The organism is Paractinoplanes atraurantiacus (assembly GCF_900215205.1).
Lineage (GTDB): Bacteria > Actinomycetota > Actinomycetes > Mycobacteriales > Micromonosporaceae > Actinoplanes > Actinoplanes atraurantiacus.
On record NZ_OBDY01000003.1, the window covers coordinates 1 to 54,282 of the forward strand.

61 protein-coding genes, 1 tRNA gene and 2 pseudogenes (1 of these 64 only partly in view) are annotated in these 54,282 nt (G+C 69.9%); 44 read left to right on the forward strand and 20 right to left on the reverse strand.

The window, feature by feature from the left end:
• The coding region (locus CRP55_RS09065) for a transposase (protein WP_179855100.1) at positions 1 to 281 on the reverse strand (281 nt) is incomplete at its 3' end.
• A 523-nt stretch (positions 282 to 804) separates the two neighbouring features.
• Here CRP55_RS09065 and CRP55_RS54450 point away from each other — a divergent pair.
• The 14 genes from CRP55_RS54450 (at position 805) to CRP55_RS09135 (ending at position 11,613) form a co-directional block, all read left to right on the forward strand.
• Positions 805 to 1,617, forward strand: coding sequence for a helix-turn-helix domain-containing protein (locus tag CRP55_RS54450; RefSeq protein ID WP_245922891.1), 813 nt, complete (start codon positions 805 to 807; stop codon positions 1,615 to 1,617).
• Positions 1,605 to 1,814: a DUF397 domain-containing protein gene (locus CRP55_RS09075; protein WP_097319254.1), complete on the forward strand. Its 210-nt coding sequence runs from the start codon at positions 1,605 to 1,607 to the stop codon at positions 1,812 to 1,814. Before CRP55_RS54450 ends, CRP55_RS09075 begins: the two co-directional genes overlap by 13 nt.
• A gap of 82 nt (positions 1,815 to 1,896) precedes the next feature.
• On the forward strand, positions 1,897 to 2,598 hold the full coding sequence (locus CRP55_RS09080; RefSeq protein WP_097319862.1) for a uracil-DNA glycosylase: 702 nt from the start codon (positions 1,897 to 1,899) through the stop codon (positions 2,596 to 2,598).
• A 10-nt stretch (positions 2,599 to 2,608) separates the two neighbouring features.
• Positions 2,609 to 3,310 carry a DUF4129 domain-containing protein gene (locus tag CRP55_RS09085; RefSeq protein ID WP_097319255.1) on the forward strand — a complete coding sequence of 234 codons (702 nt, stop codon included), beginning with the start codon at positions 2,609 to 2,611 and terminating at the stop codon, positions 3,308 to 3,310.
• Positions 3,307 to 3,894 carry a hypothetical protein gene (locus CRP55_RS09090; protein ID WP_097319256.1) on the forward strand — a complete coding sequence of 196 codons (588 nt, stop codon included), beginning with the start codon at positions 3,307 to 3,309 and terminating at the stop codon, positions 3,892 to 3,894. Before CRP55_RS09085 ends, CRP55_RS09090 begins: the two co-directional genes overlap by 4 nt.
• Before the next feature lie 14 nt (positions 3,895 to 3,908).
• Positions 3,909 to 4,907 carry an AAA family ATPase gene (locus CRP55_RS09095; protein WP_097319863.1) on the forward strand — a complete coding sequence of 333 codons (999 nt, stop codon included), beginning with the start codon at positions 3,909 to 3,911 and terminating at the stop codon, positions 4,905 to 4,907.
• Positions 4,907 to 6,250, forward strand: a complete 1,344-nt coding sequence (locus tag CRP55_RS09100) for a DUF58 domain-containing protein (RefSeq protein WP_097319257.1) — start codon at positions 4,907 to 4,909, stop codon at positions 6,248 to 6,250. Before CRP55_RS09095 ends, CRP55_RS09100 begins: the two co-directional genes overlap by 1 nt.
• 1 nt (position 6,251) lies before the next feature.
• Positions 6,252 to 6,815 (forward strand): hypothetical protein, encoded by a 564-nt coding sequence (locus CRP55_RS09105; RefSeq protein WP_097319258.1) that lies wholly within the window; start codon positions 6,252 to 6,254, stop codon positions 6,813 to 6,815.
• A 98-nt stretch (positions 6,816 to 6,913) separates the two neighbouring features.
• Positions 6,914 to 8,284 (forward strand): NAD(P)/FAD-dependent oxidoreductase, encoded by a 1,371-nt coding sequence (locus tag CRP55_RS09110; RefSeq protein WP_097319259.1) that lies wholly within the window; start codon positions 6,914 to 6,916, stop codon positions 8,282 to 8,284.
• Between the two features lie 54 nt (positions 8,285 to 8,338).
• Positions 8,339 to 8,422 (forward strand) — tRNA-Leu (locus CRP55_RS09115).
• 233 nt (positions 8,423 to 8,655) lie between these two features.
• Entirely contained in the window at positions 8,656 to 9,177 is a 522-nt protein-coding gene (locus CRP55_RS09120) for an Arc family DNA-binding protein (protein ID WP_097319260.1), read from the forward strand.
• Positions 9,178 to 9,226: 49 nt separating this feature from the next.
• Positions 9,227 to 10,066: a DUF4097 family beta strand repeat-containing protein gene (locus tag CRP55_RS09125; RefSeq protein WP_097319261.1), complete on the forward strand. Its 840-nt coding sequence runs from the start codon at positions 9,227 to 9,229 to the stop codon at positions 10,064 to 10,066.
• Positions 10,067 to 10,087: 21 nt separating this feature from the next.
• On the forward strand, positions 10,088 to 10,855 hold the full coding sequence (locus tag CRP55_RS09130) for an ABC transporter ATP-binding protein (RefSeq protein WP_097319262.1): 768 nt from the start codon (positions 10,088 to 10,090) through the stop codon (positions 10,853 to 10,855).
• Positions 10,852 to 11,613, forward strand: coding sequence for an ABC transporter permease (locus tag CRP55_RS09135; RefSeq protein WP_281260770.1), 762 nt, complete (start codon positions 10,852 to 10,854; stop codon positions 11,611 to 11,613). Before CRP55_RS09130 ends, CRP55_RS09135 begins: the two co-directional genes overlap by 4 nt.
• A gap of 4 nt (positions 11,614 to 11,617) precedes the next feature.
• Here CRP55_RS09135 and CRP55_RS09140 read toward each other — a convergent pair whose 3' ends face one another.
• Positions 11,618 to 12,109: an alpha/beta-hydrolase family protein gene (locus tag CRP55_RS09140; protein WP_143234497.1), complete on the reverse strand. Its 492-nt coding sequence runs from the start codon at positions 12,107 to 12,109 to the stop codon at positions 11,618 to 11,620.
• A pseudogene (locus tag CRP55_RS09150) lies at positions 12,058 to 12,625 on the reverse strand (alpha/beta-hydrolase N-terminal domain-containing protein). Before CRP55_RS09150 ends, CRP55_RS09140 begins: the two are co-directional and overlap by 52 nt.
• Before the next feature lie 176 nt (positions 12,626 to 12,801).
• Between CRP55_RS09150 and CRP55_RS09155 the strand changes: the two are divergent.
• The 6 genes from CRP55_RS09155 (at position 12,802) to CRP55_RS09180 (ending at position 18,545) form a co-directional block, all read left to right on the forward strand.
• The gene (locus CRP55_RS09155; protein ID WP_097319266.1) at positions 12,802 to 13,884 is read left to right on the forward strand and encodes a S1C family serine protease; all 1,083 of its coding nucleotides are present in this window, start codon (positions 12,802 to 12,804) and stop codon (positions 13,882 to 13,884) included.
• Positions 13,885 to 13,899: 15 nt separating this feature from the next.
• Positions 13,900 to 15,348: a basic amino acid/polyamine antiporter gene (locus CRP55_RS09160; RefSeq protein ID WP_097319267.1), complete on the forward strand. Its 1,449-nt coding sequence runs from the start codon at positions 13,900 to 13,902 to the stop codon at positions 15,346 to 15,348.
• A gap of 17 nt (positions 15,349 to 15,365) precedes the next feature.
• Positions 15,366 to 16,598 carry an arginine deiminase gene (locus CRP55_RS09165; RefSeq protein WP_097319268.1) on the forward strand — a complete coding sequence of 411 codons (1,233 nt, stop codon included), beginning with the start codon at positions 15,366 to 15,368 and terminating at the stop codon, positions 16,596 to 16,598.
• A gap of 1 nt (position 16,599) precedes the next feature.
• The gene (locus CRP55_RS09170) at positions 16,600 to 17,247 is read left to right on the forward strand and encodes a MarC family protein (RefSeq protein ID WP_097319269.1); all 648 of its coding nucleotides are present in this window, start codon (positions 16,600 to 16,602) and stop codon (positions 17,245 to 17,247) included.
• 129 nt (positions 17,248 to 17,376) lie between these two features.
• Positions 17,377 to 18,198, forward strand: coding sequence for a Bax inhibitor-1/YccA family protein (locus tag CRP55_RS09175; RefSeq protein WP_097319270.1), 822 nt, complete (start codon positions 17,377 to 17,379; stop codon positions 18,196 to 18,198).
• Positions 18,199 to 18,266: 68 nt separating this feature from the next.
• Positions 18,267 to 18,545 carry a hypothetical protein gene (locus tag CRP55_RS09180; protein WP_097319271.1) on the forward strand — a complete coding sequence of 93 codons (279 nt, stop codon included), beginning with the start codon at positions 18,267 to 18,269 and terminating at the stop codon, positions 18,543 to 18,545.
• Positions 18,546 to 18,621: 76 nt separating this feature from the next.
• On the opposite strand, the gene CRP55_RS09185 is transcribed toward CRP55_RS09180, so the two are convergent.
• The 3 genes from CRP55_RS09185 to CRP55_RS09195 are packed head-to-tail and all read right to left on the reverse strand — an operon-like array spanning position 18,622 to position 21,740.
• Positions 18,622 to 19,866: an acetyl-CoA C-acetyltransferase gene (locus CRP55_RS09185; protein WP_097319272.1), complete on the reverse strand. Its 1,245-nt coding sequence runs from the start codon at positions 19,864 to 19,866 to the stop codon at positions 18,622 to 18,624.
• Positions 19,867 to 19,923: 57 nt separating this feature from the next.
• Complete coding sequence (locus CRP55_RS09190) at positions 19,924 to 20,715, reverse strand: SGNH/GDSL hydrolase family protein (protein ID WP_097319273.1); 792 nt, start codon at positions 20,713 to 20,715, stop codon at positions 19,924 to 19,926.
• A gap of 14 nt (positions 20,716 to 20,729) precedes the next feature.
• Positions 20,730 to 21,740, reverse strand: coding sequence for an SGNH/GDSL hydrolase family protein (locus tag CRP55_RS09195; RefSeq protein WP_179855102.1), 1,011 nt, complete (start codon positions 21,738 to 21,740; stop codon positions 20,730 to 20,732).
• 119 nt (positions 21,741 to 21,859) lie between these two features.
• Here CRP55_RS09195 and CRP55_RS09200 point away from each other — a divergent pair, with 119 nt between their 5' ends.
• Together CRP55_RS09200 and CRP55_RS09205 are read left to right on the forward strand one after the other, a co-directional pair.
• Positions 21,860 to 22,204, forward strand: a complete 345-nt coding sequence (locus CRP55_RS09200) for a YkvA family protein (protein ID WP_097319274.1) — start codon at positions 21,860 to 21,862, stop codon at positions 22,202 to 22,204.
• Between the two features lie 3 nt (positions 22,205 to 22,207).
• Complete coding sequence (locus CRP55_RS09205) at positions 22,208 to 23,566, forward strand: cystathionine beta-synthase (RefSeq protein WP_097319275.1); 1,359 nt, start codon at positions 22,208 to 22,210, stop codon at positions 23,564 to 23,566.
• Positions 23,567 to 23,585: 19 nt separating this feature from the next.
• Here CRP55_RS09205 and CRP55_RS09210 read toward each other — a convergent pair whose 3' ends face one another.
• Positions 23,586 to 24,530, reverse strand: a complete 945-nt coding sequence (locus CRP55_RS09210) for a S1C family serine protease (RefSeq protein ID WP_097319276.1) — start codon at positions 24,528 to 24,530, stop codon at positions 23,586 to 23,588.
• A 169-nt stretch (positions 24,531 to 24,699) separates the two neighbouring features.
• On the opposite strand from CRP55_RS09210, the gene CRP55_RS09215 reads away from it, so the two are divergent.
• Positions 24,700 to 24,981: a hypothetical protein gene (locus CRP55_RS09215; protein ID WP_097319277.1), complete on the forward strand. Its 282-nt coding sequence runs from the start codon at positions 24,700 to 24,702 to the stop codon at positions 24,979 to 24,981.
• 264 nt (positions 24,982 to 25,245) lie between these two features.
• Here the strand turns inward: CRP55_RS09215 and CRP55_RS09220 are convergent, their stop codons facing one another.
• Both CRP55_RS09220 and CRP55_RS09225 read right to left on the reverse strand, forming a co-directional pair.
• A complete protein-coding gene (locus CRP55_RS09220; protein ID WP_097319278.1) occupies positions 25,246 to 25,896 on the reverse strand; it encodes a maleylpyruvate isomerase family mycothiol-dependent enzyme in 651 nt (216 codons plus the stop codon).
• Positions 25,893 to 26,471 (reverse strand): TetR/AcrR family transcriptional regulator, encoded by a 579-nt coding sequence (locus CRP55_RS09225; protein ID WP_097319279.1) that lies wholly within the window; start codon positions 26,469 to 26,471, stop codon positions 25,893 to 25,895. The genes CRP55_RS09220 and CRP55_RS09225 overlap by 4 nt, the downstream gene beginning before the upstream one ends.
• Positions 26,472 to 26,525: 54 nt before the next feature.
• On the opposite strand from CRP55_RS09225, the gene CRP55_RS09230 reads away from it, so the two are divergent.
• Entirely contained in the window at positions 26,526 to 27,743 is a 1,218-nt protein-coding gene (locus CRP55_RS09230; protein ID WP_097319280.1) for an amidohydrolase family protein, read from the forward strand.
• Positions 27,744 to 27,747: 4 nt separating this feature from the next.
• On the opposite strand, the gene CRP55_RS09235 is transcribed toward CRP55_RS09230, so the two are convergent.
• Positions 27,748 to 28,359, reverse strand: a complete 612-nt coding sequence (locus CRP55_RS09235) for a maleylpyruvate isomerase family mycothiol-dependent enzyme (RefSeq protein ID WP_097319281.1) — start codon at positions 28,357 to 28,359, stop codon at positions 27,748 to 27,750.
• Positions 28,360 to 28,433: 74 nt separating this feature from the next.
• On the opposite strand from CRP55_RS09235, the gene CRP55_RS09240 reads away from it, so the two are divergent.
• The 3 genes and pseudogenes from CRP55_RS09240 to CRP55_RS56455 all read left to right on the forward strand — a co-directional run bounded on the left by CRP55_RS09240 (position 28,434) and on the right by CRP55_RS56455 (position 29,941).
• Positions 28,434 to 28,871 carry a MarR family winged helix-turn-helix transcriptional regulator gene (locus CRP55_RS09240; RefSeq protein ID WP_218854266.1) on the forward strand — a complete coding sequence of 146 codons (438 nt, stop codon included), beginning with the start codon at positions 28,434 to 28,436 and terminating at the stop codon, positions 28,869 to 28,871.
• Positions 28,872 to 28,953: 82 nt separating this feature from the next.
• Entirely contained in the window at positions 28,954 to 29,298 is a 345-nt protein-coding gene (locus CRP55_RS09245) for a hypothetical protein (RefSeq protein WP_097319282.1), read from the forward strand.
• A gap of 2 nt (positions 29,299 to 29,300) precedes the next feature.
• A pseudogene (locus CRP55_RS56455) lies at positions 29,301 to 29,941 on the forward strand (nucleotidyl transferase AbiEii/AbiGii toxin family protein).
• A gap of 130 nt (positions 29,942 to 30,071) precedes the next feature.
• Here CRP55_RS56455 and CRP55_RS09255 read toward each other — a convergent pair.
• From CRP55_RS09255 to CRP55_RS09270, 4 genes are all read right to left on the reverse strand, one after another.
• Positions 30,072 to 30,575 carry a GNAT family N-acetyltransferase gene (locus tag CRP55_RS09255; protein ID WP_097319283.1) on the reverse strand — a complete coding sequence of 168 codons (504 nt, stop codon included), beginning with the start codon at positions 30,573 to 30,575 and terminating at the stop codon, positions 30,072 to 30,074.
• Positions 30,572 to 31,486 (reverse strand): ribonuclease Z, encoded by a 915-nt coding sequence (locus CRP55_RS09260; RefSeq protein WP_097319867.1) that lies wholly within the window; start codon positions 31,484 to 31,486, stop codon positions 30,572 to 30,574. The genes CRP55_RS09255 and CRP55_RS09260 overlap by 4 nt, the downstream gene beginning before the upstream one ends.
• A gap of 278 nt (positions 31,487 to 31,764) precedes the next feature.
• Entirely contained in the window at positions 31,765 to 32,721 is a 957-nt protein-coding gene (ppk2, locus tag CRP55_RS09265) for a polyphosphate kinase 2 (RefSeq protein WP_097319868.1), read from the reverse strand.
• Between the two features lie 31 nt (positions 32,722 to 32,752).
• Entirely contained in the window at positions 32,753 to 34,177 is a 1,425-nt protein-coding gene (locus CRP55_RS09270) for a CYTH and CHAD domain-containing protein (RefSeq protein WP_097319284.1), read from the reverse strand.
• Between the two features lie 118 nt (positions 34,178 to 34,295).
• Here CRP55_RS09270 and CRP55_RS52870 point away from each other — a divergent pair, with 118 nt between their 5' ends.
• On the forward strand, positions 34,296 to 34,472 hold the full coding sequence (locus CRP55_RS52870) for a hypothetical protein (protein ID WP_179855099.1): 177 nt from the start codon (positions 34,296 to 34,298) through the stop codon (positions 34,470 to 34,472).
• On the opposite strand, the gene CRP55_RS09275 is transcribed toward CRP55_RS52870, so the two are convergent.
• The gene (locus CRP55_RS09275; RefSeq protein ID WP_097319285.1) at positions 34,469 to 34,792 is read right to left on the reverse strand and encodes a hypothetical protein; all 324 of its coding nucleotides are present in this window, start codon (positions 34,790 to 34,792) and stop codon (positions 34,469 to 34,471) included. The genes CRP55_RS52870 and CRP55_RS09275 overlap by 4 nt on opposite strands.
• A gap of 109 nt (positions 34,793 to 34,901) precedes the next feature.
• The gene (locus CRP55_RS09280) at positions 34,902 to 35,693 is read right to left on the reverse strand and encodes a hypothetical protein (RefSeq protein WP_143234499.1); all 792 of its coding nucleotides are present in this window, start codon (positions 35,691 to 35,693) and stop codon (positions 34,902 to 34,904) included.
• A gap of 132 nt (positions 35,694 to 35,825) precedes the next feature.
• Here CRP55_RS09280 and CRP55_RS09285 point away from each other — a divergent pair, with 132 nt between their 5' ends.
• From CRP55_RS09285 to CRP55_RS09300, 4 genes are all read left to right on the forward strand, one after another.
• Positions 35,826 to 36,419, forward strand: coding sequence for a permease-like cell division protein FtsX (locus CRP55_RS09285; protein WP_097319287.1), 594 nt, complete (start codon positions 35,826 to 35,828; stop codon positions 36,417 to 36,419).
• Positions 36,416 to 36,919: a SigE family RNA polymerase sigma factor gene (locus tag CRP55_RS09290; RefSeq protein ID WP_245922894.1), complete on the forward strand. Its 504-nt coding sequence runs from the start codon at positions 36,416 to 36,418 to the stop codon at positions 36,917 to 36,919. The genes CRP55_RS09285 and CRP55_RS09290 overlap by 4 nt, the downstream gene beginning before the upstream one ends.
• Positions 36,920 to 37,264: 345 nt before the next feature.
• The gene (locus CRP55_RS09295; protein WP_143234500.1) at positions 37,265 to 37,741 is read left to right on the forward strand and encodes a hypothetical protein; all 477 of its coding nucleotides are present in this window, start codon (positions 37,265 to 37,267) and stop codon (positions 37,739 to 37,741) included.
• A complete protein-coding gene (locus CRP55_RS09300) occupies positions 37,731 to 38,084 on the forward strand; it encodes a hypothetical protein (RefSeq protein WP_097319290.1) in 354 nt (117 codons plus the stop codon). Before CRP55_RS09295 ends, CRP55_RS09300 begins: the two co-directional genes overlap by 11 nt.
• On the opposite strand, the gene msrA is transcribed toward CRP55_RS09300, so the two are convergent.
• Both msrA and CRP55_RS09310 read right to left on the reverse strand, forming a co-directional pair.
• Positions 38,085 to 38,744, reverse strand: coding sequence for a peptide-methionine (S)-S-oxide reductase MsrA (msrA, locus tag CRP55_RS09305; RefSeq protein WP_097319291.1), 660 nt, complete (start codon positions 38,742 to 38,744; stop codon positions 38,085 to 38,087).
• Between the two features lie 19 nt (positions 38,745 to 38,763).
• Positions 38,764 to 39,177, reverse strand: a complete 414-nt coding sequence (locus CRP55_RS09310) for an HIT family protein (protein WP_097319292.1) — start codon at positions 39,175 to 39,177, stop codon at positions 38,764 to 38,766.
• Positions 39,178 to 39,201: 24 nt separating this feature from the next.
• On the opposite strand from CRP55_RS09310, the gene CRP55_RS09315 reads away from it, so the two are divergent.
• From CRP55_RS09315 to ilvA, 3 genes are read left to right on the forward strand one after another with little or no spacing between them, the layout of a single operon-like run.
• Positions 39,202 to 40,353, forward strand: a complete 1,152-nt coding sequence (locus CRP55_RS09315) for a cystathionine gamma-synthase (protein ID WP_097319293.1) — start codon at positions 39,202 to 39,204, stop codon at positions 40,351 to 40,353.
• Between the two features lie 14 nt (positions 40,354 to 40,367).
• Positions 40,368 to 41,726, forward strand: a complete 1,359-nt coding sequence (locus CRP55_RS09320) for an amidase (protein WP_097319294.1) — start codon at positions 40,368 to 40,370, stop codon at positions 41,724 to 41,726.
• A 20-nt stretch (positions 41,727 to 41,746) separates the two neighbouring features.
• Positions 41,747 to 42,997, forward strand: coding sequence for a threonine ammonia-lyase (gene ilvA / locus CRP55_RS09325; RefSeq protein WP_097319869.1), 1,251 nt, complete (start codon positions 41,747 to 41,749; stop codon positions 42,995 to 42,997).
• Between the two features lie 47 nt (positions 42,998 to 43,044).
• On the opposite strand, the gene greA is transcribed toward ilvA, so the two are convergent.
• Both greA and CRP55_RS09335 read right to left on the reverse strand, forming a co-directional pair.
• Positions 43,045 to 43,539: a transcription elongation factor GreA gene (greA, locus tag CRP55_RS09330; protein WP_097319295.1), complete on the reverse strand. Its 495-nt coding sequence runs from the start codon at positions 43,537 to 43,539 to the stop codon at positions 43,045 to 43,047.
• Between the two features lie 127 nt (positions 43,540 to 43,666).
• A complete protein-coding gene (locus tag CRP55_RS09335) occupies positions 43,667 to 44,083 on the reverse strand; it encodes a DUF4307 domain-containing protein (protein WP_245922895.1) in 417 nt (138 codons plus the stop codon).
• Between the two features lie 110 nt (positions 44,084 to 44,193).
• Between CRP55_RS09335 and mca the strand changes: the two genes are divergently transcribed.
• The 9 genes from mca to CRP55_RS09380 form a co-directional block, all read left to right on the forward strand.
• Complete coding sequence (mca, locus tag CRP55_RS09340; RefSeq protein WP_097319297.1) at positions 44,194 to 45,075, forward strand: mycothiol conjugate amidase Mca; 882 nt, start codon at positions 44,194 to 44,196, stop codon at positions 45,073 to 45,075.
• A 13-nt stretch (positions 45,076 to 45,088) separates the two neighbouring features.
• Complete coding sequence (locus CRP55_RS09345) at positions 45,089 to 45,442, forward strand: hypothetical protein (RefSeq protein ID WP_097319870.1); 354 nt, start codon at positions 45,089 to 45,091, stop codon at positions 45,440 to 45,442.
• A gap of 249 nt (positions 45,443 to 45,691) precedes the next feature.
• Positions 45,692 to 48,226, forward strand: a complete 2,535-nt coding sequence (locus tag CRP55_RS09350) for a putative bifunctional diguanylate cyclase/phosphodiesterase (RefSeq protein ID WP_245922896.1) — start codon at positions 45,692 to 45,694, stop codon at positions 48,224 to 48,226.
• A gap of 718 nt (positions 48,227 to 48,944) precedes the next feature.
• The gene (locus CRP55_RS09355) at positions 48,945 to 50,939 is read left to right on the forward strand and encodes a thioredoxin domain-containing protein (RefSeq protein WP_097319298.1); all 1,995 of its coding nucleotides are present in this window, start codon (positions 48,945 to 48,947) and stop codon (positions 50,937 to 50,939) included.
• A 28-nt stretch (positions 50,940 to 50,967) separates the two neighbouring features.
• Positions 50,968 to 52,107 carry a 5-(carboxyamino)imidazole ribonucleotide synthase gene (locus CRP55_RS09360; protein ID WP_097319299.1) on the forward strand — a complete coding sequence of 380 codons (1,140 nt, stop codon included), beginning with the start codon at positions 50,968 to 50,970 and terminating at the stop codon, positions 52,105 to 52,107.
• Complete coding sequence (purE, locus tag CRP55_RS09365) at positions 52,107 to 52,604, forward strand: 5-(carboxyamino)imidazole ribonucleotide mutase (RefSeq protein ID WP_097319300.1); 498 nt, start codon at positions 52,107 to 52,109, stop codon at positions 52,602 to 52,604. The genes CRP55_RS09360 and purE overlap by 1 nt, the downstream gene beginning before the upstream one ends.
• 14 nt (positions 52,605 to 52,618) lie before the next feature.
• Complete coding sequence (locus CRP55_RS09370; protein ID WP_097319301.1) at positions 52,619 to 53,047, forward strand: glutaredoxin domain-containing protein; 429 nt, start codon at positions 52,619 to 52,621, stop codon at positions 53,045 to 53,047.
• A 294-nt stretch (positions 53,048 to 53,341) separates the two neighbouring features.
• Positions 53,342 to 53,761, forward strand: a complete 420-nt coding sequence (locus CRP55_RS09375; RefSeq protein ID WP_097319302.1) for a nitroreductase family deazaflavin-dependent oxidoreductase — start codon at positions 53,342 to 53,344, stop codon at positions 53,759 to 53,761.
• Between the two features lie 129 nt (positions 53,762 to 53,890).
• Positions 53,891 to 54,282, forward strand: partial view of a GNAT family N-acetyltransferase gene (locus CRP55_RS09380; protein ID WP_097319872.1) — the 5' portion only. The gene runs 499 nt beyond the window's last position; only the first 392 of its 891 coding nucleotides appear in the window; it begins with the start codon at positions 53,891 to 53,893; its stop codon lies off the right edge, out of view.

The following is a 54,282-nucleotide window of genomic DNA, read 5'->3' on the forward strand; positions in this document are numbered from 1 at the left end:
AAAGCCGTTGCCCGCTTCAAAATGTCGACGTCCTGCTGCAACCGGCGGTTCTCCGAACGCAGGCGGGCCAGCTCGGCCCGCTCGTCGGAGGTCAGCCCGTCGTCGCGGGTGCCGGCGTCGAGCTCGGCCTGCTTGACCCACTGCCGCACCGCGGTTTCGGTCAGATCAAAATCCTTCGTGACCTGCCCGACCGTGCGGTCCCCGCGCTGACACAACTCGACGATCTCCGCCTTGAACTCGGGCGTGAACGCCCGCCTCGGCCTCGATCGCTTCTTTCCCACGCTCTCCATGATGCTGGACATCCTCCCGGAGACCCCAGGTCCCCTGATCTCGGATGTCCGTCAAAACGGGGCAGGCCCACTTCGGGTTGGAGCAGGAAGACGACTGCTTCCCGCTCGGCCACGTAACGCACATCCTCCACGTCGACGAGGAACGGCCCGAGGTCCACACGAACGTCGGCCTCCGGATGCCCGAGCAGCATCTGCATCAGTTCGAGCTGGTCCACGACGCCCCCTCGGCGCAGGCGGGGCACCGGAGCGTCACTCCGCATTCCCCGCACCACCGATTCTTGGCGCGCAAAGTGATCAACCCAGCCAGGAATCCAACAATCAGCGAAGGTGCCACCGCCAAAGCCACTCCCATTTCCGCCCTCCTCAGTTCGTTATTTCGGCCTTCACAGTCTTCCGGTGTCATCGATACCCTCGGAAGCTTCGAAGCCCATTTCCGGCGCGGGCGTGCGGTGAATCTTTTTCATGTGCAGGTCTGTGGAGGCGAGCGGGATTCTTGTGGCGGGGGTGTGGAGCGGTGGACGAACAGGCGACTCCGTCGACGTTCTTGCTAGGAGAACTGCGCCGGTCGCGCGTGTCGGCTGGAATGAGTCAAGAAGATCTCGGCAAGGCGATCAACTATTCGGGCTCGCAGGTGAGCGCGGTGGAGAACGGTCAGCGACCGCCGACGCGCGAGTATCTGACGGCGGTCGACGGCGCGCTCGGCACTGGCTGTGTCTTCGAGAGGCTGCTGAACGGCCTCGTCAACTTCGATCATGCGCCGGTGTGGTTTCGGGACTGGTTGATCATTGAGCGGGAGGCCACACTGATCCGATGGTTCGAGCCGCTCGTCGTGCCGGGGCTCCTGCAGACCGAAGCGTATGCGCACGCGATCATCGCAGGCGCTGGACTGATGGATCAGGCGGAGATTGACCAGCGCGTGTCCACCCGAATGGAGCGGCAAGGACTCTTGGAGCGATGCGACCCGCCGACCTTGATCGCATTGGTCGACGAAGGCGTGCTTCGCCGGTCGGTCGGCTCGCCTTCGATCATGGCCGACCAATGTGAGCATTTGGTGGATCGTGTGACGAACTCGAATGTGCACGTGCACGTGCACGTCGTGCCGGCCTCCGCGGGACCTTATGCGGGACTCGCTGGACCTTTCATCCTGGCCAAAGGGCGCGAGTTCGAGACCGCGCATTTGGATACGCCCTGGCAAGCACAGATCCTTCACCGCCGAGAGGACGTTGATACGCTGATCAAGCGATGGGAAGCGATCCGAGGCGAGGCGCTGCCAACGAGGCAGTCCCTCGATCTGATCAAGGAAGTGGCGAAGTCATGGCAGACCTGAACGGTGCCCGCTGGCGCAAGTCGACCCGTAGCGACAACGGCGGCGCCTCCTGCGTCGAGGTGGCCAAGAATCTTCCCGATGTGGTGGGGGTCCGGGACAGCAAAGATCGCTGTGGGCCTGTGCTGACCTTTGGGCCGGAGGCCTGGGGTGCGTTTCTTGCCGGGATCAAGGCCGGGGAGTTCGACCTGCCGGAGTGAGCCACCCCGGGTGCGGTGACTTCCCGGCGGATGTTGTGCTGGGTGGGTGAGTAACGCGCGTACTAGGGAAGACGTTGTTCGGCTGGCGGCGGGGGCCGCGTCTCTCGGTGTGCTCGACGAGGAGGTCTCGGACTGTTTTGCCTGTCCGCGGCTGGTGGCCTGGCGTGAGGAAGTGGCCGCCACCAAGCGGGCGTCCTTTCGAAATTGGGACTACTGGGGGCGGCCTGTCCCGGGGTGGGGCAACGCCGATGCCGAGATCGCCATTCTGGGGCTCGCGCCGGCGGCGCATGGTGGGAACCGGACGGGGCGGATCTTCACGGGGGATCGGTCCGGTGATGTTCTCTTCGCGGCTCTGCATCGGGCGGGGCTGGCCAACCAGCCGACCAGTGTCTCCATCGACGATGGGCTGGCCTTACGGCATTTGCGGATCTTCTCCGCGGTGCGTTGTGCACCTCCGGACAACAAACCGCTTCCCGACGAAAGGGACACCTGTGCGCCGTGGCTGCATCGGGAGCTGAACCTGATCCGGCCCACCCTGCGGGTGGTCGTCGCCCTGGGTGCTTTCGCCTGGCAGGCCTGGTGGCCTGCGATGCGGGCGGTCTACGGTGTGCCGGCTCCGGTGCCGCGCCCGAAGTTCGGGCATGGGGCTCATGTCAGCCTGCCGGGAGTGCCCGAATTGCTGGGGTGCTTCCACGTGTCTCAGCAGAACACGTTCACCGGTAAGCTCACCCCGGCCATGCTGGACGACGTCTTCGCGCGTGCCAAAGAGCTGGCCGGTTTGTGATGGAGACAACGTGGACCTCGCTGCGGTGCGTCGCTGGTGGCCTCTGGCCGCCGTCCTCGTGCTGCTCTTCGTGACCTCGCTCGCCGCCACCCGCAGTGAGGCCCAGCTCGACGAGATCGTCCGCGACGAGCCGATCGGTGACCAGCCGATCCTTCCCACGACTGTGCCGTCGGCGCAGGTGACCACGCCGCCCGAGCCGGAGCCGGCGCGCGGGCTGCCCGACTGGGTCGGCACCGTCGCCCTCGTCGTGTTCGGGGTCATCGCGGCCGTCCTGGTCGGACTGGTGATCTACGCCCTGCTTCGCGATCGGCGGGCGAAAAAAGGGAAAAATCCGAAGAAGCGCACACGGAAGAGCGACCAGCCGCGTACGGCCGAGGAACTCGTGGCCGCCCTCGACGCCGGCCTGGAGGAGCTGTCCGACACCGATCGCGACCCGCGCCGGGCGGTGATCGCCTGCTGGGTGCGCCTGGAACAGGCCGCCGCGGCCGCCGGCACCCCGCGGCACCCGGGCGACAGCCCCACCGATCTGGTCGGCCGCCTCCTCAATGAGCAGCAGGTCGACGCCGCCGTCCTCGCCGCCCTGCTCGAGGTCTACCGCCAGGCCCGCTACGCCACGCACACCGTCGACGACCAGATGCGCCACCAGGCCCGCGAGGCCCTGCAACGCCTCCGCGCCGACCTGGGCGCCCCGTCCGAGGTGGCGGCCCGATGACGCCCGACGGCAGCCTGGACGATCTCTTCGGCTATCGCGAGGAGCCGGTCGCGCCGGCCGAGGAGCAGACGCCGGTCGAGAAGCGGCGGTCGCTGCTCTCCTGGATTCTGATCAATCTGCTCGTCGTCGCCCTGCTCACCGTCGTCATCGTGGCCGCGCTGCGGTCGTCCGACATCGACATCTCCGTGATCTTCGTGGTGACCGCCCTGATCGCTCTCCGCCTCGTCGTTCTGGCCGTCCAGTGGGTCAAGGCCCCGGTCCTTCCGAAGCGCTCGCGAAACGGCCGCGGGGCGAGTGACCGCGGAGGACCGGACGCTCTGCGGGCCGCCGTCCGGCGCTGGGAGCAAACCCTGGAAAGGGCGCACGACGACCCCGATCTCTACTCGCGTAACGTTCTGCCGGTGCTGGCCGAGCTCACCGACGAGAGGCTGCGGCTGCGACACGGGATCACCCGTCAATCGGACCCGCGGCGCGCCCGTGAGCTGCTCGGCGATCCGCTCTGGGCGGCGCTGCACGACCGCGGCCGGCGCGCGCCCAAGACGCGCGACCTTGAGAGCTACGTCGATGCGCTGGAGAAACTGTGACGAAGGGTGCCCCGGTGACCGAGACAGGCGTGCAGGCTCTTCCCCCGTACGAGGTGGGCAGACTGGCCAATGCCGTCCTCGACTCGGTCGGCAGCGTCGTGGTCGGCAAGCGTGACTCGCTCGAGCTCGTTCTGGCCGGCATCCTGGCCGGCGGCCACGTCCTGCTGGAGGATCTGCCCGGCCTCGGCAAGACGCTGACCGCCCGCTGTTTCGCCCAGTCGCTGGGCCTCGACTTCCGCCGGCTCCAGTTCACCCCCGACCTGCTGCCGGCCGACGTCACCGGTTCTTTCCTCTACGACCAGCGCAAGGGCGACTTCGCCTTCCGGGCCGGCCCCGTCTTCACCAACATGCTGCTGGCCGACGAGATCAACCGGACGCCGCCGAAGACACAGGCCGCCCTGCTCGAGGCCATGCAGGAGAAGCAGGTCTCCGTCGAGGGCGTCACCTATCGGCTCGACCCTCCTTTCCACGTGCTCGCCACCGCCAACCCGATCGAGTACGAGGGCACGTACCCGCTGCCCGAGGCGCAGCTCGACCGCTTCCTGCTGCGGGTCTCCTTCGGCTATCCGACCGCCGAGGAGGAGTGGGATGTTCTCCAGCGGCGCATGTCCCGCCGCCAGGAGGAGGCTTTCCTGGCCCCGGTCGTCGACTCCGCCACCCTCCAGTCGATGCAGGCCGCCCTCGAGTCGATCACTGTCGAGGACTCGATCGGCCGGTACATCGTCTCGCTGACCGCCGCCACCCGTGAGCACGCCTCCGTGCTGGTCGGCTCGTCGCCGCGTGGCTCGCTCGCCCTGCTCCTGCTGGCCCGGGCCCGGGCCGCCATGGCCGGCCGTGACTTCGTCGTTCCCGAGGACGTCAAGGACGTCGCCGTCCCGGCTCTCGCCCACCGCATCACGCTGCGGCCGGAGATGTGGCTGCGCCGCGTCGACCCGTCCTTCGTGGTCGACGAGGTCCTTCAGGCCACGCCCGCGCCGGCCAGTGGCGCGCTGCCCACATACACCGCCGGCTGATGGGCCCGCGGCTGCGCAGCGCCGTTCCGCCGCCGTCGCCGGCCGACGCGACGGCCGGCCCGGCCTGGGTGCCGACCCGGGCGCTGGGCCGGGCCGTCCTGCTGACCGGCCTGCTGCTGGTGCTCGGGGTCGCGCTGGGCCGCGTCGACCTGGTGCTGCTGGCCGCCCCGTTCGCGATCGGCGTCGCCGTCGGCCTGCGGCGCATGCCCAAATCGTTCCCCGAGCTGACCGTGCAGGCCGACCAGGAATACCTGGTCGAGGGCGGCCAGGTCGAGGCGTCCGTGACCGTCAGCAACCCCGACGAGATCTCGTACGACCTGGTCGTGGTCCGGGTCCGCACCTCGCGCTGGCTGAATCTGGAGCAGTCCGACCGCCCCTTCGCGATCACCGTGGGCGCCGACGGCTGGGCCGCCGTCGAGCTCAGCGGCGAGGCCCGGCGCTGGGGCCGGCAGGACGTCGGCCCGGCCGCGGCCCGGGTCGCCACCTGCGGCGGCCTGCTCGCCTGCCGTCCGGTGATCACCAACGGCAGCGACGTGCGGGTCTATCCGGTCACCGAGCCGTTCAACGCCATCGAGGCCATGCCGGCCGCCGCCGGCCTGGTCGGCGCCCACCGTTCGCGGCGGCCCGGCGAGGGTGGCGAGCTGGCCGGGGTGCGCCCGTTCGCGCCGGGGGACCGGTTGCGCCGCATCGACTGGCGCGTCTCCCTGCGTACGCGGGACCTGCATGTCGCCTCGACCCTCTCCGACCGTGACGCCGAAGTCGTTCTTCTGCTCGACGTGCTGGGTGAGGTGGGCCTCTCCGGTGGCGTCGGCGGCAGCGCCTCGGTGCTGGACACGACCGTCCGCGCGTCGGCCGCGATCGCCGAGCACTACCTGCAACGTGGCGACCGGGTCTCGCTGCTGGAGTACGGCGCCGCCGCCCGCCGGCTGCGCCCGGCCACCGGCCGCCGCCAATATCTGACCGTGCTGGAGTGGCTGCTCGACGTGCGTCCCGATCCGATGGAGGCGCACGAGCACGACTTCGGCGCCCACCACGTCTCCTCGGACGCGCTCGTCATGGTGCTGACCCCGCTGATCGACCCGCGGGCGGCCGACATGCTGGCCTCGCTCACCCGGTCCGGCCGCTATGTCGTCGCCGTCGACACTCTGCCCGCGGGCGCCGCCCCCGAGGTCCGCGATCAGTGGACCCCGCTGGCCACCCGGTTGTGGCGCATCGAGCGGGAGAACGTGCTCGGCCGCCTGCGGGAGCACGGCGTTCCGGTCGTCTCCTGGGCCGGCGCCGGCAGCCTCGACCTGGTCCTGCGGGACGTCTCCCGCCTCGCCTCGGCGCCCCGGGGGCACTGACATGTTCAGCCTGTTCGCCCGCAAGCTGGCCGGCGCCAAGACCGTGCTGACCCGGGCCACCGTCCTGCCGTTCCTGGTGCGCTGCGGCATCGCCCTCTGCGGCCTGGTCGCCATGGCCGTCGCGTGGCCGCAGGCGCTGCTCGGCTCGCAGTTCTTCCTGCCGCTGGCCCTGGTCGCCCTCTACCCGGCGGTGGCGCCGCGCGGCCGGGGCGCCACCTTCGCCGCGCTGGCCGTGGTGGCCGGCTGGCTGGTCGACACCGTCATGGAGGACGCGGCGGTCTCGCTGGGCCGGGTGCTGACCATCGCCACGGCCCTCTATCTTGGACATTCACTGACCGCATTGGCGGCCGTTCTTCCGTACGACGCCGTCGTCAATGCCGACGTGGTCGGTGTCTGGTTGGCCCGCGCCCTTGCTGTGGTGCTTATCTCTGCCGTACTGACGGTAGCCATTCTGGGACTCACCGCTGATTTGGCGGGAAGCGCGTTTTTGGTCGCTACTCTTGTCGGATTGGCTGGTGCAGCGTGCGCCACGCTCCTCATAGCACGCCTCGTTCGCCGGGCGTAAATGTCCTCGAAATATGTGCGTCACAGCACTTGACAGATGGACTTGGGATAGATCACACCGAGAGGCGTCGCAGGCCGCGAAGAGCGACAATGTAAGGCGTGAATCCGCAGCGCATTGTCGTCGTAGGGGCAGGTCACGTCGGGCTCTATGCCGCCCTGCGTCTGTCGAAGAAGCTCAGTCGCCGCAAGGCTGAGATCGTCGTCATCGACCCCCAGCCCCACATGACGTATCAGCCGTTCCTGCCCGAGGCAGCGGCCGGCAACATCGAGCCGCGGCACAGTGTTGTGCCGCTCCGCCGCGAGCTCAAGAAGTGCCGCGTCATCGTCGGCGAGGTCACCAAGGTCGAGCACGCGCGCAAGACGGTCACCGTCCAGCCCATCGAGGGCCCCGCCACCGAGATGGAGTACGACCACATCATCGTGGCGCCCGGCTCGGTCTCGCGGACGCTTCCGATCCCCGGCCTCAGCGAGCGCGGTATCGGCTTCAAGACCATCGGTGAAGCCATCTACCTGCGCAACCACGTCATGGACCAGCTCGATGTCGCGGCCGTGACGCCCGACCCCGAGATCCGCAAGGCGGCTCTGAGCTTCGTCTTCGTCGGTGGCGGCTTCGCCGGCGTCGAGGCGATGGCCGAGATGGAGGACGTCGTCCGCGACGCCCTCAAGTACTACCCCGAGCTCGACCAGAAAGAGGTCAAGTTCGTCCTGGTCGAGGCCAGCAACCGGATCCTGCCCGAGGTCGGCGCCAAGATGGGCGCGTACGCGGCCCGTCAGCTGGCCAAGCGCGACATCTCGATCCGCCTCGAGACGTTCCTCAAGTCCTGCGTCGACGGCAACATCGAGCTGTCCGACGGCGACAAGTTCCGCGCCGAGACCGTGGTCTGGACCGCGGGCGTGAAGCCGTCGCCGATGCTCGACGTCACCGACCTGCCCCGCGGCCCCAAGGGTCACGTCAACTGCCTGCCCACCCTCCAGGTGGCCGACGACGAGGGCAACGTCCTCGACGGCGCCTGGTCGGCCGGCGACTGCGCGCAGGTGCCCGACCTGACCAACCCCGGTGGCTGGTGCTCGCCGAGCGCCCAGCATGCCGTTCGCCAGGCCAAGGTGCTCGCCGACAACATCAAGTCTGTGGTGCTCGGCGGCCTGCCGAAGGAGTACCGCCACAAGTACGTCGGGTCCGTCGCCGGCCTCGGCCTCTACAAGGGCGTGGCGCACGTCTACGGCATCAAGGTGCGCGGCCTTCCCGCCTGGTTCATGCACCGCTCGTACCACATGAGCCGGATCCCCTCGTTCAACCGCAAGGTCCGGGTCGTCGCCGACTGGACGCTGGCCTTCGTGCTCCGCCGCGAGACCATCGCCCTGGGCCAGCTGCACCACCCGCGCGAGGAGTTCCTCGAGGTGACCCCGCCGCTGCGTAAGCCGGAGGACAAGCCCGAGGACCGCACGACAGTGGGCGCCGGCACCCGCTGAGGTAATCTCCGTTTCCGCCACCCGGCCGGCAACCTATACGGTGTCTCCAGGCCCGCCCGGGTGGTGGAATGGCAGACACGGCCGCCTTAAAAGCGGCTGCCTCGCGCAGGCGTGCGGGTTCGAGACCCGCCCCGGGCACAATTTCAGAAAAAGACGACGCCACAGGCTCTGGTCTGTGGCGTCGCGCTTTTCCCGAGGTACGACTTCTCACCCCACCCACAAGCACAGCGCCCGTCCACGGAAGCTCAGCGCGACGTTCCCGCAGCTCAAGGCCGCAGCGCGCCTTTCGCGCCACTGCATGGTGCCAACATGGCACATCCGCGGTGCCACACCTCTTGCCGGTGGTGCCATGTGTGTGCCACGATGGTGCCATGGACTTGACCTCGTATGTGAACAACCTCGGACGCGAGTTCGCCACGCTGGCCGAGGCCGGTGGCGAGGAGCAGCGTGCGCTGGTCGAGCGCCTGACCGGCTCCCTCGAGTCGGCGATCCGCATGACACTGCTGGAGGCGCTGTCCGGCGCCGCCGACGAGATCACCGGCGACCTGGCGCCCGGCTCCGTCGAGCTGCGCCTGCGCGGCCGCGACCCCGAGTTCGTGGTGAAAGTGGCGCCCACGGCCGAGCCCGCCGCCGCTGAAGATGTCGCCGGGAACGCCACCGAGAGCGACCTTCAATTCGCCGAGGACGGCCCGGCCGCCCGCATCAACGTCCGCATGCCCGAGCAGCTCAAGGCCGCCATCGAGGAGGCCGCGGCCAAGGAGGGCCGCTCGGTCAACGCCTGGCTCGTCCGGGCCGCCACCTCCGCCCTGCAACAGCCCGGCCGCGCGCCGCGCACCGAGCCCCGCGACAGCGGCAAGCGCGCCGCGCAGCGCTTCACCGGCTGGGTTCGCTAACTCTCTGACCTGCTAAAACGCCTCACTGACTCATGAAGCGGGTACAACCATGCCTACTTTCGACACTCCCGAATCGATCAACGTCACTCTCGACTACTACGTCGGCGACGTGCGGATCGTCGCGAGCGACCGCGCCGACACCGTCGTCGAGGTCCGCCCGAACGACGAGCACGACGAGTCCGACGTGCAGGCGGCCCAGCAGCTCAAGGTCGAGTACGCACACGGCGAGCTGCGGGTGACCGGCCCCAAGCGCACCTTCGACTTCTCCAAGAAGACCAAGGCGGTGGCCGTCGACATCGAGCTGCCCAGCGGTTCCCGGCTCGACGCCCACCTCGTGATGGGCGGCTTCGACGTCACCGGCCGGCTCGGCGACACCAGAATCAAAAGCACCGGCGACATGCGGCTCGAGCAGACCGGCGCCCTGCGCCTGCACACCGGCTTCGGCAACGTCAATGTCGACCGCGTCCTGGGCGACGCCGAGGTCTCCACCGGCTCCGGCAAGATCCAGCTCGGCGAGGTCGAGGGCGCGGCCGTCATCAAGAACGCCAACGGCGACACCACGATCGACGTGGTCACCGGCGACGTGCGGGTGAAGAACGCCAACGGCGACATCGACATCGAGCGCACCGGCGCCGGGGCCGAGGTGAAGACCGCCAACGGCAAGATCCGCCTGGGCGAGGTGGTCCGCGGCTCGATCACGCTCGGCACCGCCGCCGGCGCCCTGGACATCGGCATCGCCGAGGGCACCGCGGCCTGGCTCGAGGTCACCACCGGCTTCGGCAAGGTCCACAACCAGATGGAACAGGCCACCAGCCCCGGCGAGGCCACCGAGACCGTCGAGGTCCGCGGCCGCACCGGCTTCGGCGACATCCTCATCCACCGCTCTTGAAGACGGAAAGGACCCACGATCATGGACGATCGGACCCCGGCCATCCGGGTGCACGGATTGCGCAAGTCCTACAAAGAGGTGGAGGTGCTCAAGGGCGTCGACTTCGAGGTGGCCCGCGGCAGCATCTTCGCGCTGCTCGGCTCCAACGGCGCCGGCAAGACCACGACCGTACGGATCCTGGCCACGCTCCTGAAGGCCGACGACGGCACCGCAGTGGTCAACGGCTTCGACGTCGCCGCCGAGGCGCAGCGGGTCCGCGAGTCGATCAGCCTGACCGGCCAGTTCGCCGCGGTCGACGAGATCCTCACCGGCCGCGAGAACATCATCATGATCGCCCGCCTGCGCCGGGTCGACGAGCCCGGCAAGATCGCCGACGACCTGCTCGACCGCTTCGGGCTGACCGAGGCCGCCGGTCGCCGGGTCGGCACCTACTCCGGCGGCATGCGCCGCCGGCTCGACATCGCGATGAGCCTGATCGGCGACCCGCCGATCATCTTCCTGGACGAGCCGACCACCGGCCTCGACCCGGAGGCCCGCATCGAGGTGTGGAAGGTGATCGAGAAGCTGGCCGACGGCGGCACGACGGTCCTGCTCACCACCCAATATCTGGACGAGGCGGAGAAGCTGGCCGACCGGATCGCGATCCTGCACCGGGGCCGCATCATCGTCGACGGCACCCTGGCCGAGCTCCGCAAGCTGCTCCCGCCGGCCAAGGTCGAGTACGTGGAGCGGCAGCCCACCCTGGAAGAGATCTTCCTGGCCATCGTCGGAGAGAAGGGTCAGTCGTGACCACGCACGTCCTGAGCGACACCAACGTCATGCTCGGCCGCTCGATGCGGCACATCACCCGCAGCCTCGACACGATCATCACCGTCACGATCATGCCGATCGCGTTCCTGCTGTTGTTCCGCTACGTCTTCGGCGGCGCCATCCAGGCCAACACCGACAACTACACCAACTACCTGATGCCCGGCGTGCTGCTGATCGCCATCGCCAGCGGCATCTCGTACACCGGCTTCCGCCTCTTCAACGACCTCCAGGGCGGCATCTTCGAGCGGTTCAACTCGATGCCGATCGCCCGCTCCTCGGTGCTGTGGGGTCACGTACTGACGTCGCTGGTCTCGAACGCTCTCTCCTGTGCCCTCATTGTCCTCATTGGACTGTTGATCGGCTTCCGCTCGTCGGCCGGCGTGCTGGCCTGGCTGGCCGTGGTCGGCATCCTGCTGCTGTTCACTCTGGCCCTGACCTGGATCGCGGTGCTGGCCGGCCTGTCCGCCTCGTCCCCCGACGGCGCGTCCGCCTTCTCGTACCCGATCGTCTTCCTGCCCTTCGTCAGCTCGGCCTTCGTGCCGACCGACACCATGCCGGCCCCGGTCAAGGCGTTCGCCGAGAACCAGCCGGTCACCTCGATCGTCAACTCGATCCGGGCCCTGCTCGACCAGCAGCCGGTCGGCAACGACATCTGGATCGCCCTGGCCTGGTGCGTGTGCATCACCGTCGTCGCCTACGCGCTGGCCATGCGCGCCTACAAGCGCAAGATCTCCTGACGCCTCAGGACCGTTCCGCCGCGATCACCTCGGTGAGCGCGGCGGTTCTGGCGTCCGTCCACCCCGCCGGCGGCGCGATCCGCGCCCAGGCCGCGACCGGCATCGCCCCGAAATCGTGCCCGTGCCCGTCGGGAACGCCGTTGGAGACCGCCATGTCGGCCGTCACCTGCCAGAACGTCACGAACGGATACCGGTGGACGGCCGGCAGCACGTCCGAGCCGCGCCGCTCGCGCAACCAGTCGGGCCGGCTGACCATCAGCCGCGGCGACCACCACGTGATCGGATCGGACGCGTACTGCCGATAGACGACCCGGGGGCCCGCTCCAGGCCGGGCCCGGCTCGTCGAGATCGCCCGGAACGGCCGCGAAGCGGACGGTGGCGCCCCGCTTGTACTCCAGCGGTCGACGCCCCGCGCGTTCACCCAGCCCGGGCCGGTCGCCGTGATCAGGCACAGCACCTCGCGCTCGAAGGCCCCGGTGCGCCGCAGCTCGGCCACGCCCGATCGGCCCGCTCCCTCGACTCCTCGGCCGCGTCCAGACCGACGTACACCCGAATCGGGTCTTTGATCTCTGCGCCGTTGAATTTCGCCAGCTCAGCGCGGTCCGGTCCGCCCGCCACGAACCGCCGGCCCTGATTGCCCAGCGAATCCCACGACACCAGCGAGCCCGGTCCGCCCGAGCGGAGAAGGTCGGCGGTGGGCGCGCTCTCCGGGTCGGTCTCGCCATTGAGCGTACGGAAGGAGGCGTCGGCCGCCCCGCAGCACGACGCCGTTGAGCACCCCGATCAGCAGCGCCACGGCCGCGACCCCGGCGATCACCCGGGCCGCCGAGGCCGGGACCCAGCGGCCGAGCCGCGCCGCGGCCCACCGGGTGCCGTCCCGCACCAGCCGGCACAGCGCGACGAGCAGGGCCGCCGTCACCACCGCCACCGGTAGAACCAGCAGATACCAGAACGGCGCCGTCGGCTCCATGCCGAGCAGCCGGTGGATGTCGGCCTGCCACCGAAGAGCCACTCGCGCGGCAGCAGCGACGGCGTCAGGGGCAGGCAGAAGAACAAGGTGGCCGCCGTCAAGCCGCCGAAGTCGTAGCGCCGGAGCGTCATGCGCCTGATCGGCGCGCCCCGGATGATTCGGCGGTTCATCCGTTCGGGGTGACGCCCATTCGATCGACAGGCACCAACGTTGGCCGCATGCGACTCACGCCGGGACGTCTGGTCGCCGGGGCAGTGGCCTTGGCGCTGCTGTCGGGGATCACCGGTGGCCTGCTCGGCGCGGCCGTGTCCGGTTCGGGCGGCGACGGCCGTCCGGCCGCGGCCGCCGCCACCGGTGGGACCGCCTGCGACGTGACCCAGGTGGCGGCGACCGTGTTCCCGTCGCTGGTCACGATCAACGTGCGGCGCGGGGCCACCGGCGGCCTCGGGTCGGGCTCGGTGCTCGACCGCGACGGCAACATCCTCACCAACGACCACGTGATCGCCCCCGCGTTCGGTGCGGGGACCACCCCCGCCACCATCACCGTCGACTTCGCCCGCGGCGCCTCCGAGGTGCCGGCGACCGTGGTCGGCCGTGACCCCGCCACCGACCTCGCGGTGCTGCGGGTCGACCCGGCCGCGGCCACCCTCACCCCGATAGCGATCGGCGACTCCTCAGCCTTGGTCGTCGGTCAGCCGGTGGTCGCGGCCGGCTCCCCGCTCGGCCTCAACAGCACCATCACGGCCGGCGTGGTCAGCGCCCTCAACCGCTGGATCGACGTGGGTGACGGCGCCGAGCCGGCCGCCCTGGTCAACGCCGTGCAGACCGACGCCGCGGTCAACCAGGGCAACAGCGGCGGCCCGCTCACCGACTGCGCCGGCCGGCAGGTCGGCGTCAACTCGGCCGGCGCCCAGCCGCCGGAGGGCGGTGGCGGCAGCATCGGGCTCAACTTCGCCATCCCGATCGACTTCGCCCTCTCGGTGGCCGAGCAGCTCATCGGCGACAAGAAAGCGACCCACCCGGTCATCGGCGTCATGTCGGTGAGCGTGACCGACGAGATCGCCCGGTCCACCGGTCTGCCCCGCGGCGCCCTGGTCGAGCAGGTCGTGCCCGGCTTCGGCGCCGCCCGGGCCGGGATGCGCCCCGGCGACGTGATCACCCAGGTCGGCGGCACCGCGGTCAACGGCACCGACCAGATGCTCGTGGCCATCCGCACCCACAAGCCCGGCGACACGGTCGACGTCCGCTTCAGCCGCGGCGGCTCCGCGCAGACCGCCCAGGTACCGGTGACCGAACCCTAGGAAGGCGACGACGACGTGACCGGAACCGACACCACCACGACCACCGCGTCCACGGCCCAGAAGCTCACCCTGGTCACGATGACCATGATGGTCATCGGCAGCATGGTCGGGGCCGGTGTCTTCTCGCTGCCCCGGCGCTTCGCCCAGGAGACCGGGGTCTACGGCGCGCTCATCGCGTGGGGGATCGCCGGCGCCGGCATGCTGATGCTGGCCTTCGTCTTCCAGACCCTCGCCCTGCGCAAGCCCGAGCTCGACGCCGGCGTCTACGCGTACGCCAAGGCCGGCTTCGGCGAATATCTGGGCTTCTTCTCGGCCTTCGGCTATTGGGCCAGCGCCTGCGTCGGCAACGTGACCTACTGGGTGCTGATCATGTCGACGGTCGGCACGATCTGGCCGGCCATGGGTGACGGCGACACCCTGCTCGCGGTCACCGTGTCCACTGTCGGCATCTGGTTGTTCTTCTACCTGATCCAGCGCGGGGTCAAGGACGCGGCGGCGCTCAACCGGATCGTCACGGTGGCCAAGGTCGTGCCGATCATCGTCTTCGTCCTCATCGCGCTCTTCCTGCTCGACCCGAAGGTCTTCGCCGACAACCTCAGCGGCCCGGCCGACTACGGATCGCTGTTCGAGCAGGTCAAGGGGACGATGCTGGTCACCGTCTTCGTCTTCCTGGGTGTCGAGGGGGCCAGCGTCTACTCCCGGCACGCCAAGCGGCGGCAGGACGTCGGCCGGGCCACGATCCTCGGCTTCCTCGGCGTGTTCGCCATCTTCGCGTCGGTCACCATCGTCTCGTACGGCATTCTGCCCAGCTCCGAGATCGCCGAGCTGCGGCAGCCGTCGATGGGCGGTGTGCTCGAAGCGGCCGTCGGCACCTGGGGCAAGGTCTTCGTCAGCGTCGGCCTGATCGTCTCGGTGCTCGGCGCCTATCTGGCCTGGACCCTGATGGCGGCCGAGGTGCTCTTCGTGGCCGCCGCCGACGACGACATGCCGCGCTTCCTGCGGCGCACCAAGCGCGGCGACGTGCCGTTCAACGCGCTGCTGCTGACCTCGATCCTGATCCAGCTCGTCCTGGTCGTCACCTACTTCTCCGAGGACGCCTTCAACTTCGCCCTCGACCTCACGAGCGCGCTCACCCTGATCCCGTTCCTGCTGGCCGCCGCGTACGCCCTGAAACTGGCCCTGACCCGCGAGACCTATGTGGAACAGCCACAGGGACGCGGGCGTGAGCTCACGATCGGGGCGCTCGCCGTGGCGTACACCATCTTCCTGCTCTTCGCCGCGGGCCTGAAGTTCGTGCTGGTCTCGCTGATCATCTATGCCCCGGCCACCCTGCTCTTCATCAAGGCGCGCCGGGAGCAGGGCCGGCGGCTCTTCTCCGGGCCTGAACTCGTCATTCTCGCCGTCTCGATCGTCGGCGCCGTCGTCGGCGTCGTGGCGCTGGCGGCGGGCTGGATCTCCATCTAACTCACCAGGGAGTTGACATGGAACACGGAGTCCACTCAGAGGTCGGCCGGCTGCGCAAGGTGCTGGTCTGCGCACCCGGGCTGGCCCACCGCCGGCTCACCCCGGGCAACGCCGACGACCTGCTCTTCGACGACGTCATGTGGGTGGAGAACGCGCAGCGCGACCATGCCGACTTCGTCAACAAGCTGCGCAACCGCGGCGTCGAGGTGGTCGAGCTGCACGAGCTGCTGGCCGCGACGATGGCGATCCCCGAGGCCCGCACGTGGCTGCTCGACCGCAAGATCATTGCGAACGAGGTCGGCCTCGGCCTGCTCGACGACACCCGCGCCTTCCTCGAGGAGCTCGCACCGCGCGAGCTCGCCGAGTTCCTGATCGGCGGACTGGCCACGTCGGACCTGCCGGCCGAGTTCCGCAAGTCGGCCTACGTCTCGCTGGCCCGCGAGGCGACCGGCGTCCGCGAATATCTCATGCCGCCGCTGCCCAACACCCTTTACACCAGGGACACCACTTGCTGGTTGTACGGAGGGTTGACGCTCAACCCGCTCTACTGGCCGGCCCGGCACGACGAGACCCTGCTGATGAAGGCGATCTACGAGTTCCACCCCGACTACGTTGGCTCCAAGATCTGGTGGGGCGACCCGGAGAAGGACTGGGGCCTGGCCACCTTCGAGGGCGGCGACGTGATGCCGGTCGGCAACGGCGTGGTGCTGGTCGGCATGAGCGAGCGCACGTCGCGGCAGGCCATCACCCAGGTCGCGCAGTCGCTGTTCGCCAACGGCGCGGCCTCGAAGGTGATCGTGGCCGGCATGCCCAAGCTGCGGGCCGCGATGCACCTGGACACGGTGTTCACCTTCGCCGACCGCGACGTGGTCACCCTGTACCCGAACATCGTCGACGGGATCCACCCGTTCACGCTGGTGCCCGGCTCCTGGGGCGTCGACGTGATCGACAACGAGGGCCAGCGCTTCGTCGACGTGGTGGCCGAGTCGCTCGGCTTCAAGCAGCTGCGGGTGATCGAGACCGGCGGCGACGTGTACGCCTCCGAGCGCCAGCAGTGGGACAGCGGCAACAACGCGGTGGCGGTCGAGCCGGGGGTGGTCTTCACGTACGACCGGAACACGCAGACCAACACCCTGCTGCGCCAGGCCGGCGTCGAGGTCATCACGATCGTCGGGGCCGAGCTGGGCCGCGGGCGTGGTGGCGGGCACTGCATGACGTGTCCGCTGATCCGCGACGCAGTCGACTTCTGAGATGTCCTTCAAGTACGACGCGCTGGTTCTCTTCCTGGCGCTGTTCGCCCTCTACAGCCCGGTGGCGGCGCTGTCGTCGTACCTGCCGATCGTCCGCCCGTACACGCACGCCGAGCAGCTGCGGCTCTCCCTGGGCCTGGTCGTCAACGTGGTCGTCTTCGTCCTGTTGGCGATCTGGGTCGGCGAGCCGCTGCTGGAGCTGCTCGGCATCAGCACGGCGGCGCTGACCGCGACCGGCGGCATCGCCCTGATCCTGGCCGCGGTCCCGCTCATGACCGGCAAGGTGCCGGTTCCCACCGCCTCCTCGGCCGCCTCTTCCGAATCGGGCAAACCCGCTAAGTCCGTCCTGTTCACCCCGATCACGTTCCCTCTGACCGTCGGCGGTACGACCTTCGCGTTCGGGGTGGCGGCCTCGGCCGACGTCGGCAGCGTCACGGGCCGGCTGCTCCTGTCGGTCGCCGCCCTGGCGTACGCCATAGTCACGGGTCTGACTCTTTATGCGGCCGGCCACGTCGAGCGCCGGATCTCCTCGGCCGCGGCGGGGATCCTCGACCGGATCGCCGGGATCCTGCTGACCGCCATCGCCGTCGTGCTCCTGACCAACGGTTTCACCGAACTCGCCCTGTCCGCGATCGACCGGTTTCAGTAACTTCACAGTTTCACGTTCAGCTGGTTCACAGGCACGCGCAGCGCCGAGAAGTGACTCTTGCCCGTACCCTGGAAGAGCACGTCAAGGTGCCATTACCTCGTGCCTCAACCTCAAGGGAGGCTGGACACAGTGAAGACTTCAAACCCGGTGCTCTCACGCCTCGGCCAGGCGGCCGAGCGCGAGCGTACGGCCGGGTACGGGGCTTACGGCCCCGCCGGCGCCCCGGGTTACGGTCAGCCGTACCCGACGACGCCGGACTACCCCGCCGCTCCGCCCGCCGTGCGCCCGATGACGGTCGACGACGTCGTCGTCAAGACGGTGACGCTGCTCGGCATCACCGGCATCGCCGCCGTCGTCGCGTGGAACGTGGTGCCCGACTCGGCCACCGGAGCCGCCTGGATCGGCGCCGCGATCGTCGGCCTCATCCTGGGCTTCGTCATCTCGTTCTCGCGCATGGCCAACCCGGCGCTCGTGGTGACCTACGCGGTCGTCGAGGGCGTCTTCGTCGGCATGGTCTCGAAGACGTACCAGGAGTTCTTCGGATACGACGGCATCATCCTGCAGGCGGTGACGGCCACCTTCGGCGTCTTCTTCCTGATGGCGGTGCTCTACAAGACCCGCGTGATCCGGGCGACGCCCAAGTTCACGCGCGGCCTGATCGCCGTCATGGGCGGCCTGTTCGCCGTCATCCTGATCAACCTGGTGCTGTCGCTGTTCGGCTTCAACACCGGCCTGCGTGACAACGGCCCCCTCGGCTATGTCTTCAGCATCGTCTGCATCGTGGTGGCCGCGCTCAGCTTCATCCTGAGCTTCAACGAGGTCGAGGAGGGCGTGCGGATGGGTCTTCCGCAGCGCTACTCCTGGGTCGCCGCCTTCGGCATCCTGGTCAGCCTCGTCTGGCTCTACCTCGAGATCCTGCGCCTGCTGAGCTTCTTGCAAGGCGACGACTGATCTCCACGCTTGACCGGCAGCGCCCGGGCCGACTCCCCTCGGCCCGGGCGCTGTTCTATGTTCTTCCGGTGACCGACTTCGCGACCTCCGTCGACCGGCTGCTCAACCAGGTGCGGCACTGGGAGGCGCCCCGCTGGCGGGCCGAGGGGCGCGGCGACCGGGTGTACGCCCTGGTCCAGCGCCTGGCCGACCTGGCCGCCGACGCCGAGGGCCGGCCGCGCCGGGTGGTGCCGCGCGAGTCCGACCTGGTCCTGCCCGACCAGTTGCGCGTGATTGCGGACGACGTCCCCGCCGGTGCCCTTCAGGAGGCGCTGGCCGAGGTCGACGCCGTACGGCAAAGCCTCTGAAGATCAAGCCTCTGAAAATAATGCCGCCGAGCCCGGCCGCTCGTGGCAGGCCGGACCCGGCGGGAATCCGTGGGTCCTAGCTGAGACGCTCCAGGACCATCGCCATGCCCTGGCCACCGCCGACGCACATCGTCTCCAGGCCGATCGACTTGTCGTGCCAGTCGAGCGAGTTGAGCAGGGTGCCGGTCAGGCGGGCGCCGGTCATGCCGAACGGGTGGCCGACCGCGATGGCGCCGCCGTTCACGTTCAGCTTGTCGATCGGGATGCCCAGGTCCTGGTACGAGGGGATCACCTGGGCCGCGAAGGCCTCGTTGATCTCGACCAGGTCGACGTCGTCGATGGTCATGCCGGCCCGCTTGAGGGCCTGCTTCGAGGCCTCGACCGGGCCCAGGCCCATGATCTCGGGGCTGAGCGCGGTGACGCCGGTCGAGACGATCCGGGCCAGCGGGGTGATGCCCAGCTCACGGGCCTTGGTGTCGCTCATGATGACCACCGCGGCGGCGCCGTCGTTCAGCGGGCAGCAGTTGCCGGCCGTCACCCGGCCGTCGGGGCGGAACACCGGCTTGAGCTGCGACACGCCCTCGATGGTGACGCCGGGGCGGGGGCCGTCGTCGGCCGAGACGACAGTGCCGTCGGGCAGCGTCACCGGGGTGATCTCGCGCTGCCAGAAGCCGTCGGCGATGGCCTTCTCGGCGAGGTTTTGGCTGCGTACGCCGAATTCGTCCATCTCTTCGCGGCTGACGCCCTTGAGCTGGGCGAGGTTTTCCGCGGTCTGGCCCATCGCGATGTAGACGTCCGGCAGCAGGCCGTCCTCGCGCGGGTCGTGCCAGGTGCGGCCGCCCTCGCCGAACGACTTGGTGCGGGCCCGGGCGTCTTTGAACTTCGGGTTTTCCCAGCCGCCGCCGACCAGCGCCCGCGCCTCGGGTGGGAGGCCGTCGGAGCTGCCCCGCGCGAAGCGGGACACGGTCTCGACGCCGGCCGACAGGAAGATGTCGCCCTCGCCGGCCTTGATGGCGTGGAACGCCATGCGGGTGGTCTGCAGCGACGACGAGCAGTACCGGGTGACGGTGGCGCCGGGCAGGCCGTCGAGGCCGAGCTGGGTGGCGACCACGCGGGCCATGTTGAAGCCCTGCTCGCCGCCGGGGAGTCCGCAGCCGAGGTAGAGGTCCTCGATCAGGGTCCGGTCGAGCTGCGGCACCTTGCTCAGGGCCGCGTCGATGATGGTCGTGGCGAGGTCGTCGGGGCGCAGATCCTTCAGCGAGCCCTTGACGGCGCGGCCGATGGGCGATCGGGCGGTGGCGACGATGACGGCTTCCGGCATGGAGCCAATTTAACTCGCCGGTAACTTTCACCGGAAGTGCAAATTCGTCACATCTGTTTATTGGACGGACGACATCGCGGCCTTGACCACAGCGGGGTAGAGGGCGTGTGCCCACACCCGGTATCCATCGGCCGAAGGGTGGAAGCCGTCGTAGCAGAGCGTGCCCGCGTCGGCCCGGAACACCGCGCCCGTCTCCTCGGCCAGGTCGACCACCGCGCCGCCGGCCGCCGTGACCGCCTTGGCCTGCGCTTTCGCCATGCGGCGGCCCATCAGGCCGGCCACCTGCCGCAGCGGGGGAGCGATGGCCCGCAGCGCGCCCAGGTCGGGGCACGTGCCGACGACGACCCGGACGCCGGCGTCGCGCAGGCGGCGCACCGCCGTGCCGAGCTGGGCCGCCGACTCCTCGGGGCTGCGCAGGCTCGTCGCGTCGTGCGCGCCGATCAGCACCACGGCCACGTCGGGCCGGTCGCCGAGCAGAGCCCGGGCCACCTGCGTGCCCAGGTCGGAGGAGCGGGAGCCGGCCACGCCCACGCTGGAGAGCAGCACATGCCGCTCGCCGGTGTCGGCCGTGCCCTCGGCGAGCAGCCGGGCCAGCTGGCCGCCGACCGTCTCGGAGAGCCACTCCACGCCCACGCCGATCGCCGCCGAGTCGCCCAGCAGCACCAGGCGCAGCGGCGGAGCCGACACGCGGCCCATCGACGTGCGCAAGGCCAGGCCCATCGTCGGTTTCGCGTATCGCCGCGCCTTGGCCGCGAGAACCTCGCCGACCAGCAGGGCGGCACCGCCCACGGCGCCGGCGAGCAGACCGGTGGCCGTGGCCCTGCCGATCCGTGCGTTGAGCCCCGCCATCTCTCGCCTCCCTGCTATTGATCCTCTGGGGTCCACCCTACGGCGCTCGGCGCCGGGGCACGGCGGTGACCGAACCAGTGCCGCGTCTCGCCGAACCAGGGATGACGCCGCAGGACGGCCCAGCGCCCCTGCGCGCTCACCTCCGTGCCGGCCGCTCGCACCGCCTCGTGCGCGGCCTCCTCCAGACCGCCGACACCGGCGGCCGGCCGCGGGGAGTCGTCGGCGAGCGAGGCCATCAGCGTCGGCATCACGACCGCCGCCGCACGGGCGTACCCCTCGGCGGAGGGGTGGAAACGGTCGGAGCTGAACATCCGCACCGGATCGGCGACGAACATCGGGCCCAGCAGGTTGCCCAGCGAGACCGTGCGCCCGCCGGCCTCGACCACGGCCACCGTCTGGGCGGCGGCCAGGTCGCGGCTCCACTTGCGGGCCAGCCAGCGCAGCGGCGGCTTGATCGGCTGGATGGCGCCGATGTCGGGGCACGTGCCCACCACGACCTTGCAGCCGGTGGCGCGCAGCCTCCGCACGGCCTCGCCCAGATGGCGTACGGCGCCGGACCGGTCCGAATAATGCGTGACGTCGTTGGCGCCGATCAGGATCACGGCCACCTCGGGCTCGTGCTCGAGGGCGGCGTCCACCTGGTACGGCAGGCCGGACGACATGGACCCGACCACCGCCAGGCGATGCAGCCGCACGGGACGGCGCAGCCGCCGCGACACGCCGATGGCCAGCAGCGCCCCGGGTGTCTCGCGGGGACGGTGCACGCCGTAGCCGGCCGCCGACGAGTCGCCGAGGATGACCATGGTGAGCGGCCGGCCGCCGAATTTCGCGCCGTAGACGCCGTCGCCCCGCGGCGGGGGCGCCTCGGCCATGGGAATGACACGCCGCGCGTCCGCGGCCTGGCGGAGCAGGAGGCCGGCCGACACCGCGGTCAGCCCGGCCAGCGCGCCCGTCACGCCGCCGAGGACCCGCCCGGCCAGCTTGATCCTGCGCCAGTCGTCTGCGGTGATCTGGATGGTGCTCACGGGCTCCCTCGCCGTCGGGTCAAAACAACGTCAGTAGGGAACTACGAATCTAACGCGCGGCCGCGAGAGGTAATCATGGCGCGCCCAAGTCATGCTGGAGTAGCGGAGAGGGGAACACCATGGCGAAAACACTGAAACGTGCGGCGGCGTTCAGCGCCCTGACCAAGGCTCTCGTGTCCGGGGCCCGGGGCGGGCCGTCCCTGAGCAAGCGGGTCGCGGCCATTCCGCGCATGCTCAAGGCCACCGCGAGCGGCAAGTACGACGGCGGGATGCGCCTGGCCCTGATGACGGCGGCCACGGTGTACGTCGTCTCGCCGATCGACTTCGTCCCGGAGGCCTTCCTGTTCGTCCTCGGGCTCGCCGACGACGCCGTGATGGTCGCCTGGCTGGCCGGGGCGGTGCTGGCCGAGACCGAGCGCTTCCTGGAGTGGGAGAGGCAGCAGGACCGGATCGTCGTAGTCTAAAGCGTGCGCTACTACGACAACGTCGTCGACATCATCGGGGACACCCCCCTGGTCAAGCTGAACCGGGTCACCGAGGGCATCGCCGCCACGGTGCTGGCCAAGGTCGAGTACTTCAATCCGGGCGGTTCGGTCAAGGACCGGATCGCCCTGCGGATGGTGCTCGACGCCGAGGAGGCCGGCCTTCTGAAGCCCGGAGGCACCATCGTCGAGCCGACCAGCGGTAACACCGGTGTCGGTCTCGCCCTCGTCGCGCAGCAGCGCGGCTACAAGTGCGTCTTCGTCTGCCCCGACAAGGTCAGCGAGGACAAGCGGAACGTCCTGAAGGCGTACGGCGCCGACGTCGTCGTCTGCCCCACGGCAGTGGCGCCCGAGGACCCGCGTTCCTACTACAACGTCTCCGACCGGCTCTCCCGCGAGATCCCGGGCGCCTGGAAGCCCGATCAGTACAGCAACCAGGCCAACCCCCGCTCGCACTACGAGCAGACCGGTCCCGAGCTCTGGAAGCAGACCGAGGGCCGGATCACCCACTTCGTCGCGGGTGTCGGCACCGGCGGCACGATCACCGGCGTCGGCAAATACCTCAAGGAGCAGGGCCCGGTGCGCGTCATCGGGGCCGACCCCGAGGGCTCGGTCTACTCCGGCGGCACCGGCCGGCCCTACCTGGTCGAGGGCGTCGGTGAGGACTTCTGGCCGACCACGTACGACCGGTCGCTGGCCGACGACATCATCGAGGTCTCCGACTCGGACTCGTTCGAGATGACCCGGCGCCTGGCCCGCGAGGAGGGCCTGCTGGTCGGCGGCTCCTGCGGCATGGCCGTGGTGGCCGCGCTCGAGGTGGCCCGCAAGGCCGGCCCCGACGACGTCATCGTGGTCCTGCTGCCGGACGGCGGCCGCGGCTACCTGTCGAAGATCTTCAACGACGACTGGATGGCGCGGTACGGCTTCCTGCGCACCGTGGAGGGCCAGCCCACCGTGGCCGACGCCCTCGAGGGCAAGGGCGGCGCCATGCCGCCCCTGATCCACGTCCACCCGACGGAGACGGTCCGCGACGCCATCGACTACATGCGGGAGTACGGCGTCTCGCAGTTGCCCGTGCTCAAGGCCGAGCCGCCGGTGGTCACGGGCGAGGTGGCCGGCTCGATAGCGGAGAAGGCGCTGCTGGACGCCCTGTTCACCGGCCAGGCCCACCTGCACGACACGATCGAGCGCCACATGGGCGACCTGCTTCCCATGATCGGCGGCGGCCAGCCCGTCAGCGAGGCCGTCGCCCTGCTCGAAAAGGCCGACGCGGCCATGGTCCTGATCGACGGCAAGCCGGCCGGCGTGCTGACCCGCCAGGACCTGCTGGCCCACCTGTCCTGACCCCTGTGACCGCGCCCGCCTATTCCAGCTCGGCGGGCACGGTCACCACATCCACCAGGGCGTTCTTGCGCAGCAGGGTCATCGGCAGCTGCTGGCCGATGGCCGGGCCCAGCATCAGCCGCTGGAGCTCCTGCACGGTCTGGATCGGCTTGCCGCCGGCCGTGAGCAGCACGTCGCCCAGGTAGATCCCGGCCTTGCCGGCCGGGCTGCCCGGGACGACCTCCACCACCCGCAGGCCGAGCTTCTGGTCGATCCGGGCCGCCAGCTGCGGCGGCAGCGGGGCGGGCACGCCCGCGACCCCCAGCCAGGCGCGCCGCACCCGGCCCGAGGCCACCAGCTCGCCGACGATCGACCGTGTGGTGGCGTTGATCGGCACGGCCAGGCCGAGGCCGTATCCGGCGACCGCGGTGTTGATGCCGACGACCGTGCCGGTCGAGTCGGCCAGCGCCCCGCCCGAGTTGCCCGGGTTGAGGGCGGCGTCGGTCTGGATGACGCTGTCGATGATCCGCACCCGGTGCCCGTCGCGGGCCGGCAGGGAACGGCCGAGCCCGGAGACCACGCCCGCGGTCACCGACCCGGCCAGGCCCATCGGGTTGCCGACGGCCACGACCAGCTGGCCGATCTTCAGATCGTCGGCGTTGCCGAGCGGCGCGGCGGGCGCGCCCGGGTGGTGCACCCGGACCACGGCCAGGTCGGAGAGCGGATCGGCGCCGACCACGTCGAACGTGGTCTCGGTGCCGTCGGCGAAGGTGGCCGTGCCGCCGTTGGCGCCGGCCACGACGTGGGCATTTGTCAGGAGAAAACCGTCGTCGGTGAAGGTGACCGCCGAGCCGGCGCCGGCGCCGCGGGCGGTACGGACCGACAGGGCGGCCACGGAGGGCAGAAGCTTGGTGGCGACGCCGGTCACCACACGGCTGTAGGCATCGAGTGCCCCGGATTCGACACCCGTGTGTTCGGTATCCATGACGGTCTCAACAGTGCCCGGACGAGCATCGATGCCCGACAGGCGTCCGCCCATGGCGAACACTTGTCCGTCACGCATAGTCGCGGCAGTCGCACAGAAAGTCCGACCGGCCGATGGCGCCGGGCGGTTGTATGAGTCGTGACGGACGTATGACGAGCGGGGGTGAGGAATGGTCATCGCCGACCGGCCGGTCCCGGCCGACATTGTGGACCGCCTGCTGTGGCGGGACGCCCAGAGCATGCTCGGGCAGCACACCGGGGCGGGCCACGACGGGAACTGTGTCTGGTGTGGATGGCGCTGGCCGTGCGCCCCGCGGCGGCTCGCCGAGAGGGCCGAGGCGGCCTCGCGGCGGCCTTGGCGGGAAGCGTGGACCGTCCGCCACGACCTGAACAGCATCCGGGCGCTGCCGGCCATGAACCACCGGCCCCGCAACACCGGCTACTTCAACTGAATCTTCCGACGTCGCCGTCCGCTTGACCTCCCCCGGATTAGCAGCCCGGCGACGTCACACCGGCGGTGAGTTCGCTGCGCCCCGCCAGCGCCGCGATCTCCCGCATCAGGACCCGCCCTTGAACTGGCCAGGACCGGCACGCCTCCGCCGGTCCAGCGCCTCCGGCCAGGCGCGACCCCCGGTTCGGGCGGGGCGGTTGGCGGGAGTGCGTGACCACAGGTTCCCCCGTTCCACATCGGTCACGCGCTCCCGCCCAACCAACGGTTACTGACGGCCGGAAGCTGTTCGGGCGGTGAGTTCGGCGGCTCCGTCGCCGGAGAGTTGCGGCAGCGCGGCGAGGCGGCCGCAGCACACCAGCAGGAGGGCGGCCATCGGCCCCTGAACGGTGGGGCCGTCGCCGGCCGACCAGGAGGTGTCGGTCGCGGTGAGCCGGAAGCCGGTCATCTTCTTCGTCGCCGGCAGCGGCGGCGGCCAGCGCATGGTCAACGCCCGGGTGGCCGCGACCGCGGCGGCGTCGGCCGGCAGGTCGAGGCGGAGACCGAGCGGGAGAGCGATGTCCTGGCTGTGCACCAGGATGTCGCAGAGGGTTTCCAGGCGGGTGACGCCGAAGATGTGCCGGCGGGAGCCGATCGTGCCCCGGATCTCGGCGACGATCTGTTCGGTGGTCAGGGCGGCCGCGCGAACTCGGGCGACATGGGCCGTGGTGCGGTCGATGGTGCCCCGCCACTTGACCATCTGGCCGAGCACGGCGCCGGGACCGAGTTGCTGAAGCGTCAGGTGGGCGGCGACGTCGCGGACGGTCCAGTCCGTGCAGAGCGACGGCCGGCGCCATTGATCGTCGTCGAGCGCGGCGAGGAGGTCGCACAGGGCGGCGCGCTGCGCGTCGATGGTGTGCCAGATCTGGTCGGTGTTCACGTCGGCACCTCCGCGGGCTTCGCCGGGATCACGGTCGTGACCAGCGCGGTTATCTGGTCGGTGGGATCGAACGCGGGGTCGGGCAGGGCCAGGTCGTGCAGGACCACGCCGGTGTAGTGGTTCATGATGATGGGAGCATCGCGCTCGGGATCGGTCGAGCCGGCAACGCGCAACCAGGTCATGAACCAGGTGTTGACCCGCCCGCCGGTGGCCAGCAATTGGGCGCGGATGGCCGGGCGGATGCCCGCCTCCACGAGGATCGCGTAGCGGGCCAGGACCAGCGTGCGCTGCGCCCCGGTCGAGGTTTTGGCCGCGGCGACGAGCACCTGGGCGAGCTCGTGCGGGGTCGTCGGGTACATCCGCATCGCGAGGTCCTCCCACAGCGCCCGCTCGCGCTCGGCGAACCGCTCCACCACCGCGTCGAGCAGCGCGTCGCGGGTGCGGAAGTAGTTGGAGGTGGAACCGGACGAGAGCCCGGCCTGCGCGTCGACGGAGCGGTGGGTGAGCGCGTGCATGCCGCGCTCACCGAGGACGGTGATCGCGGCGTCGAGAAGCTGGTCGCGTCGGCTCGCCATATCGGCACACTACAATCGTAGTGCTTCTCATGGCAACTGTAGTACGGTCCGGGCATGGAGGCTTTCCGCGCGGACACGGCTTTCGACGGCGAGCGGCTGATGACCGGCGGCGCGCTGGTGATCGTCCGCGACGGCGTGATCGCCGGCGTTCAGCCCGCCTCGGCGGCGGCTCCGGACGGCTGCCCGGTGACCCATCTGCCCGTCACCACCCTGTTGCCCGGGCTCATCGACGCGCACAGCCACCTGTGCGGCAACGATCAGCCCGACGCCCTCGACCGGCTGCCCGGCCTGAGCGCGGACGAGATCGACCAGACCATCGAGGCGGCGCTCGCCGCACAGCTCGCGGCCGGCGTCACCGCCGTCCGAGACCTTGGTGACCACCAGTGGAGCGTGGTCGACAGGCATCGCGACCGTCCCCGCGGTCCGGCCGTCGTGGCCGCCGGCCCACCGATCACCAGCCCGGGCGGACACTGCGCCGCGATGGGCGGCGAGGCGTCCGGCATCGACGCCCTGCGCCGGGCCGTTCGGGAGCGGGCCGAGCGGGGCGCCGACCTGGTAAAGGTCATGACGAGCGGCGGCGTGATGACGCCCGGCACCGACATCCGGGCCTGCCAGTTCAGCCTCGGCGAGCTGCGGGCCGTGGTCGACGAGGCGCACCGCCTCGGCCTGCCGGTCACCGCGCACGCTCATGCGCTGGCCGCCGTCGAGCAATGCGTCGCGGCGGAAGTCGACGGCATCGAGCACTGTTCCTGCCTCACCGCCGGCGGCATGGTCACGCCGCCGGAGCTCGCCGCCGCGATCGCCGCGGCCGGCATCGTGGTCGGTCCGACGCTCGGCCACGACCTGGACGCGCTGGCGGCGCTGCCACCGGCGCTGATGGCCCTGGCCGAGCGTGTCGGCGTCACCCTCGAGCAGCGGCTGGCGCAGATCGGCGAGCTGCACGCGGCCGGCGTGTCGTTCGTCAGCGGCGTCGACTCCGGCATCAACCCGGTCAAGCGGCACGGCCTGCTGCCCACGGCCATCGTCGAGCTGGTCGCCGCCGGTGTGACGCCGGCGGCCGCGCTCGCCTCGGCCACCAGCAAGGCGGCCGAGGTCTGCGGGCTGGCCGACCGCACCGGCCGGCTCCGCGCCGGTCTGCAGGCCGACCTGCTGATCGTCGACGGCGACCCGACCACCGACATCACCGCCATCCAGGCCACCCGCATGGTCGTCAGCCGATCGGCCCCTCGCGGCCTGTCGCCGGGCAAATCCACAGAAGCTGTCGCCAGGTGAAGTCTCATACCGGTCCGGCGATGTGAGGCCGGGCGGCCTCGGTGCGGCCGGTGAGCAGGAGCACCAACGCGGCGATCGGCCCGGTCACCGGCTCGCCGGCGCCCACCGACCAGTCGATGTCGGTCGCGGTCAGCCGCACGCCGCGCAGTCGGCGCCGCGCCCAGAACGGCCAGCCCATGGTCCACACCCGTTCCGCCGCCGCCCGCGCCGCGGCGACCGGCATCGGCAGGTCGCGACCCAGGGGAATGGCGACGTCCTGACTGTGCGCCAGCACGTCCGGAACGATGTTGCGGTAGTTCGTCACCGCCGGCAGGCGGCGCGACGAGGCATGCCGGCGCAACTCCGCCACGATCTCGCCGGGTGGGCGGGCCGCGTGCCGCACGGCCATGTCGTGGTTCACCCGGTTGAAGCTGCCGCGACCGCGGACCGCCGCGCCGAGCATGACGGCCATTCCCGGCGGTTGCGGGGCCGTGGCCACGTGCGCGGCCACATCCCTGATCCGCCACCCGGCGCACAACGACGGGCTCTCCCACTCCGCCGCGGTCAGGCCGTCGAGCAGGTCGGCGAGGACCAGCCGCTGCTCGGTGATGACTGTCCAACTGGTCTGCTCGTCCATGGCCGCGCCTCCGTTGACATGGTCAGTCTCTCTTACTAATTTAGTCAGAGAGACTGACCAAAGGAAGGGTTCCGGTGACCCCCGAACCGCTGAATCTCGGACTGCTCCTGCTCATCCCGTACCGCTCGATGGAGGCCCGAGTGTTCGCGGCGCTGGCCGCGGCCGGCTTCGACGACTTCACCCCCGCCCAGGCCCGCGTCTTCCAGCGCATAGCCTCCGGCGGCAGCCGCCTCACCGACCTGGCCGAGCAGGCCCAGATCACCAAGCAGTCCGCCGGCTTCCTGGTCGACCAGCTGGCCAAGGCCGGCTACGTCGAGCGCGTCCCGGACCCGACCGACGCCCGGGCCCGCCTCGTCCGCATCGCCCCGCGAGGCGCCCAGGCCATCCCCTTGGCCGCCGAGATGGTCGCCGAGGTCGAGGCCGAGTGGACCGCCCACCTGGGTGCGGCTCACGTAGCCCAGCTCCGCGAGATCCTCACCGACCTGCGAGAGATCACCGACCCGTACGCCTGAGCCGTCCCCGGTCGATGTGAGAGGGCGAGCGCCACCTCGGCGACCTGATCAAGCGGTAGGGTCAGCGGCGAAGGAGGGCAAGATGACAGCGGAACAGCGACCTCCCGTGCGGGGCTACGCGAAGCCCGTCGTCGTGCCCGAGCGGCTGGATTCCCTCACCGGCCCCACCACCGGCATCGTCGTGCTGCCGCGGCACCTCAAATGGTCCGGCAACTCCCGATACGACCTCGACCAGCCGGGCCGGATCGCCGATCTCTACCGCACGGTTCTCAACGAGGCCGCTACCTCCGACGACTTGAGCCGCTACCTCGATCGGGCAACGTTGCTGGACCTCTGGTCGTCCATGTGGCTCCCCGTCGCGCTGCGTGGCAAGTGGGAGGATCGTTTCCCGGAGTTGCGCCACCGCCGCTACGATCCGGCGGCCTGACGGTGGATCCCCGCCACACCCGGATCACTCGAATCGCCCTGGAAGTCGCCGGCACCTACGGGTTCGCCCTGGCCGGAGGCTATGCGGTCAGCGCCCATGGCATGGGTCATCGCCTCAGTGACGATATTGATCTGTTCACCGACTGGCAGCGCCGCGGCGATTTCCCCTTGGCGGTCGAGACGGTGATCGCTGCTTTGACATCTCACGGATACACCGTTCGGTGGCCATCCGAAACGAGACATTCGCTCGGTTGCTACTTCACGATCGACCCGGGTCGGACCCGGAGAAGCTCGAACTGTCGGCCGATTAGCGTGCCCACAATCCCGTTCTCCTCAGCGTCGGTCCCGTGCTCCATCCGGACGATGCCGTCGCCAACAAGATGTGCGCGCTGTTCGGCCGGGCCGAGGCGCGAGATTTTCTCGATGTGGACGCGGCCATTCAAAGCGGCCGTTACACCCGCGAGCGACTGCTCGATCTAGCCGCAGCGGCGGACGGCGGTTTCGACCGCGCCAGATTCGCTGACGCCATCGGGTCGCTACGCCGCATCACCGACGCCGACTTCGACTTGTACGGCGCGTCGGCAGAAGATCTTGCGGCAGTGCGCGCCAGGTTCGCCGACTGGCATTCCGAGCTACGTTCTTGAGCTCGGAGCGGGGCGCTTTTGATCCTCGGCGCGCCCGACCCGGCAAGACCGGGCGCGCCGAAGTTCTCCAGGGCCGGCTCAAGGTCCCTAGTTAGGGTAGGCTAACCATGGCTGGGGCGAGGGTCAATGATCAAAGCGGCAGCGCATAGCGCAACTGGCGGACCGGGACGCCGTTGATCGGCTCCGTGCGGTCGGCGCCGTCGGGAGTCCAGCCGCCTCGCTCGTAGAAGCGGCGGGCCACGGCGTTGTCCTCCAGGACCCAGAGGACCGCGCGGGGCGCGCCCAGCCTGCGCAACTGGTCCAGCGCGTTGCGCATCAGGGCTCGCCCCACGCCGGTGCCGACCGCTGAAGGGGCCACGTGGATCGCGTACAGCTCCGCCGAAGACGGGGTCTCGCTCGGGCCGACGTACGTGAAACCGACGATTTCGCCGTCCAGGACGGCGACCGTCATCTCGTGGGTGTCGCGTTCCCACTTCCAGCGCTCGGCCCACCACTCGCGGAAGCCCTCCTCGGACCTCGCCTCCAGCACCTCGGCGGGCAGGATGTGGGCGTAGGCCGCGACTCGCGAGCGCTGGTGCAGGGCTCCCACCGCGTAAAGATCGAATTCTTCGGCCGTACGGAGGGACAGGCTCATCGCTCGACCGTAGCCGGGCGCCTCGCCGGCACGGGGACGCGCATGAGGTCTTCCGCGATCACGATTTCGCCGGCGAACTCGGCCGCGGCCTCGTCGAGGAAACGTCGCGGGTCGGCGTAGCGCTGCGAGAAATGAGTCAACAGCAGTTTGCGTACGCCCGACTCGCGCGCCACCGAGGCTGCCTGAGCCGCCGTCAGATGGCCGACCATGGCCGCCATCTCCGCGTCCTCGGTCAGGAACGTCGACTCGATGACCAGCAGGTCGACGCCCTCGGCCAGCGCGTAGACCGCGTCGGTGAGTCCGGTGTCCATGATGAAGGCGAAGCTCTGGCCCGGCCGTTCGGCGCTGACCTGCTCCAGCGTCACGTCGCCGGCCCGGCCGTCGCGTTGCAGGGCGCCCACCGCGGGGCCGGAGATGCCGTGCTCGGCCAGCCGCTCGGGAATCATGCGCCGCGCCGATGGTTCGTCGAGTCGATACCCGTACGTCGGAAGGGAATGCCAGAGCGGCAGAGCCGTGAGGCGCCCGGCCGAGGTCTCCGCCGAGAAGCTCGCGCCCTCGATCGGCGAAGCCACGATCTCGGCGTTGTCCCAGTAGCTGGTGGCGTGCCGCAGGCGGTCGTAGAACTCCTGGCCGGCGCCGGGGTAGTGGACCGTGACCGGATGTTGCACCTTGTCGAGCGAGATGCGCTGGAGGATGCCGGGCAGGCCCAGGCTGTGATCGCCGTGGAAGTGGGTGATGCAGATGCGCTTGATCGGGGTGACCGCGAGGCCGGCGAACAGCATCTGGCGCTGGGTGCCCTCGCCCGGGTCGAAGAGGATCACCTCGTCGTCCCAGCGCAGCAGGTAGCCGTTGTGGTTCCGATGCCGTGTCGGCACTTGGCTGGCCGACCCCAGGACCACGAGCTCGCGCATGATCAAGCCCCCGAGATGAAGCGACCCCTGGGGACTTCCACGCACGAATGCGTGGTCCGGTCGGACAAGGCCGGATCCCCAGGGGTCGGGTGGCTGTCTGATATTCGCCGCACCGCTGCCACACGGTCTCGACGTACTACAAACGAAGCTGTCGAGGACAGCGGCTAGCGGACAGCCACCTCACGAGTCCCGTTGCTATACAACTTCGGACCACCTCCCTTCACGTGTACGGCTACGTTAACCAGCCGAATGCCCCTTCGCCAATGCTTTTTGAATCACTACAGACGAGGGAATACGCGCGGGGACATTTCGGTCCCTTCGACCGCGAGCGAGGCCGGCCCGACGATCAGCGGGTCGGGGGTGCCGACGACCTCGACGTCCTTGTTCTCGTAGTCGAAGCGGTTGAGCACGTGGCGCATCGCCTCGAGCCGGGCCCGCTTCTTGTCGTTGCTCTTCACCACGGTCCACGGCGCGTCGGCGGTGTCGGTGTAGAAGAACATCGCCTCCTTGGCCTCCGTGTAGTCGCCCCACTTGTCCAGGGAGGCCAGATCGTTGGGGGAGAGCTTCCACTGGCGGACGGGATCGACCTGGCGGATCGCGAAGCGCGTGCGCTGCTCCCGCTGGGTGACCGAGAACCAGAACTTGACCAGGTGGATGCCGGAGCGGACGAACATCCGCTCCAGCTCCGGGGTCTGCCGCATGAACTCGAGATATTCGGCCCGGGTGCAGAAACCCATGACCCGCTCCACGCCGGCCCGGTTGTACCAGGACCGGTCGAACAGCACGATCTCGCCGGCCGACGGCAGGTGCTTGATGTAGCGCTGGTAGTACCACTGGTTGCTCTCGCGCTCGTTCGGCTTCTCGAGAGCGACCACGGAGGCGCCGCGCGGGTTCAGATGCTCCATGAAGCGCTTGATGGTGCCGCCCTTGCCGGCGGCGTCCCGCCCCTCGAAGAGGATCACGAGACGCTCGCCGCTGGACTTGCACCAGTTCTGCAGCTTCAGCAGCTCGATCTGCAGCAGCCGCTTCTGATGGTCGTACTCCTGCCGGGACATCCGCTCGTCGTACGGATAGTCCTCGCGCCAGGTGTCGACCGGACTGCCGTCGGCATTGAGCAGCACCGGGTCGTCGTCATCGTCGTCGGCCACCCGGTAGCCGTCGAGCTCGGCGATCGAACCGTCGTACGGCTCGCTGACCTGCTCCTGGATCTCTTCGAACTCCGCCTCCGCCTGCATGACCGACATACTTACCCAGCGAAAGTGAACATCAGCCGATCCAGGACCGAAGCTTCTTCTTCCGCGAGTCCTCGACCACCGGCGGCAGCTGGGCGTGGGTCTCGGCGCCGACCTGCTCCTGGCGCCCGTAGAGCACACCGAACCAGAACGCGTCGTCGCTGCCCTGGCCGATCTCTTCGAGCAACTCGCGGGCCACGACCGAGTCCTGATGGGCCCCGAGCACGTCCTGCAGGTCGGTCAGCGCGTCGACCAGCTGCTTCCCAGGCTTTCCAGCCTGCGGGGCGAAGACCTCAACGGCATAACGCGCTTTCTTGTACGCCTTCCGCGCGTCGTGCAATTCGTGATCGATGCCGTCGGCGAGCGCCTGGTCGAGCAGCGCGTCGGCCTTGGTCAGGCTCTTGCGGGCCCGCTTGAGCAGGTCTTTCTCGGTGGTCTGCTGCTCGGCGAGCCGGTCGATGCGGTCGAGCAGGGCCAGGTAGCGCTCGCTCTCCAGGGCCTCGTCGAGGGCGGCCCGCCCTCGCTCGACCTGGGCGTCGAGGTGCTCGCGGATGCGGGCCGCGACCGGCGCGAACCGATCCCCGTCCTCGATCTCGGCCAGCAGTTTCTGCTCCTGCACCTGACCGTCGCGCACCTCGCCGAGCAGGTCGGCCAGCCACTTGAGCTCGTCGCCGATCTCCTGGGCGTCGCCGAAGCTGCGCTTGAAGGTCTTCAGGGTGCTGCGCAGCCGCCGCGTGCCGACGCGCATCTTGTGCACGGCTTCGGCCTGACCCTGGCGCACGCCGGGATCGAATCCGGTGATCGCGTCGCGCTGCTCACGCACGTACGCCAGAACCGGGTTTTTGGGGGTTTTGGTGGTTTTGCTCGGTTGGGGGTTGCCGAGAGCGCGGGCGACCTTGGAGGGACCGGCGGCGGGCCGCGCCCCGGCGCGCTCGAGCAGGCGGCCGACCTTGGCCAGCAGGGCCGGGCTGCCGTCCACCAGCTCGACCTCGACCTCCTGCCAGCGCTGCTCCTGACCGTCGCGCTCGGCGATGACCTGGTCCTGAGCGATCAGCGCGAGCGTGGTGCCGTCGGCCTTCTTGAGCGGCGTCTCGACCCGGTGCGTCCGCAGCCGGGCGATCGGCTTGAGGTCCTGCCGCCGGATGATGGCCCGGACCAGGCCGGCGAGCTCGCTCGGCACGAGATCGGGCGTGCCGTTGAGCGGAAGCCGGTGCTCCTTGCGGCTGAAGCCCTCGCCGGGCGTCTTCAGATGCCAGCCGGCGTCGCTGCCACCGCTGCGCCGGCGAAGCGTCCGCCGATGCCGCAGAAGGGTCAGCTCGTCGGTGTCGAAGTACGTGGCGTCGAGATCATGCGTCTCGGCCCCGCCGGTGCTGGTGATGCCCGCCTCGCCGGCGAAATCCGGCAACTCGAAGCCGTCGGGCACGTCGTATTTGAGTTCCGTTTCGCTGGCGGTTTCCATGTGTTCATGGTGCCCGACTTTCACGTTCCAACACAGGGAACTGATTAGCAGGTTGCGCACAGCGAGATCTCAGAAACTTCGGGCATCGTGGAGGGTCACTTCGCCCTTGGAGGTACGCGTGGAGAAGCCCGACCGCCGCCCGGTGTCCCTGGCCGGCCTCGGCCTGATCGGCGCCGGGGCCGTCCTCGGCCTCGCGCTCACCGGCCCGGCCTCGGCCGCCCCGCCGTCGTCATCCGCACCCTCGGCCACCATGGCGACCGAGCAGCCGGCGCGGCCGGCCAAGGAACAGGACTAGACCCGGGCGGTGCGCACGGTCCGCAGGTAAAGCGCCCGCGAATAGGCGGCCGAGGCGGCGCTGTAATACATGGTCGCCAGCCCCACATGGAAACTGTTGTTGGTCAGCGCGTTCTTCGAGTTGGCCGACGCCGCCCACCGAATCTCCGCATCCGATTCGCTGATCCCCTTACGGGCACAGCGAAGCCGGTTCATCTCCTTGCCCGTCTTCCAGGTCTCGAGCGCCGCCTCGGCCTCCCGCATCATCGCCCGAGCCTGCTCGGCCAGCGACTCGGCAAGATCCCAGGCATGACGTTCCTCGTCATTGAAGAAGGACGACATGGTTCACCTCCCGGCGTACCGCTCTGCAGACCCCAGTCTGCGGACGATGTCGGGACATGTCGATCTTTTACACCCTGACGCATGAAATCACCGCCCGCCCTCGCGGCTCTCACCCCACGGTTGGTTTCGGCTCGCCGACCGCGCCATCGGGTGATCTGACCGGCCGGGGCAGCGACTTCGACTCCAGGATCCCGACGACCAGGGCCTGCGCGATCACGTCGCGTGATTGAACGGCGCGCATCACGGCCTGTGACACCAGGATCGCGCCGTAACTCAGCGACAGGATGATCAGAAGGGCCTGAATGCCGGCAGGCAGCGCCGATCTCCACGACAACAGCGCCAGGAGCAACACCAGCGGCGGAGCGATATTCAGGCGGAAGGCGCTCTCGGCCAGAAGCCGATCGTATCGTCCGAAGAGCTCGGCATTCTGCGCTTGCAGCCGGGTCGCCAACTGCCGCTCTTCATGCATCACGCTTTGGATGAGCTTGGTTGCCGCCCAGCGGCTGTCGATCACTTTTCCGAGATCTTCCGTCGAGTAGGTGACAAGGTCACGCTCGGCCTGGGCGGAGAACGGCACCGCGCGGACTCGCTTGAGGACTCCGCGGCGGAACAGATCACGGAGCCGCGACAGCAACTCGGGGCGGCCGCCGTGCGCCCACAGCCGTTGCGGGTTGAGCTCCACAAGCGACCCGACAAGGTAGGCGGTGAAAGTGAGCGCGGCGAGGACCGCGCCCTTCCCGGCATAGCCGGCGAGATCCCACAGGCCCGCGAGAGGCCCGGCGGCCGGACGTTGACGAGGCATCCGGTCGCCGAACAGCACCCACAGGTTCAGCAGCCAGAGATACCCGGTCGCCAGCGGTGTCCTGATCTCCCGCAGCCCGGGCAGCAGTGAGTTCAGCATGATGGTGTCCGATGATTTCACCGGTGTCGATCGACCAGTACCGGCGGAACGTCCGAATAGCGTGTGACCGATTGCTGGCCTCGGCCTGTCATGTAGGGGGAGGACACCGACGACAGCGGGAGCGAGTGTGTCATGACGGAGCACCTGAAGGAGCTTTTCGATCAAGCGCTTGATGACGAACCCGCCTTCGCGGACGGGGATGTCGCGGCGCGGGTGATGGCTCAGGGGCGGAGTATTCGGCGGCGGCGGCGGCGTCGTGGGGTGGTGGTTGGGGGGTCGGCGGCGGCGGCCCTTGTTGCTGTTGTGGTGGGGCTCAATCTTGGCGCGGCGCCCGCTGACCCGCCGCCGGTGGCGGTGCCGGCGGCTCTGGCGCTGATCGCTCAGGCGGAGCCGCGATGCGCCTGGCAGGCCGGGTCCGACGATGCCACGGATGTTTTCGTCGTTCTGTGGGAGGACGTCAGCGACGGGCAACAGGATGCGCTCCGGGATGCTCTGCGTGCCGATCCGCTTGTTCGGGATCTGCGTTTTGAGAGCCGGGGGCAGGCGTACGAGCGGTTCAAGAATCTGTGGAGCGACAGCCCGGAATTCGTGGCGTCCGTCGACGAGTCGTCGCTGCCGTCCTCGTTTCGGCTGAAGCTGGTTCGGCCGTCGCAGTTCTCGGAGTTCGCCGCCGTCTACGCCGGGCGGCCCGGGGTTCAGGACGTCATCGGTGGGGTGTGCCCGTGAGGCGGGCTTCACGCGACGAGGAGTTCACCGCGTTCGTGGTGGCCGCGACGCCGCGGCTGCGGCGTACCGCCTATCTGATGTGCCGGGACTGGCATCTGGCGCAAGACCTCACCCAGCTGACGCTGGCCCGGATGTACGCGTCCTGGGGGCGTATCTGGCGCACGGTGGACCTCCAGGCGTACAGTCGAAGGGTCTTGATGAACGCGGTCTTCGACCAGCGCAAGCGGCGCAGCAGCGCCGAGGTCGTGTCGGCCGACCTGCCGGACCGGCCCGGTCAACCGGCCGAGACGGGCCCGGAAGTGCACGTCACGCTGATGCGGGCGCTGGCCACCCTGCCGGTGCGGGACCGGGCCATCGTGGTCCTGCGGCACTGGGAGGATCACAGCGTCGAGACCGTCGCCGAGATCCTGGACGTCTCCGTCTCGGTGGTGAAGATGCGGAGCATGCGGGCGCTGGCCCGGCTCAGGGAGCTGCTGGGCGAGGACTTCGCCCGTCAGTGACGATCGCCGCGCGCGTAGCGGTCCAGGCTGGAGGCCCACAGGCGCGAGATCAGCCGGCCCATGGGACCGTGGTGGATCAGGAACAACAGCGGCCGCTGCGAGAGGCGGGCGCCGGTGGTGCCCCATTCGGCGTGCAGGCGGCTGCCCCGCCGTCCGCCGGCGCGATGCGGACAAACCTGTCGGCGCCTCCGCCGTAGCTGCTCGCCCCGACCGTTCAGCGGACCGCCGAGGCGTTGAACCAAGTCGTAATGGGCGGTGAGGGCGCGGCGCCACCTGCTCAGGCTACTGGTGGCTCAAGTTCGCATACCTCTTGCGATGACTTCTGAAAAAGTTCAGAATTGACGGGTGGATGCCAAGGAAGTGCAGTGGAGCGAGCTCCAGCGTGATCCCAAGAGCGTCGCCGCTCTGGCCGACGCGGGGGACGTGCGGGTTCGTCGACGCGACGGTGCTGATCTCCTGCTGACGCGCGAAGACCGGATGGCCGCATCCGGGGAGGGTGCCATCGCGACGGTGCGGGCCCTGCGGAACCTTCTCGCTCACGTTTCGCCCGAGACGGCCGCGGAGGCTTTGACCGACGAGTTCCCGTGGCTCAGCCTGTTGCCGCAGGAGTCCGTGCCTCAGTTCGTCGCCGAGTTCACCAAGGCGGCCCGGATCTCCGCGGATCTGGGGCAGTGGTCGGTGCTCGCCGATCTGCTCCGCGGCTGGAAAGCAACCGCCATGGTCTACACCGATCCTGAGCTTCTTCGTCAGTTGAGCGGCCCAGTCGACGACGACCTCGGTGTTGTGCCCGCACCGGTGGAAGACGACGACGATGAGCGCTAAGCGCGGTGATCGTGTGGCACCGCCGGGAAAGCCCGGCGGCTGGGAAGCGCGATTCGCCACTTCCGAGGCCGCCAAGGGCTGGGAGAGCCTCTGTCAGACCGCTCGATCGAACACCTGGGAGGCGTGGATCGTTCTGACCGAGCGACCCACCGCGCCGGTCAACCCAGCGCGGCAGCATCGACTTTATGGACCTCTCGCCTCTCGGGAAGTCGGCGGCAAGTCGTTGGAGCAGTGGCAGTACGAGGTGACCGCAGGTGGCCGGATCTGGTACTGCCCTGATCCTGATCGTCGCATCATCTGGGTTGTCGCCGCCGGGCCCGCCCATCCGAAGGCGACCGACTGATCAGGCTGTGCGGGCCACGCCGACCGGGCAGGTCATGCCGTTGGGGCCGTGGTTGCAGTAGCCGTAGGGGTTTTTCGCGTCGGACAGGTACTGCTGGTGGTAGTCCTCGGCGAAGAAGTAGCTGCCCAAGGGGCGGATCTCGGTGGTGATCTGGCCGTGGCGGGCCGCGGTGACGATCGGCTGGAAGGCGTCGAGGGAAGCCTTGGCCGTGGCCGCCTGGGCGTCCGTGGTGGTGTAGATCGTGGAGCGGTACTGGGTGCCGACGTCGTTGCCCTGGCGCATGCCCTGGGTGGGGTCGTGGTTCTCCCAGAAGGCCTTCAGCAGGTCCTCGTACTGGATCTTGCTGGGGTCGTAGACCACCTGAACCACCTCGGCGTGGCCGGTGGAGCCGGAGCAGACCTCTTCGTACGTCGGGTTCTTCGTGAAGCCGCCGGCGTAGCCGACCGAGGTCGAGTAGACGCCGGGCAGGCGCCAGAAGATGCGCTCGGCGCCCCAGAAACAGCCCATTCCGAAGACCGCGACCTCGTAGCCGGCCGGCCATGGTCCCTTGAGCGGGGTGCCGAGGACGACGTGCTCGTCGGCGACCGGCATTTCGAACGTGCGGCCCGGCAGGGCCTTGTCGGGGGTTACCAGCTCGGGTTTCTTGAATCGTAGGAACACGATTTGTGCAACGCCGGTGTCACCCCAGTTGTTTCTCGATCATCGAGGCGTACGACGTGGCTTCCTCGTCGCTGTCGTAGCGGTGCCGTGGCCAGAAGAACCCGCGCAGTCCGTCGCCTTTGGTCCGGGGAACAACGTGGAAGTGGAGATGAGCCACGGATTGCGACACCACGTTGTTGTTCGCCACAAATGTCCCCTGCGCACCCAGGGCCACCGGAACAGCCGCCGCCACCCGCTGCACAAGTCCGAAAAATCCGGGCAAATCGTGAAGTGGGAGATCGGGAAGCGTCACCACATGGGCGCGGGGAACGATAAGGACGTGGCCCTTGAAGACCGGGCGCGTATCGAGGAAACCGACCCCATCAGGGGAATCCACGACCTTGAAAGCGGGCACCGTCCCCGCCACGATGCCACAGAACACACAGTCTGCCACCAGCTGAGACTAGCCTTGCGCAGCATGACGGCTAACCACTACGGGTTCGACACCCTCGCCATCCACGCCGGCCAGGATCCGGATCCCCGGACCGGCGCGGTGGTGCCTCCGATCTATCAGACGAGCACGTACGCCCAGGACGCCGTCGGCGCGCCGCGTCTCGGCTACGAGTACAGCCGCTCCAGCAACCCGACCCGTGACGCGCTCCAGGAGTGCCTCGCCGCGATCGAGGGCGGCCGCCGCGGTCTCGCCTTCGCCAGCGGGCTGTCGGCCGAGGACACGCTGCTCCGCACGGTGTGCCGGCCGGGTGATCATGTGGTGATCCCCGACGACGCGTACGGCGGAACCTTCCGTCTCTTTTCCAAGGTTTTGGAGAACTGGGGTCTGGACTGGACGGCGGTGCCGCTCGAGAACCTCGACGCCGTGCGCGCCGCCTTCCGGCCCGGTCACACCCGGCTGATCTGGGCCGAGACGCCGACCAACCCGCTGCTCAACGTGGCCGACATCGCCGCGCTGGCCGGTCTCGCCCACGAGTACGACGCGATGCTCGTGGTCGACAACACCTTCGCCTCGCCGTATCTCCAGCAGCCGATCACGCTCGGCGCCGACGTCGTCGTCCACTCGACCACCAAATATCTGGGCGGGCACTCCGATGTGGTCGGCGGTGCGCTGATCACCGCGACCGACGACCTGGGCGACCAGCTCGCCTTCCATCAGAACGCCATGGGCGGCGTCAACGGCCCCTTCGACGCGTGGCTGACCCTTCGGGGCATCAAGACCTTGGGTGTACGGATGGAGCGGCACTGCGACAACGCGGAGCGCATCGTGGGATTCCTGCGGGAGCATCCGGCCGTGGCCGGCGTCCTCTACCCGGGCCTGGAGGATCACCCGGGCCACGAGGTCGCGGCCAAGCAGATGCAGCGCTTCGGCGGCATGGTGTCGTTCCGGGCGGCCGGCGGTCCCGAGCAGGCCATCGCGATCTGCAACAAGACGAAGCTCTTCGTGCTCGCCGAGTCACTGGGCGGCGTCGAGTCGCTGATCGAGCACCCGGGTCAGATGACACACCTGTCGGCTGCGGGCTCCGCGCTTGAAGTCCCCGCCGATCTCGTGCGACTGTCTGTCGGCATCGAGACCGTTGACGATCTGCTCGCCGACCTCGAGCAGGCATTGGGCTGATTTACGGAGAAAAGATGACGGACGGGACGACCTGGGTCGGAGCCACCGCGAAGCAGATCGCCCGGGCGGTGCGGCGCGGTGATGTGACAGCCACCCAGGTCGTCGCCGACCACCTCGAACAGATCGCCATCACCGACCCGTCGCTCGACGCGTTCCGGGTGGTGCGGGCGGGCGAGGCGATGACCGAGGCCGAGAAGGTCGACGACCAGGAGGATCTGGCCAACCTTCCGCTGGCCGGCGTTCCGGTCGCGGTCAAGGAGAACACCGCGGTGGCCGGGCTTCCGGTCTGGTCCGGCTCGGCGGCGGTGCGCTCGGCTGTCGCCGAGGAGGATCACGAGGTCGTACGGAGGTTGCGCGGCGCCGGGGCCGTGGTGGTGGGCGTGACGCGGATGCCCGAGATGGGGCTCTGGGCGGTCACCGACGACGCCGAGGGCGCCACCCGCAACCCCTGGGACCTCGACCGTACGCCCGGTGGCTCGTCGGGCGGGTCGGCCGCGGCGGTGGCCGCCGGCCTGGTGCCGATCGCGCACGGCAACGACGGTCTCGGCTCGATCCGCATCCCGGCCGCCTGCTGCGGCCTGGTCGGCCTCAAGCCCGGCCGCGGCGTGGTCCCGGCCGAGCTGGGCATCGACAACTGGTTCGGCCTGGTCGAGAACGGCATGCTCACCACCACGGTCGCGGACGCCGCGGTCGGCTTCTCGGTGCTGGCCGGCCGCGACCCGATCAAGCTGGTCGAGCCGTCCCGGCTGCGCATCGGCGTCTCCACCCGGTCGCCGGTGGCCGGCATCCGCCTCGACGAGCCGAACGCCGACGCCGTGAGCGCCGCGTCCAAGCTGCTCGTGCAGGCCGGGCACGACACGCTCACGGCCAACCCGACCTATCCGCAGTCGCTCGGCGTCGGCACGCTGGCCACCTGGTTCGCCTCGGCCTACGTCGAGTCGCGGAGTTACGACCTGGCCCAGCTCCAGCCGCGCACCCAGCGCCACATCCGGCTCGGCAAGTGGGCCATGCGCAGCGGGCTGGTGCGCCAGTCGCAGCGCGACGCGTTCCGCGAGCGGTCCATCGGCTTCTTCGCCGACCGGTCGATCGACCTGCTGCTCACCCCGGCCCTGGCCACCGCCCCGCCGCCGGCCGACGGGCACGCGACCGGGTCGTGGCGGGCCAACATGAGCGCGAGCATGCGCTACGCGCCGTACGCGGCGCCCTGGAACGTGGCCGGCCTGCCGGCGATCGTGGTCCCGGTCGGCGTGCGCCCCGACGGCCTGCCCGTGGCCGTGCAGCTGGTCGGCCCGCCCGACTCGGAGGCCCTGCTCCTCGCCGTCGCCGGGCAGTTCGAAGTGATGAACCCCTGGCGCCGTCACGCGTTCGGGTGATCGGTGGCAAGCTTCAGGTCATGACCGGTGCCCCCCTGCCGCTTGACCTGCTGACGCTGTCGGACATCCAAGCGGCACGCAGTCTGCTGTCCGGGGTGGCCAAGACCACCCCGCTGATCGAGTCCCGCCCGCTCACCGAGATCACCGGCACCGACGCCTGGCTGAAGTGCGAGAACCAGCAGCGTGCCGGCTCGTACAAGGTGCGCGGCGCCTATACCCGGATCAGCCGCCTGTCGGAGGCCGAGCGGTCGCGCGGCGTCGTCGCCGCCAGCGCCGGCAACCACGCGCAGGGTGTCGCGCTCGCGGCCGGGCTGCTGGGCGCCCGGGCCACGGTCTTCATGCCCGAGGGGGCGCCGCTGCCCAAGGTCACGGCGACCAAGGGGTACGGCGCGGCGATCGAATACGCGGGCACGAGCGTCGACGACTCGCTGGCCGCAGCGCAGCGGTTCGCCGAAGAGACCGGCGCCGTGCTGATCCACCCGTTCGACCACCCGGACGTCATCGCCGGCCAGGGCACGGTCGGCCTGGAGATCCTCGACCAGCTCCCGTCGGCCGCCACGATCATCACGGCCGTGGGCGGAGGCGGGCTGATCTCGGGCATCGCGGTCGCGGCCAAGGCGCTGCGGCCGGACATCCGGGTCGTCGGCGTGCAGGCGGCCGGTGCGGCGGCCTATCCGCCCTCGCTCGCCGCCGGCTCGCCGCAGAAACTCGTGCAGGGCGTGACCATCGCCGACGGCATCTGCGTGCTGCGGCCCGGCGACCTCAACTTCGCGCACGTCAGCAAGCTGGTCGACGAGGTCGTGACGGTCACCGACGAGGACCTGTCGGCGGCGCTGCTGGTGCTGCTGGAGCGGCACAAGATGGTGGTCGAGCCGGCCGGGGGAGCGGCCTTCGCGGCCCTGCTGACCGGCGCCTACGTGCCGCCGGCGGACGGGCCGGTGGTGGCCGTGCTCTCCGGCGGCAACATCGACCCGATGCTGCTGCTGCGGGTCATCGAGCACGGGCTGGCCTCGGCCGGGCGTTTCCTGCGCCTGGCGGTCCGCTGCGACGACCGGCCCGGTGAGCTGGCCCGGCTGCTGGGCCGCATCGCCGAGCTGCGGGCCAACGTGGTCGAGGTCGGCCACTCGCGGCAGAGCCCGCGGCTGGGTTTCGGCCAGGCCGAGGTGGCGCTGTCGGTCGAGACCCGCGGGCCGGACCACTCGGACGTGCTGATCGGCACCCTGCGTGACTGCGGTTACCGCGTCTCGTTGCTGGCCGACGCAACCCCTTGAGACAGCAACGGGCCCGCCTGTGCCAGGCGGGCCCGTCAACGCTGTGGTCAGCCCTCGAACGGGCCGAACTTCACGACCGTGACCTTGATGTCGGCGCCGCTGGGGGCCGTGTAGGTGACGGTCTGGCCCTCGCCCGCGCCGAGGATCGCCTTGCCGAGCGCCGACTCCGGGCTGTACACGGTGAGGTCGGTCGTCGAGGAGATCTCACGCGAGCCCAGCAGGAAGGTCTCGGTGTCGCTCTGGTCGTCGTCGAAATAGATCGTGACGACCGAGCCCGGCCCGACCTTGTCGGCCGCCGACGCCTCGCCGACCTCGGCGTTGCGCAGGAACTCCTTCAAGTAGAGGATCCGGCCCTCCTGGCGGCTCTGCTCCTCGCGGGCGGCGTGGTAGCCGCCGTTCTCCCGCAGGTCACCCTCCTCGCGGCGCGCGTTGATCTCGGCCGCGACCTCGGGTCGGGCGGCGATCAGCTCGTCAAGCTCGGACTGCAGCCGGTCGTAAGCGTCCTGAGAAAGCCAAGTCTTGGGCGCCTCTGAACTGGACACGGTTGATCTCCTTGCATGGAAGGGCGGGCACTAACAAGATCGCTCCGTTCAAAGAACATTGACGGAGCGAATCACTAAGCTTACCAGCGGTACGCACGGGGCCAGAATGGCGCGAGCGCCCCGGGCTTCAGGCGGGGTCACACCCCAGGACGTCGCCGACCGAGCCGCGGGCGGTGGTGGCCACCGTCTCCTTGGCGTCGATGGCCGTCTCGCCCGGCTCGGGTCTCACCACGACCGTACGGCGGCCGACCTCGAATCCGTCGTAGTCGCGGGCCCGCAGGACGCAGCTCGCCGCTCCGCCGGCCGGCACCCGGACCTTGAACTCGATGACCATCTCTTTGTCGGTCGGCTCGGACCACCCGACGATCTGGGCGTCGTAGTCGGTCTGGCCGAAGCGCTGGTAGAGCTTCAGCGACAGGACCAGAGACGCCGCGAGGACCACCACGAGAACGAGGATGGGCAGCACCAGACGGCGGCGGCCGGAACGGCGCCGTCCGTATCGGCCCGGCGGGAAGACCGGGGCTGTGGTGCGCGTCTCGCTCACCTGACGACCTCTCATGCGTTTGTTGTCGGTGGGATCCGCCAGAATGGCAGGGTCCATTCTCGCAGCCGACACCGGCCCGCCGATCGCGGGTCAGGTCCGAGGAGATTTCAGTGGCTGAGCAGTTGCGTCTCATGGCGGTGCACGCGCACCCCGACGACGAGTCCAGCAAGGGCGCCGCGACCATGGCGAAATACGTCGCCGAGGGCACGCGGGTGCTGGTCGCGACGTGTACGGGTGGCGAGCGCGGGAGCGTGCTCAACCCGAAGATGGACCGTCCCGAGGTGCTGGCCGACATCACCAACATCCGCCGCGCCGAGATGGACCGGGCGCGCGAGATCCTCGGCGTCGAGCAGGCCTGGCTGGGCTTCGTCGACTCGGGCCTGCCCGAGGGCGACCCGCTGCCGCCGCTGCCCGAGGGTTGCTTCGGCCTGCAAGATCCGGAAACCGCCGCGATCCCGCTGATCAAGCTGATCCGCGAGTTCCGGCCGCATGTCATGACGACGTACGACGAGAACGGCGGCTATCCGCACCCCGACCACATCATGTGCCACAAGATCTCGGTGGTGGCCTTCGAGGCCGCGGGCGACCCGGAGAAATACCCCGAGCTCGGCGAGCCGTGGCAGCCGCTGAAGCTCTACTACAACTCCGGCTGGACCCGGGCCCGCATGCTCGCGCTGCACGAGGGCATGCTCGCGGCGGGGCTGGAGTCGCCGTACACGGAATGGCTCGAGAAGAGCGCCGACCGCGAGGACCGCGGCGACAAGATCACGACCCGGGTCGAGGTCGGCGAGTACTTCGAGATCCGCGACGAGGCGCTGCGGGCGCACGCCACCCAGGTCGACCCGGACGGCTTCTGGTTCAAGATCCCGCTGGAGCTCCAGCAGAAGGTGTGGCCGACCGAGGACTTCGAGCTGGCCCGCTCGCTGGTCGACAGCCCGGTCCCCGAGTCCGACCTCTTCGCGGGCGTCCGCGAGAGCGTCGAGTCGCACTAGTACCCTCGTGGTCATGGGCACTTTTGCCGTCAACAACTTCGGAGACACCCGCTCGGGCGGCCTGGCCGGCCCGATGGGTCTCTTCATCATCGTGCTGCTGTCCATAGCAACTGTTTTGCTGATTCGCAATATGAACAAGCGTGTGCGTCGGCTTCCCGACAGTTTTCCGGACGTAAGGCAGACACAGCGTGAGGCCGAGATCGCTCGGCTGAATGCGGATCTCGAGCGTTCCGACGACGGAACGGTCGCGGATCGTGTTGATGCGGATCGATCGACAGTGGTCGACACGGGTGTGGACGACGAGGTCAAAGCCGTTACTACCGAGCGTGACGGTGGATCGGCGGACGGCGATCCCCGCCGCGTTTGACCTCGTCGCAGGCGGTTCGATCTTCAAGGGCACGGGTACGGTCCGTATTGGTCTGACGTATGGGTAATACGGGCCGTTCGTCAAGCCTTGTTGTGTTCATCGGTATTGATTTAGCCTTCCGCCGGGGGCCTAGCCGCCCCTGATCCCTGCGCGGAAGGGGGCGCCGAAAATGACCATTCCCCGCCCGCGATTTTCTCCACTGCAGATGCACGTGCATCCGCCAGTGCTCCTGGTGAAGTGGGGTTTGCCGTGACCGCGCCGCCGGTCGCCCGGCGTTCCTGGATCGACGTCACCGGCCTCGCCGGGCGTCCCCAAGGTGTGCGCATTCTGACCGCCGCGGTCGCCGCGGCGGCGCTGATCCTCGCCATTCTCGGCGCGCTGCTGCCGGTCGACCGTCCGGCCGACCGCCCCCTCACGCCGCTGGCCGGCGCGGCCCTCGCCGCGGCCGTCGTCGCCGCCGGTCAACTAGCCCGGCTGCGGTTCCGGCTCGGCCGCGGCGTCGTCTCCGTCTCCTGGGGCGAGGCCGCCTTCATCATCGGCTTCGTCGTGGCCCCGCCCGGCTGGCTGCCGGCCGCCACCCTGGTCGGCGCGGTCGCCGCGTGGGCGCTGCTGGCCTGGTGGGAGTCGCTGCGCAACGTGGCCGAGGTGGTGCACCTGGCCGCCTCGCTCACCCTCGGCGCGGCCGGCGCCTCCGTCGTGGCCGGCGCCCTCGCGGGCCAGGCCCCGGTGCTCAGCGCCCGCATGATCACCGCCCTGGTCGCGGGCGCCCTGACCTACCTCGCGCTGACCTTCGGGCTGGCCACCCTCACCCTCGCGCTGCACCGCGACGCCCCGGCGACCCAGATCCTGGTCCGCGCGTCGTACGCCAAAGTCCCGATGGTCGTCGGCAACGTGATCGTCGGCCTGGCCGCCGTGGTCGCGCTGGTCGAGAACCCGCTCTGGCTGCTCGCCTTCCCGCCCGCGCTCTGGCTGCTCCAGCGGACATACCGGTTCCACCTGCGGGCCGAGGAGGAGCGCCGCCTGTGGGAGGCGTTCGCCGCGGCCACGGCCACCCTGCCCGGCGGCACCGAGGTGGAGGTGGTCGAGGCCGGCCTGCGCGCCGCGCTCGACGTCTTCGGCGCCCGGCGGGTCGAGATCGAGGTGCGCGGCCGCGACGGCGAGCGCCGCTACGCCGAGGACGGCCCCGGCCAGGACAACGCGGTCGCCGGCCTGCCCGGCCCGGCCATCACCCGGTCCATGGCGGTCGACGGCGACCTGGTCGGCGAGCTGACCGTCTGGCTGTCCGAGCCGACCCTGCCCGTCCCGCGCGACGAGGCGGCCATCTCGGCCTTCGGCGACGCGCTGGCCGGCGCCCTGCACGACGCCGCCGCCCGCGAACGGGTGGCCGAGCTGAGCGAGCAGGTCGCGTACGACACCCGCCACGACCGGCTGACCGGCCTGCTCGACCGGCCCACCCTGCTGGACGAGGGCGACCGGCTGCTGCGCTCGTTCGACCGCCGGCGCCACGTCGCCCTGCTGCTGCTCGACATCAACGACTTCCGCGAGGTCAACGGCACCCTCGGCCACCGGCACGGCGACGAGCTGCTGCGCCTGGTCGCCGACCGGCTCACCGAGATGACCCGCGACGGCGAGATGCTGGCCCGCACCGGCGACGACGAGTTCGCGCTGCTGGTACCCCGAGTCGTCCCGCTGATCGACTCGTCGGCTCCGGCCGCCGTCCCGCTGTCCGACTCGATGCCGCTGGCCCTGCGCCGGGCCCGCGAGCTGGTCGAGGAGCTGGGCCGCCCGATGGAGGTGTCCAGCGTCCGGCTCGCGGTCGAGGTGGCGGTCGGCGTCACGGTCGCTCCCGCCGGCCGGGTCGACGTGGGCGAGCTGGTGCGCCGGGCCTCGCTGGCCCTGCAAGAGGCGAAAAGGCAGGAAGTCACGGTCGCCGCCTTCGACGCCGGCCAGGACGCGGTCACCACCGACGGCCTGGCCCTGCTGGCCGAGCTGAAGGACGCCCTGGCCGCCGACGACCAGATCGTGCTCCACCTGCAGCCCGCGGTCGACCTGGTCACCGCCGCCCCCACCGGCGTCGAAGCGCTTGTCCGCTGGCAGCACCCCCGCCGGGGCCGCCTGTCACCGGACGAGTTCATCTCGACGGTCGAGCACACCGAGCTGCACACGGCCTTCACCCGCCGCGTCCTCGACCTGGCCCTGGACGCGGCCGGCCGCTGGCACGCGGCCGGCGTGGACGTGCCGGTCTCGGTCAACGTGCCGGCCCGCAGCCTGCTCGACCCGAGCTTCCCGGCCCAGGTCCGCGCGGCGCTGCGCCGCCACCACGCTCCCGCGTCCCGCCTGGTCCTCGAGATCACCGAGTCGGTGGCGGTCAGCGAGGAACGCATAGTCGACGACGTGCTGGCCGAGCTCCGCGACGCCGGCATCCAGCTCTCGCTGGACGACTTCGGCACGGGCTACTCCTCCCTGGCGATAGTCACAAGAGCCCCGGTGGACGAGATCAAAATCGACCGCTCCTTCGTCGACGACATGATCGAGTCCCCAGCGGCCGGCGCCGTGGTCCGCGGCGCGGTAGAGCTGGGCGCCCGCCTGGGAGTCCGCGTGGTAGCCGAGGGCGTCGAGACAACAGAGCAGAGGGCCGCACTGATCGAGCTGGGCTGCCCCACCGCCCAGGGCTACCACTTCTGCCGCCCCATGCCGGCCGACCGCATCGTCCAGGCCTTGACCCAGCTGGCCGAGGCGGCCCCGGCCAACATCCGCCCCCTACGAGCCGACGACGCTTCCTGACACCGCCCCGTCCGCCCCCACGCGGACTTGCCTCTCTCCTTGCGCGGTCCTTCTCGCCCCGCGTCCTTCTGCCCCGCGGTCTTCTCGCCTTGCGCCGACGCTCGCGCGAGGCCTCCCGAAAGGCCGCTCTCGCCCTGCGCGGTCTTTCTCGCCTTGCGCCGACGCATGCGTAAGGCCTTCCGAGAGGCCGCTTCAGGTCGGCCGCCTCCGCCAATCGATCCCATGCGAAGCCTGCGCCTTCTGGCTGACAGCGTTGTCGGCAGGTCGGGTCGGCCGCCCCTTCGAGGACCTGAAGGGAGGCTGGCTGGCACCGCTTTCGACAACGTTGTCAGCGAGGGGTTGGCGGATGGGCGGCTGGAACCCGTTAGGGGAAGGGCTACCGGCAGTCCCGCCAACAACGCGTCGGCATGGGTGGAGGGCGAGGCGGGATCGGCAAGAGCCGGCTGCTGCGCGCGGGCCCTCCAGTGACACATGACGGAGTTCGACCGGCGCTTTAGACAACGTTGTCAGCGAAGGGCTGGTTGACGGCGTTTCGAACGACGTCAGGAAGCGTTGTGAGCAGGCCTGTAGACAGCGTTGTCAGGTGGAGGCGGGGTTGACGGGCCTTCGAACAACCTCACGGAGCTGGCCGGCGGGCTTTTCCAGCGGCGGGTGTGAGGTGGGCGGTGGGGCGGGCGCTCTGGGGGCGGGGTTCTGCGGGGCGTGAGAGGCTGGGGGCATGGCCAACCGTCTCGCCGACGCGACCTCGCCCTATCTGCTTCAGCACAAGGACAATCCGGTTGACTGGTGGCAATGGGGGGATGAGGCGTTTGCCGAGGCCCGGCGGCGGGATGTGCCTGTTCTGATCTCGGTCGGCTATGCGGCCTGTCACTGGTGTCACGTGATGGCGCACGAGTCCTTCGAGGATGAGCAGATCGCGGCGCTGCTCAACGACGGGTTTGTGTCGATCAAGGTGGATCGGGAGGAGCGGCCCGACGTCGACGCTGTCTACATGACCGCGACGCAGGCCATGACCGGGCAGGGCGGCTGGCCCATGACGGTCTTCGCCACTCCTACGGGTGAACCCTTCTTCTGCGGCACCTACTACCCCAAGAGCAACTTCGGTCGTCTGATCAGTTCCGTCACCAAGGCGTGGACCGAGCAGCGCGAGCAGGTGATCGAGCAGGGGGCCTCGGTGGTCAAGGCCATCGGTGGGGCTCAGCTCGTCGGCGGGCCGGTGGCCCCGATCTCGGCCGAGCTGCTCGAAGCCGGTGCTCTGGGGCTGCTCAAGGAGCAGGACGAGATCAACGGTGGGTTCGGTGGGGCGCCGAAGTTCCCGCCGCACATGGGGATGCTTTTCCTGTTGCGCCACCACCAGCGGACCGGGTCGGCCGAAGCGCTCGAAGTGGTGCGGCACGCGGCCGAGCGGATGGGGCGCGGCGGCATCTACGACCAGCTCGGGGGCGGGTTCGCCCGGTACGCGGTCGATGCGACCTGGACGGTGCCGCACTTCGAGAAGATGTTGTACGACAACGCGCTCCTACTGCGGGCGTATACGCAGCTCTGGCGGCTCACCGGCGATGTCTACGCGCGGCGGATCGCCGACGAGACGGCCACCTTCCTGCTGCGCGACCTGGGCACGCCCCAGGGTGGGCTCGCGTCGGCGCTGGACGCGGACACCGACGGGGTCGAGGGGCTCACCTACGCGTGGACGCCGGCTCAGCTCACCGAGGTGCTCGGCGAACAGGACGGCGCGTGGGCGGCCGACCTGTTCAACGTGACCGCGGAGGGCACGTTCGAGCACGGCAGCAGCGTGCTGGTGCTGGCCCGCGACATCGACGCGGCCGAGCCCGCGCTTGTCGAGCGCTGGGGAGACGTACGCCGAAAGCTTTATGAATCTCGTCTCGGCCGTCCCCAGCCGGCGCGTGACGACAAGGTTGTGGCCTCCTGGAACGGGCTGGCGGTGACCGCGCTGGCCGAGCATGCGGTGCTGACCGGCGATCGCGATTCGCACAACGCGGCCGTGGAGATCGCGACCGTGCTGGCCGAGCGGCATGTGGTCGACGGGCGGCTGCGGCGTGTGTCGCGCGACGGCGTGGTGGGTGAGCCGGCCGGCGTGCTCGACGACTACGGCTGCGTGGCCGAGGCGTTCCTGGCGGTGCACCAGCTCACCGCCGAGGGGAAGTGGCTCGACGCGGCGCGGGAGCTGCTCGATGTGGCGCTGGCCCGGTTCGCGACCGGGCAGGGCGGCTTCTACGACACCGCGGACGACGCCGAGCGGCTGGTGACCCGGCCGGCCGATCCGACCGACAACGCGACGCCGTCGGGGGTTTCGTCGATCGTGGCCGCGTTGGTCACGTATGCGGCGCTCAGCGGGGAACCGGAATATCGGGAGGCGGCGGACGCGGCGCTCGGCACGGTCGGGCCGCTGATCGGCGGGCATCCGCGGTTCGCCGGATATTCGGCGGCGGTGGCCGAGGCGGCGCTCTCGGGACCGTACGAGATCGCCATCGCCACGAACGACCCGGCGGGAGACCCGCTGGTCGGGGAGGCGCACCGCAGCGCGCCGGCCGGGGCCGTGGTCGTGGCCGGTGAGCCCGACCGGCCGGGCGTGCCGCTGCTGGCGGACCGCCCGCTTCTGGACGGCGTCCCCACGGCGTACGTCTGCAAGGGTTTCGTCTGTGAGAGGCCCGTCACCAGCCCGGCCGATCTCATCGCCCGCTTGCAGGTCTGAGCTGGGGCGTCGCTACGCTTGGCGTGCGATGGATACCCGAACCGGTCTGCCCGTAGTCGGCATGGTGGGCGGTGGCCAACTGGCCCGGATGACCCACCAGGCTGCTATCTCCCTCGGCCAGTCACTGCGCGTGCTCAGCGAGTCGCCCGACGACAGTGCGGCGCTGGTCGCCGCCGACGTGCGGATCGGCACGCACACCGACCTGGCCGCGCTCCGTGAGTTCGCCAAGGGGTGCGAGGCGCTCACCTTCGACCATGAGCATGTGCCGACGGCGCACATCGAGGCGCTCGAAGCCGAGGGGGTCAAGGTCTTCCCCGGCTCGAAGGCGCTGGTGTTCGCTCAAGACAAAGGCCTGATGCGGGAGCGACTCACCAGCGCGCCGACGCCTCGATGGCGGCGCGTCACTGACGTTTCCGACATTTCCGATTTTGCCGCAGAAACCGGCTGGCCGGTCATCGCCAAGGCGACCCGCGGCGGCTACGACGGCAAGGGCGTCTGGGTGCTCGACGACGCGGCCGCCGCCGCGGAGCTCGTGGCCACCGGCACGCCGCTGATCGTCGAGGAGAAGGTGCGGCTCAAGCGCGAGCTGGCCGCACTGGTCGCGCGCTCGCCGTTCGGGCAGGTCGCGGCCTACCCGGTGGTCGAGACGGTGCAGAAGGACGGCATCTGCGTCGAGGTGCTGGCCCCGGCGCCCGGCCTCCCCGAAGACCTCGCCGTGCGGGCCCAGCAGCTCGCCATCGACCTGGCCAACGAGCTCGGCGTCGTCGGGCTGCTCGCCGTCGAGCTCTTCGAGACCGACGAGGGCATCTTCGTCAACGAGCTGGCCATGCGCCCGCACAACTCCGGTCACTGGACCATCGAGGGCGCCCGCACGTCGCAGTTCGAGCAGCACCTGCGGGCCGTGCTCGACTACCCGATGGGCGAGACGTCGCTGACCGCGCCCGCCGTCGTGATGGCGAACGTCCTCGGCGGCGAGCCGGGCGGCATCTCCATCGACGAGCGTCTGCATCATCTGTTCGCCGAGGACCCCGGGGCCCGGGTCCATCTGTACGGCAAGCAGGTCCGGCCCGGTCGCAAGATCGGCCACGTCACGGTTCTCGGCGACGACATGACCAAGGTACGGGCCCGCGCGGCCCGGGCCGCCCGCTGGCTCCAGGAAGGCAAGTAATGGCACCGCAGGTCGGCATCATCATGGGCAGCGACTCCGACTGGCCCACGATGGAGGCGGCGGCCCTGGCCCTGGCCGAGTTCGAGGTCCCGTTCGAGGTCGGCGTCGTCTCGGCCCACCGCACGGTCCGCAAGATGGTCGACTACGCGGAGTCGGCGGCCGACCGCGGCCTGCGCGCCATCATCGCCGGCGCCGGCGGCGCCGCTCACCTGCCCGGCATGGTCGCGGCGCTGACCCCGTTGCCGGTGATCGGCGTGCCGGTGCCGCTCAAGCACCTCGACGGCATGGACTCGCTGCTCTCGATCGTGCAGATGCCGGCCGGCGTGCCGGTGGCCACGGTCTCGATCGGCGGCGCCCGCAACGCCGGCCTGCTCGCCGTCCGCATCCTCGGCGCGGCCGACCCGGCGCTGCGCACGAAGATGGCCAGTTTCCAGGCGAGCTTGGAGAAGCTGGTCGCCGAGAAGGACGCCGCCCTGCGGGACCAATTGCTCGGCTGAGATAGCGTCGCGGGATGTTACGGCGCTGGCTTCCCTCCATCGTCATCGCCGGCGTGGGCGTGTTCCTCGTCGGCGTGTGGATCAGCGACGGCCGCATCGCCGCCGCCGTGATCATGGGCGTGCTGTTCGCCGCCGGCGCGGTCGTGCTGTCCCCGCGCGGCTTCCCGTCTTCGATCAGCGACGCCGAGGCCCGCGAGGCCAGCGCCCGCGACGGCCGCCCGATCGTCTATTGGCGCCCGGGATGCCCTTATTGCGCCCGACTCCGGGTCTCTCTCGGCCGCCACGCGTCCCGCTTGCACTGGGTCGACATCTGGCAGGACCCGGCCGGCGCCGCGTCAGTCCGCGACGTCACCGGCGGTGACGAGACGGTCCCGACCGTCGTCACAGCCGGCGACTCTTTCGTCAATCCGTCACCCGGGCTGGTCCGTCGACTCACGCTTTAACGCAGAGATACGGAATTTGCGGTAAGCCCCGCCGAGGGGCATCGGGTCCGTCGTGGTCACTCTCCGCGTGCCGCTGCCGGGCTGTCCCGTCACTCAAGCCGCAACCCCGAATCGTTCGCGCCGCCCCGCTCGCGGGTGTCCTCAGCGGTGGCTTGCCGCGCACCGGTTCGGCGTTCGAGTGCGCACCTGTCGTGCCCGCGCCGGACTGCGCGAAGCGCCGGCGATGAGGCCGAGGGCCGCCGGGGCTGTCGCGAAGTTCGTTGGCCCGCACCGCGGCGCGGGTAGGGTCGGATCATGAGTTCTGCTATCGAGCTGCACGGTGATCCGCACGTTGAGCGCTATCTGGAGACCGACGGCGAGGACGGCTTCCACTGGCGGAACGGCACCGAGATCCTGATCCTGTTCACCCGGGGCCGCAAGTCCGGGCACGAGCGCACCCACGCCCTGATCTTCCGCGAGCACGAGGGCAAACACCTGGTCGTGGCGTCGAAGGGCGGCGCCGACGCCCCGCCGGCCTGGTTCGTCAACCTGCAGGCCGACCCGCACGTCGAGGTCCAGGTCAAGGGCGACCGTTTCCCGGCCCGGGCCCGCGTCGCCACCCCGGACGAGAAGCCGGAGATGTGGGCGAAGATGGCCGAGGTCTGGCCCGACTACGACGAGTACCAGAAGAAGACCGACCGCGAGATCCCCGTGGTCGTCCTCGAACGAGCCTGACCGCCGCCAGCCGGCCGGGGCAGCTTCGCCCCGGCCTGATCCCGCGGCGTGCCATCCCGCGACGAGCCCTCCGGCGCCGCGCTGTGCCGGGTCTGCTGTGGGACGGGATGATCGGCCACAATGGCCGGCATGACTGTGCTGATCACGCCGCTTGTCGATGCGACGTCGCCGCGGCGGCTCGTGTGGCTGGCCTCCGGTGCTGATGGGCGGCCGCTCGGCACGGCGTCCCTGCGGCTGCCGCCCGATGAGGGGCACGCCGATCTGGAGCTCGACGTGCACCCGGCCGAGCGCCGGGCCGGCGTCGGGAGCCGGCTCCTGGTAGAGGCCGCCGCGGCCGCCGCAGGCCGGAAAGGCCTGCGCAGTGTGCTCACTCAACCCGTCGATGAGGGATCGCCGGGTGACCGCTTCTGCGTGGCGCGTGGTCTGCGACTGGTGCTGCGACTGACGTACACCCGCCTCGATCTGGCCCTTCCTCTTCCCGCGGCCGGCGCCGATGTCCCCGGCTATCGGCTGATCCACTG

What these genes read in the sequence shown, in the direction of transcription:
- CRP55_RS09075 (WP_097319254.1), top strand. Translation starts at nt 1,605, where the DNA reads ATGGCAGACCTGAACGGTGCCCGCTGGCGCAAGTCGACCCGTAGCGAC.
- CRP55_RS09090 (WP_097319256.1), top strand. Translation starts at nt 3,307, where the DNA reads ATGACGCCCGACGGCAGCCTGGACGATCTCTTCGGCTATCGCGAGGAG.
- CRP55_RS09100 (WP_097319257.1), top strand. Translation starts at nt 4,907, where the DNA reads ATGGGCCCGCGGCTGCGCAGCGCCGTTCCGCCGCCGTCGCCGGCCGAC.
- CRP55_RS09105 (WP_097319258.1), top strand. Translation starts at nt 6,252, where the DNA reads ATGTTCAGCCTGTTCGCCCGCAAGCTGGCCGGCGCCAAGACCGTGCTG.
- CRP55_RS09120 (WP_097319260.1), top strand. Translation starts at nt 8,656, where the DNA reads ATGGACTTGACCTCGTATGTGAACAACCTCGGACGCGAGTTCGCCACG.
- CRP55_RS09125 (WP_097319261.1), top strand. Translation starts at nt 9,227, where the DNA reads ATGCCTACTTTCGACACTCCCGAATCGATCAACGTCACTCTCGACTAC.
- CRP55_RS09130 (WP_097319262.1), top strand. Translation starts at nt 10,088, where the DNA reads ATGGACGATCGGACCCCGGCCATCCGGGTGCACGGATTGCGCAAGTCC.
- CRP55_RS09155 (WP_097319266.1), top strand. Translation starts at nt 12,802, where the DNA reads ATGCGACTCACGCCGGGACGTCTGGTCGCCGGGGCAGTGGCCTTGGCG.
- CRP55_RS09165 (WP_097319268.1), top strand. Translation starts at nt 15,366, where the DNA reads ATGGAACACGGAGTCCACTCAGAGGTCGGCCGGCTGCGCAAGGTGCTG.
- CRP55_RS09170 (WP_097319269.1), top strand. Translation starts at nt 16,600, where the DNA reads ATGTCCTTCAAGTACGACGCGCTGGTTCTCTTCCTGGCGCTGTTCGCC.
- CRP55_RS09185 (WP_097319272.1), bottom strand. Translation starts at nt 19,866, where the DNA reads ATGCCGGAAGCCGTCATCGTCGCCACCGCCCGATCGCCCATCGGCCGC.
- CRP55_RS09190 (WP_097319273.1), bottom strand. Translation starts at nt 20,715, where the DNA reads ATGGCGGGGCTCAACGCACGGATCGGCAGGGCCACGGCCACCGGTCTG.
- CRP55_RS09200 (WP_097319274.1), top strand. Translation starts at nt 21,860, where the DNA reads ATGGCGAAAACACTGAAACGTGCGGCGGCGTTCAGCGCCCTGACCAAG.
- CRP55_RS09210 (WP_097319276.1), bottom strand. Translation starts at nt 24,530, where the DNA reads ATGGATACCGAACACACGGGTGTCGAATCCGGGGCACTCGATGCCTAC.
- CRP55_RS09215 (WP_097319277.1), top strand. Translation starts at nt 24,700, where the DNA reads ATGGTCATCGCCGACCGGCCGGTCCCGGCCGACATTGTGGACCGCCTG.
- CRP55_RS09225 (WP_097319279.1), bottom strand. Translation starts at nt 26,471, where the DNA reads ATGGCGAGCCGACGCGACCAGCTTCTCGACGCCGCGATCACCGTCCTC.
- CRP55_RS09230 (WP_097319280.1), top strand. Translation starts at nt 26,526, where the DNA reads ATGGAGGCTTTCCGCGCGGACACGGCTTTCGACGGCGAGCGGCTGATG.
- CRP55_RS09235 (WP_097319281.1), bottom strand. Translation starts at nt 28,359, where the DNA reads ATGGACGAGCAGACCAGTTGGACAGTCATCACCGAGCAGCGGCTGGTC.
- CRP55_RS09245 (WP_097319282.1), top strand. Translation starts at nt 28,954, where the DNA reads ATGACAGCGGAACAGCGACCTCCCGTGCGGGGCTACGCGAAGCCCGTC.
- CRP55_RS09255 (WP_097319283.1), bottom strand. Translation starts at nt 30,575, where the DNA reads ATGAGCCTGTCCCTCCGTACGGCCGAAGAATTCGATCTTTACGCGGTG.
- CRP55_RS09260 (WP_097319867.1), bottom strand. Translation starts at nt 31,486, where the DNA reads ATGCGCGAGCTCGTGGTCCTGGGGTCGGCCAGCCAAGTGCCGACACGG.
- ppk2 (WP_097319868.1), bottom strand. Translation starts at nt 32,721, where the DNA reads ATGCAGGCGGAGGCGGAGTTCGAAGAGATCCAGGAGCAGGTCAGCGAG.
- CRP55_RS09270 (WP_097319284.1), bottom strand. Translation starts at nt 34,177, where the DNA reads ATGGAAACCGCCAGCGAAACGGAACTCAAATACGACGTGCCCGACGGC.
- CRP55_RS09275 (WP_097319285.1), bottom strand. Translation starts at nt 34,792, where the DNA reads ATGTCGTCCTTCTTCAATGACGAGGAACGTCATGCCTGGGATCTTGCC.
- CRP55_RS09280 (WP_143234499.1), bottom strand. Translation starts at nt 35,693, where the DNA reads ATGCTGAACTCACTGCTGCCCGGGCTGCGGGAGATCAGGACACCGCTG.
- CRP55_RS09285 (WP_097319287.1), top strand. Translation starts at nt 35,826, where the DNA reads ATGACGGAGCACCTGAAGGAGCTTTTCGATCAAGCGCTTGATGACGAA.
- CRP55_RS09300 (WP_097319290.1), top strand. Translation starts at nt 37,731, where the DNA reads ATGAGCGCTAAGCGCGGTGATCGTGTGGCACCGCCGGGAAAGCCCGGC.
- CRP55_RS09315 (WP_097319293.1), top strand. Translation starts at nt 39,202, where the DNA reads ATGACGGCTAACCACTACGGGTTCGACACCCTCGCCATCCACGCCGGC.
- CRP55_RS09320 (WP_097319294.1), top strand. Translation starts at nt 40,368, where the DNA reads ATGACGGACGGGACGACCTGGGTCGGAGCCACCGCGAAGCAGATCGCC.
- ilvA (WP_097319869.1), top strand. Translation starts at nt 41,747, where the DNA reads ATGACCGGTGCCCCCCTGCCGCTTGACCTGCTGACGCTGTCGGACATC.
- CRP55_RS09345 (WP_097319870.1), top strand. Translation starts at nt 45,089, where the DNA reads ATGGGCACTTTTGCCGTCAACAACTTCGGAGACACCCGCTCGGGCGGC.
- CRP55_RS09355 (WP_097319298.1), top strand. Translation starts at nt 48,945, where the DNA reads ATGGCCAACCGTCTCGCCGACGCGACCTCGCCCTATCTGCTTCAGCAC.
- CRP55_RS09360 (WP_097319299.1), top strand. Translation starts at nt 50,968, where the DNA reads ATGGATACCCGAACCGGTCTGCCCGTAGTCGGCATGGTGGGCGGTGGC.
- purE (WP_097319300.1), top strand. Translation starts at nt 52,107, where the DNA reads ATGGCACCGCAGGTCGGCATCATCATGGGCAGCGACTCCGACTGGCCC.
- CRP55_RS09370 (WP_097319301.1), top strand. Translation starts at nt 52,619, where the DNA reads ATGTTACGGCGCTGGCTTCCCTCCATCGTCATCGCCGGCGTGGGCGTG.
- CRP55_RS09375 (WP_097319302.1), top strand. Translation starts at nt 53,342, where the DNA reads ATGAGTTCTGCTATCGAGCTGCACGGTGATCCGCACGTTGAGCGCTAT.